The sequence below is a fragment of the Aureimonas sp. Leaf427 genome (assembly GCF_001425485.1).
In the GTDB taxonomy this organism is placed as follows: Bacteria; Pseudomonadota; Alphaproteobacteria; order Rhizobiales; family Rhizobiaceae; genus Plantimonas.
This window is the reverse complement of record NZ_LMQW01000017.1, coordinates 1-45,599: the sequence shown is the minus strand read 5'-3', so window position 1 is coordinate 45,599 and position 45,599 is coordinate 1. Positions and strand designations below refer to the sequence as shown.

Annotated in this window: 44 protein-coding genes and 1 pseudogene; 37 read left to right on the top strand and 8 right to left on the bottom strand. The window is 66.5% G+C overall.

What is annotated here, in order from left to right:
• The first annotated feature begins 270 nt into the window (after positions 1 to 270).
• Positions 271 to 543, top strand: a complete 273-nt coding sequence (locus ASG62_RS12665) for a hypothetical protein (protein WP_056696239.1) — start codon at positions 271 to 273, stop codon at positions 541 to 543.
• On the opposite strand, the gene ASG62_RS12660 is transcribed toward ASG62_RS12665, so the two are convergent.
• Genes ASG62_RS12660 through ASG62_RS12655 form a run of 3 tightly spaced genes read right to left on the bottom strand, consistent with a single transcriptional unit; the run spans position 544 to position 3,073 of the window.
• Positions 544 to 1,833, bottom strand: a complete 1,290-nt coding sequence (locus ASG62_RS12660; RefSeq protein ID WP_156382114.1) for an NAD(P)/FAD-dependent oxidoreductase — start codon at positions 1,831 to 1,833, stop codon at positions 544 to 546.
• A 50-nt stretch (positions 1,834 to 1,883) separates the two neighbouring features.
• The gene (locus ASG62_RS25580; protein WP_200944728.1) at positions 1,884 to 2,078 is read right to left on the bottom strand and encodes a rubredoxin; all 195 of its coding nucleotides are present in this window, start codon (positions 2,076 to 2,078) and stop codon (positions 1,884 to 1,886) included.
• Between the two features lie 29 nt (positions 2,079 to 2,107).
• Entirely contained in the window at positions 2,108 to 3,073 is a 966-nt protein-coding gene (locus ASG62_RS12655; RefSeq protein ID WP_056696241.1) for a diiron oxygenase, read from the bottom strand.
• Positions 3,074 to 3,508: 435 nt separating this feature from the next.
• Here ASG62_RS12655 and ASG62_RS12650 point away from each other — a divergent pair, with 435 nt between their 5' ends.
• From ASG62_RS12650 to ASG62_RS12575, 16 genes are all read left to right on the top strand, one after another.
• Positions 3,509 to 4,813, top strand: coding sequence for an aminotransferase class I/II-fold pyridoxal phosphate-dependent enzyme (locus ASG62_RS12650; protein ID WP_082537325.1), 1,305 nt, complete (start codon positions 3,509 to 3,511; stop codon positions 4,811 to 4,813).
• 336 nt (positions 4,814 to 5,149) lie between these two features.
• Positions 5,150 to 6,096 (top strand): IS630 family transposase gene (locus tag ASG62_RS25575; RefSeq protein ID WP_413814205.1). Its coding sequence is split into 2 segments (ribosomal slippage): positions 5,150 to 5,488 and positions 5,491 to 6,096, totalling 945 coding nucleotides; the frame shifts between segments, so codons are not numbered across the junction.
• Positions 6,097 to 6,360: 264 nt separating this feature from the next.
• Positions 6,361 to 6,486, top strand: a complete 126-nt coding sequence (locus tag ASG62_RS27845; RefSeq protein WP_274532619.1) for a hypothetical protein — start codon at positions 6,361 to 6,363, stop codon at positions 6,484 to 6,486.
• Between the two features lie 131 nt (positions 6,487 to 6,617).
• On the top strand, positions 6,618 to 7,808 hold the full coding sequence (locus tag ASG62_RS12635; RefSeq protein ID WP_056696251.1) for a hypothetical protein: 1,191 nt from the start codon (positions 6,618 to 6,620) through the stop codon (positions 7,806 to 7,808).
• Between the two features lie 306 nt (positions 7,809 to 8,114).
• Positions 8,115 to 10,313 carry a ParB/RepB/Spo0J family partition protein gene (locus ASG62_RS12630; RefSeq protein WP_056696253.1) on the top strand — a complete coding sequence of 733 codons (2,199 nt, stop codon included), beginning with the start codon at positions 8,115 to 8,117 and terminating at the stop codon, positions 10,311 to 10,313.
• 109 nt (positions 10,314 to 10,422) lie between these two features.
• Positions 10,423 to 10,899 carry a hypothetical protein gene (locus ASG62_RS12625; RefSeq protein ID WP_056696254.1) on the top strand — a complete coding sequence of 159 codons (477 nt, stop codon included), beginning with the start codon at positions 10,423 to 10,425 and terminating at the stop codon, positions 10,897 to 10,899.
• Between the two features lie 121 nt (positions 10,900 to 11,020).
• Positions 11,021 to 11,281 (top strand): hypothetical protein, encoded by a 261-nt coding sequence (locus ASG62_RS12620; protein WP_056696256.1) that lies wholly within the window; start codon positions 11,021 to 11,023, stop codon positions 11,279 to 11,281.
• A gap of 621 nt (positions 11,282 to 11,902) precedes the next feature.
• Positions 11,903 to 16,966, top strand: coding sequence for a hypothetical protein (locus tag ASG62_RS12615; protein ID WP_056696257.1), 5,064 nt, complete (start codon positions 11,903 to 11,905; stop codon positions 16,964 to 16,966).
• A complete protein-coding gene (locus ASG62_RS12610) occupies positions 16,963 to 18,414 on the top strand; it encodes an RES family NAD+ phosphorylase (protein ID WP_200944729.1) in 1,452 nt (483 codons plus the stop codon). The genes ASG62_RS12615 and ASG62_RS12610 overlap by 4 nt, the downstream gene beginning before the upstream one ends.
• A 161-nt stretch (positions 18,415 to 18,575) precedes the next feature.
• The gene (locus ASG62_RS12605; protein WP_156382113.1) at positions 18,576 to 21,797 is read left to right on the top strand and encodes a tetratricopeptide repeat protein; all 3,222 of its coding nucleotides are present in this window, start codon (positions 18,576 to 18,578) and stop codon (positions 21,795 to 21,797) included.
• Positions 21,794 to 22,078, top strand: coding sequence for a hypothetical protein (locus ASG62_RS12600; protein ID WP_056696261.1), 285 nt, complete (start codon positions 21,794 to 21,796; stop codon positions 22,076 to 22,078). The genes ASG62_RS12605 and ASG62_RS12600 overlap by 4 nt, the downstream gene beginning before the upstream one ends.
• Positions 22,079 to 22,142: 64 nt before the next feature.
• The gene (locus ASG62_RS12595) at positions 22,143 to 22,685 is read left to right on the top strand and encodes a hypothetical protein (protein ID WP_056696262.1); all 543 of its coding nucleotides are present in this window, start codon (positions 22,143 to 22,145) and stop codon (positions 22,683 to 22,685) included.
• A gap of 230 nt (positions 22,686 to 22,915) precedes the next feature.
• Positions 22,916 to 23,347, top strand: coding sequence for an antirestriction protein (locus tag ASG62_RS12590; RefSeq protein WP_056696264.1), 432 nt, complete (start codon positions 22,916 to 22,918; stop codon positions 23,345 to 23,347).
• A 160-nt stretch (positions 23,348 to 23,507) separates the two neighbouring features.
• A complete protein-coding gene (locus ASG62_RS12585) occupies positions 23,508 to 27,869 on the top strand; it encodes a strawberry notch family protein (protein ID WP_056696266.1) in 4,362 nt (1,453 codons plus the stop codon).
• Positions 27,869 to 28,900 (top strand): toprim domain-containing protein, encoded by a 1,032-nt coding sequence (locus tag ASG62_RS12580; RefSeq protein WP_056696268.1) that lies wholly within the window; start codon positions 27,869 to 27,871, stop codon positions 28,898 to 28,900. The genes ASG62_RS12585 and ASG62_RS12580 overlap by 1 nt, the downstream gene beginning before the upstream one ends.
• 330 nt (positions 28,901 to 29,230) lie before the next feature.
• The gene (locus ASG62_RS12575; RefSeq protein ID WP_056696270.1) at positions 29,231 to 30,157 is read left to right on the top strand and encodes a DUF2493 domain-containing protein; all 927 of its coding nucleotides are present in this window, start codon (positions 29,231 to 29,233) and stop codon (positions 30,155 to 30,157) included.
• 143 nt (positions 30,158 to 30,300) lie between these two features.
• On the opposite strand, the gene ASG62_RS12570 is transcribed toward ASG62_RS12575, so the two are convergent.
• Entirely contained in the window at positions 30,301 to 31,338 is a 1,038-nt protein-coding gene (locus ASG62_RS12570; RefSeq protein ID WP_056696273.1) for an HNH endonuclease, read from the bottom strand.
• Positions 31,339 to 31,723: 385 nt separating this feature from the next.
• Here ASG62_RS12570 and ASG62_RS12565 point away from each other — a divergent pair, with 385 nt between their 5' ends.
• Positions 31,724 to 32,416: a hypothetical protein gene (locus tag ASG62_RS12565; protein ID WP_156382112.1), complete on the top strand. Its 693-nt coding sequence runs from the start codon at positions 31,724 to 31,726 to the stop codon at positions 32,414 to 32,416.
• A gap of 60 nt (positions 32,417 to 32,476) precedes the next feature.
• Here the strand turns inward: ASG62_RS12565 and ASG62_RS12560 are convergent, their stop codons facing one another.
• The 3 genes from ASG62_RS12560 to ASG62_RS12550 form a co-directional block, all read right to left on the bottom strand.
• Entirely contained in the window at positions 32,477 to 32,686 is a 210-nt protein-coding gene (locus ASG62_RS12560; protein WP_056696277.1) for a hypothetical protein, read from the bottom strand.
• 69 nt (positions 32,687 to 32,755) lie between these two features.
• Positions 32,756 to 33,064, bottom strand: a complete 309-nt coding sequence (locus tag ASG62_RS27220; protein WP_056696278.1) for a thermonuclease family protein — start codon at positions 33,062 to 33,064, stop codon at positions 32,756 to 32,758.
• A gap of 118 nt (positions 33,065 to 33,182) precedes the next feature.
• Entirely contained in the window at positions 33,183 to 33,563 is a 381-nt protein-coding gene (locus tag ASG62_RS12550) for an avidin/streptavidin family protein (RefSeq protein WP_056696279.1), read from the bottom strand.
• A 280-nt stretch (positions 33,564 to 33,843) separates the two neighbouring features.
• On the opposite strand from ASG62_RS12550, the gene ASG62_RS27215 reads away from it, so the two are divergent.
• The 4 genes from ASG62_RS27215 to ASG62_RS12540 all read left to right on the top strand — a co-directional run bounded on the left by ASG62_RS27215 (position 33,844) and on the right by ASG62_RS12540 (position 35,513).
• Complete coding sequence (locus ASG62_RS27215; protein ID WP_164470481.1) at positions 33,844 to 34,008, top strand: hypothetical protein; 165 nt, start codon at positions 33,844 to 33,846, stop codon at positions 34,006 to 34,008.
• A 146-nt stretch (positions 34,009 to 34,154) separates the two neighbouring features.
• Entirely contained in the window at positions 34,155 to 34,283 is a 129-nt protein-coding gene (locus ASG62_RS27840) for a hypothetical protein (RefSeq protein ID WP_274532618.1), read from the top strand.
• 24 nt (positions 34,284 to 34,307) lie between these two features.
• Positions 34,308 to 34,595, top strand: a complete 288-nt coding sequence (locus ASG62_RS12545; RefSeq protein ID WP_056696280.1) for a hypothetical protein — start codon at positions 34,308 to 34,310, stop codon at positions 34,593 to 34,595.
• Positions 34,596 to 35,192: 597 nt separating this feature from the next.
• Positions 35,193 to 35,513, top strand: a complete 321-nt coding sequence (locus ASG62_RS12540) for a DUF736 domain-containing protein (protein WP_056696281.1) — start codon at positions 35,193 to 35,195, stop codon at positions 35,511 to 35,513.
• 60 nt (positions 35,514 to 35,573) lie between these two features.
• Here the strand turns inward: ASG62_RS12540 and ASG62_RS12535 are convergent, their stop codons facing one another.
• Positions 35,574 to 35,828: a helix-turn-helix domain-containing protein gene (locus ASG62_RS12535; RefSeq protein ID WP_056696282.1), complete on the bottom strand. Its 255-nt coding sequence runs from the start codon at positions 35,826 to 35,828 to the stop codon at positions 35,574 to 35,576.
• 178 nt (positions 35,829 to 36,006) lie between these two features.
• Here ASG62_RS12535 and ASG62_RS12530 point away from each other — a divergent pair, with 178 nt between their 5' ends.
• From ASG62_RS12530 to ASG62_RS12465, 15 genes and pseudogenes are all read left to right on the top strand, one after another.
• Positions 36,007 to 36,270, top strand: a complete 264-nt coding sequence (locus ASG62_RS12530; RefSeq protein ID WP_056696311.1) for a DUF2285 domain-containing protein — start codon at positions 36,007 to 36,009, stop codon at positions 36,268 to 36,270.
• A gap of 128 nt (positions 36,271 to 36,398) precedes the next feature.
• Positions 36,399 to 36,623 (top strand): transcriptional regulator domain-containing protein, encoded by a 225-nt coding sequence (locus ASG62_RS26980; protein WP_056696283.1) that lies wholly within the window; start codon positions 36,399 to 36,401, stop codon positions 36,621 to 36,623.
• A gap of 67 nt (positions 36,624 to 36,690) precedes the next feature.
• Positions 36,691 to 37,164: a DNA -binding domain-containing protein gene (locus ASG62_RS12520; protein WP_056696284.1), complete on the top strand. Its 474-nt coding sequence runs from the start codon at positions 36,691 to 36,693 to the stop codon at positions 37,162 to 37,164.
• A gap of 137 nt (positions 37,165 to 37,301) precedes the next feature.
• Positions 37,302 to 37,583, top strand: coding sequence for a helix-turn-helix transcriptional regulator (locus ASG62_RS12515; RefSeq protein WP_056696286.1), 282 nt, complete (start codon positions 37,302 to 37,304; stop codon positions 37,581 to 37,583).
• 9 nt (positions 37,584 to 37,592) lie between these two features.
• Positions 37,593 to 38,681: a replication initiator protein A gene (locus ASG62_RS12510; RefSeq protein ID WP_056696287.1), complete on the top strand. Its 1,089-nt coding sequence runs from the start codon at positions 37,593 to 37,595 to the stop codon at positions 38,679 to 38,681.
• Positions 38,678 to 39,331, top strand: a complete 654-nt coding sequence (gene parA / locus ASG62_RS12505; RefSeq protein WP_056696289.1) for a ParA family partition ATPase — start codon at positions 38,678 to 38,680, stop codon at positions 39,329 to 39,331. Before ASG62_RS12510 ends, parA begins: the two co-directional genes overlap by 4 nt.
• Positions 39,328 to 40,101, top strand: coding sequence for a DNA-methyltransferase (locus ASG62_RS12500; protein WP_056696291.1), 774 nt, complete (start codon positions 39,328 to 39,330; stop codon positions 40,099 to 40,101). The genes parA and ASG62_RS12500 overlap by 4 nt, the downstream gene beginning before the upstream one ends.
• Positions 40,098 to 40,352, top strand: a complete 255-nt coding sequence (locus ASG62_RS12495) for a hypothetical protein (protein ID WP_056696293.1) — start codon at positions 40,098 to 40,100, stop codon at positions 40,350 to 40,352. The genes ASG62_RS12500 and ASG62_RS12495 overlap by 4 nt, the downstream gene beginning before the upstream one ends.
• Complete coding sequence (locus ASG62_RS12490) at positions 40,349 to 40,867, top strand: DUF2840 domain-containing protein (protein ID WP_056696295.1); 519 nt, start codon at positions 40,349 to 40,351, stop codon at positions 40,865 to 40,867. Before ASG62_RS12495 ends, ASG62_RS12490 begins: the two co-directional genes overlap by 4 nt.
• Complete coding sequence (locus ASG62_RS12485; protein WP_056696297.1) at positions 40,864 to 41,421, top strand: S26 family signal peptidase; 558 nt, start codon at positions 40,864 to 40,866, stop codon at positions 41,419 to 41,421. The genes ASG62_RS12490 and ASG62_RS12485 overlap by 4 nt, the downstream gene beginning before the upstream one ends.
• Positions 41,422 to 41,486: 65 nt before the next feature.
• The gene (locus tag ASG62_RS12480; RefSeq protein WP_056696299.1) at positions 41,487 to 41,822 is read left to right on the top strand and encodes a DUF736 domain-containing protein; all 336 of its coding nucleotides are present in this window, start codon (positions 41,487 to 41,489) and stop codon (positions 41,820 to 41,822) included.
• Between the two features lie 120 nt (positions 41,823 to 41,942).
• Complete coding sequence (locus tag ASG62_RS12475) at positions 41,943 to 42,584, top strand: lytic transglycosylase domain-containing protein (protein ID WP_413814204.1); 642 nt, start codon at positions 41,943 to 41,945, stop codon at positions 42,582 to 42,584.
• Positions 42,585 to 42,845: 261 nt separating this feature from the next.
• On the top strand, positions 42,846 to 43,004 hold the full coding sequence (locus tag ASG62_RS27210) for a hypothetical protein (RefSeq protein WP_164470482.1): 159 nt from the start codon (positions 42,846 to 42,848) through the stop codon (positions 43,002 to 43,004).
• Between the two features lie 544 nt (positions 43,005 to 43,548).
• Positions 43,549 to 45,288, top strand: a complete 1,740-nt coding sequence (locus ASG62_RS12470) for a relaxase/mobilization nuclease domain-containing protein (protein WP_056696303.1) — start codon at positions 43,549 to 43,551, stop codon at positions 45,286 to 45,288.
• 20 nt (positions 45,289 to 45,308) lie between these two features.
• Positions 45,309 to 45,599: pseudogene (locus tag ASG62_RS12465) on the top strand (hypothetical protein); the annotation flags it as partial.

The window sequence follows — 45,599 nt, the reverse complement described above, 5'->3', positions numbered from 1 at the left end:
GACGCTCTTCCGATCTGACACCGAATGAAGCCTATGCGATGAGCCGGGCCGATGAGAAATTGGCGGCATAAAGACAACCGCGTTCCACTCTAAATCCGCCGCCGGATGGTCTGAAAAACAGGACCACCTCTGTTCATCGCACACGCTCGTGAGGCGCTCGACTGTCTGACTCGAGCGCGTGACGCTTCATTCACGTTGCTGCGCGAGGAGAGGCGATCGAAATGTCCGGACACAGATCCAGCAATTGATACTGATAACGTCGCTGACGAGATGTCCCTTGCGGACTTGGCAGAAATAACCCCAAGCGTTTTGATAGCCATCATCAAAGCGCTTCTCACAACCCTGCGAACATCTCCGATTGATTTAGCCCTGCTCCCGGTTGCGCGCGACGCGCAATGCGGGATCGTTCTTGAAAGGTCCAAGAGTAAAGACGCCGAATTGATCGATCTCTTTGGCAAGCTCGGCGGAAACCCTTTGATCTGTCTATTCTCCGGCGGAACGATTGGAGGTCAAGAACAGATCTACACTGCCGATCGGAGGTGACTAACCCCTGTATCTCTCTGTGCTGGTCGTCTCCGATGTGCTGATCAAGAAGCGCTGATCGAGTCGTTGATTTTCAGTTGGCGCCGAGAATAGTGAGCGAGCCTCCACGAAGGACCTGGGATCATTAACGCAGTCGATCGCAATCACATGGTCGTCTCGCACATAGGCGACAGAAAAGCGCCCATCCGCCATGTTGCCATGGATCACCTCTCTGTCGTGGTCGAGCGCGAAGCCGATCGTTTGGAGCCGAAGGTCGTTCTGGTGCGACCAGAACCATGGAACACTACGGGCAACAGGAGCCTCACCGCAGAGCGCCCTCGCGACGGTTCCCGCCATCTCGACGGCGTTCTGCACCGACTCGATCCGGATCAAGCGACCCGATGCGAAAGGATGGGGCTGAAGCGCGCAGTCGCCTATCGCGTGGACATTCGGAAGCATCGTCATTCCGAGTTCGTCAACGATCACGCCATTTCCGGTGGCCGCACCGACTATGCGAAGCGGCTCGACTACCGGATCGATGCCGATGCCGACGATCACGAGATCGGCTGACAACGACTCGCCATCCGCCAGCACAACGCGACATGCCCGCCCGCCAACTCCCTCGACACGATCAATCACACTCGAAAGTCGGACATCGATGCCGTTGGAGCGATGCTCGCGTTCTACGAACCGCGAAATAGATGGCCCGGCGACACGCGACAGAAGGCGCGGACTGGCTTCAATGACGGTGACCTGCTTCCCCAACCCGGTAAGGGTTGCCGCCGTTTCGAGGCCGATATAGCCACCTCCGACAATGATCACCCGTTCGCTGATCGCCATGTCCCGGTGCAGCCGGTCAACATCCGCTCTGGTCCGAACCGTATGAACCCCATCTAGGTCGTGACCACCGCAGCTTAAGCGTCGCGCTTCGCCGCCTGCGGCCCATACGAGATCACCGTATCCGAACTCGACACCGCTTTTGGTGGTGACCTGTCTCCTCGCCGCGTCGATCGCGACGACACGCTCGTGAGTGCGGAGTGTTACAGCACGGTCCGCCCAGAATTCCGGGGGACGGATCAGGAGTCGTTCGAACGGCTTGCGACCTGCGAGATACTCCTTGGACAGCGGTGGCCGTTCGTAGGGCGCATCTGCTTCGGCAGTCAGGATCGCGATGCTTCCCTTGAAACCGGATTGCCTCAACGCGACTGCGGTGTGGGCACCCCCGTGGCCGCCGCCTACGATTATAATATCGAACTGTATGGTCATATGGATTCCGTAGATCGATGCCGCCCGATGGATGGCGAGCGGCATCGCAATGCCACGAGATAGATTTTCCGCCTCCGGAGGCTCTGCCGCAATTTTCAGTAATCCTTGACCACGAAATCATGCTTCGTGGCCCCGCAATCCGGGCAGCACCAGTCTTCTGGGATGTCTTTCCATGCGGTGCCGGGAGGAATACCTTCTTCAGGTAAACCCAATTTTTCATCATATACATATTCGCATAGGATGCAGGCATAGATCGGGAGCATATAGTCTGCCTGGACATTGGCGATCATGATATCGTCTCCAGCATTTCAGCGAGGCTTCAGGCTGCGATTCCCAGAAGTCCGAAACTATCCCGCCCGCTCATCGTGTCGAAGACGCCGATGTTGCGCCCGAGATTCACGACGCCTGAATAATCGACCCGCCGGACAGCATTGGCATTCATCGGGCGGCAGTCGGCAACGATCGTCCGACCCTGCACAATGCCCAATTGCGCTAAGACGTCATCCCAGATGTCCAACTCCATGTCGGCGAACCACTCGATCGGTTTGGGCAGAACCTCGGCGAAGAATGCCTGCTGTTTGCGATCCAAGGCGGGATAGAAGGTTTCGGCGAGGCCGGTGAAGACCTTGCTGTGAGCCAGTTCATCGTGACGGTGCGCGGCAACGGTGGCGCGGTTCAGTGTCTGGATCGTATGGCAGTCGGATAGCTGATGCAGATAGTCGCTGACGAAGATTTCCGACACGACGGAGGTAGCCAACTGAACAAGCGTGCGCTGCCAGCCCTCGGAGCAGCCGGCTTTCGCCTCTTCCATGAAGCGAACGAGGTTAAAGGTCGGAATGCGAATGTCGCCCAATCCGCGATAATGCCGTGTGATGCGGCTGGCATTCTCGACCAGCAGGAGATGATAGGCCTCATCCACCAGCGTCTCGCAGACCAGCTTTCGCATCAGCCCGCCTTCCAAGCCAGGAATGCGTCCTTCGAGAGCGTCGTTGCAACTCGGTGTGACGATGGCAGTTTCGATGGCAACCGTCTTGTCGTTGTAGATCAGCCAGCCGCACGACAGGATGCGCTGCCGGTCACATTCGCTCAACGCTTGATAAAGTGGGTGCTGATGGAATGGGAGCAGGGTTTCGAGAAAATCGTCCCGTGCTGGCTCGAATGTGAGATCAAGCGCCTCTCGGCGAACCTTGGCTCGCGTGTTCCAGCTCTCGCTGATCCGAAGAAGCAACTTCCGCGACTGTGACGGCTCGTCGTGGTGGTCATATCCAATCAGACTTGCATCCATGGTTCATACCCTCCTGCCTTCTGCTCATTGGCCTCGCTAGACTTCACGATCGCCGAGGGAAGCCCGCGACTCGCTTAATGGCATAAGCATCATGGCAAAATGGCCCATGCCAAAACTGAAGGGCCATGTCTACATAAGCTGATCGGAAAGGTATCCCCGCTGTGACCTCGTAGGAAATGGAGACCGCTCAGCCAGTCGGTTTGACAGCGGGCGAGCGACATACCGCAAGCGGCGAAAGTACCTTTTGACCGGACGTTTAGGTACTTATATTTCATAGGAATCACCCGCGGTCAGGGTGGGACAGGCCGCGTTACAAATCGTTTTCTGCTCTAGGCTCGCATCACAGCGCAAAGAGGCGTAGAGACGACGTCAACAAAATTGACCTATGCCAATTGATTGAGCAAAGCGCTTGGAATGTGTTGTCGAGGAGCGAAGATGGACATACTGGAAGGGCGGACATCGGCTGAGATCGCCCGCAATCTGGAGATTGCGATTCGCCAAGGTCAGATTGAAGCGGGCGAGCAATTGCCGCCTGTTCGCGAGGTCGCGGATCGGCTGGGCGTGAATCGAAATACGGTAACCTCGGCATACTCAAGGCTTCGTGACGCAGGGCTGATCATAGGAGCTGGCCGGCAAGGCTCGCGCGTAGCGTTGATACCGAGTGAAAGCGTAAGCCATCCCTTGGACGTAAGAGACCTGGCGTCTGGCAACGTCGATCCACAATTCCTGCCACGGCTCGATGCCTATCTTGGCCACCTTGCGCACGCCCCTGGCGGGTACGAGATGGCTGACGACGAGGAGCGTCTCGTTTCCTTCGGACGCTCACGCTTCGTCGCCGATGGTTTGCCGGCGACCGAGATCGCGGTCATCTCCGGATCGATCGATGCGATCGAACGGGCATTGCGTGCTCGCCTATCTCCCGAAAGTGCGGTGGCCGTGGAGGATCCCGGTTACGTTTCCGTATTGCACCTGCTTCGGGCGATGGAATTTCCGATCATCGCGTTGCAGATGGACGAGGATGGCGTTCGACCCGACTCATTGTCAGACGCCGTGAAAAAAGGCGCCTGCGCAGTCGTGCTGACACCGCGCGCGCAAAATCCGAGTGGCAGACGGATGACAGCTGATCGAGCTGCCGAACTTGGTCAAATTCTCGATGTGAATCCAGGCGTTCTCCTATTGGAAGACGATCACGCTGGCGAAGTGTCCGGTGCGTTGCCGGTCAGTTCCGCACCCTCCGATCCGGAGAAGCGGCCTTGGATGACGATTCGATCGGTTTCTAAGTTCCTCGGGCCTGATCTTCGGCTCGCCTTGGCTGCCGGTGACAGCGTAACCATCGCCCGGGTCCGGGATCAGCAAGCGCTAGGCCCACGGTGGGTCAGCCATATACTCCAGCGTCTCGCCTATGAGATGTGGTCAGCACCCGAAACCACCGCTCTCATGAGGGCCGCAGCACGCAGCTACGAGGCACGTCGTCAATCCCTGATCGAGCAGCTTGCCTCCAACGGCATCGAAGCATTCGGCTCATCCGGCCTGCACGTCTGGGTTCCCGTCGAGCGAGAAGGCGATGTTGTTCAGGCCATGCTATCTCGTGGCTGGTCTATTCAGGCAGGCGAGGTGTTCCGCATTAAAAGCAAGCCGGCAGTGCGGATTGGTGTCGCCAATCTTGTCGAAAGCGAATGCCCAGCCGTAGCCTCCGCCCTCGCTGACAGTCTTAAACGCTCCCGGCGCCTATATACGTAAGCATGTCTGCGGCTAATCATCTGATTATAATCAAGAAGTATCTATTTTAACGATCGAAATATTCAGATTGCCGATAGTCAATTCTCGGCGTAAACCCGCCGAACTCCATGAACTGACACCATGCGCCGCTCGATCCACGGCGTGTTCCAGTTCGGTCGGCGCTGCGCGATTACGAAGAGGGTTCGCCGCCCCGCGCTGTCGATGAGGACGGCGAGGTAAAGCGGCTTTCTGACGACTCTGCCGACCAGACCGTCAGCGACATCTAGAGCGTTTTCCGGCCGGCTAGAGTCGCGAGCTGATCCATGATTCCATCTGCCGACCGAAAGGGAGGCGAAGATGGCGAGAGCGTTGTCGGTTGATCTTCGGCGCCGCGTGTTGCGAGCGATGCGCGAGGGCGCCTCGACCCATGCGGCGGCCGAACGGTTCGGGATCGCGATCGCTACGGCGGTGCGTTGGCGCTCGCAGGATCGGGCGGGTCGCAGCGATCCCTTGCCGATGGGCGGGGACCGACGCTCGGGCCGCATCGAGGCGGAGGCCGAGTTCCTTCAAAGCCTGGTCGATGGCAAGGACGACATCACGCTGCACGAGATGCAGCGGCGTCTGGCGGAAGAGCGCGGGGTGAAGGTCGGGATCGGATCGCTTTGGCGCTTCTTCGACCGGCATGGGACGACGTGGAAAAAAAGACCGCGCACGCCAGCGAGCAGGAGCGCCCGGACCTCCTGAAGCGGCGCCAAGCCTGGTTCGAGGATCAGCTTGATCTCGATCCCGCCAAGCTCGTCTTCATCGATGAGACCGGCCTGTCGACGAAGATGGCGCGGCGCTACGGCAGGGCGCCTCGCGGCGAGCGCTGCCGCTCGAGCGTGCCGCACGGGCACTGGAAAACGACGACCTTCACCGGCGCCCTGCGCCTGTCAGGCATGACGGCACCCATGGTGCTCGACGGACCGATGAACGGCATCGCGTTCCGGGCCTATGTCGAGCAGGTCCTGGTGCCCACGCTCTCGCCCGGCGACATCGTCGTGATGGACAACCTTCCCCCTCATAAGGCCGAAGGCGTGCGAGCGGCCATCGAAGCGGTGGGCGCATCCTTGCGCTTCCTCCCGCCCTACAGTCCCGACTTCAATCCGATAGAGATGGCCTTCTCGAAACTCAAAGCTCTCATGCGGGCCAAGGCCGAGCGCACCGTCGAGGCGCTTTGGCAAACCGTCGGCACGCTCATCACGCTCTTCCTGCCCGCTGAATGCGCCAACTACTTCAAAACCGCTGGCTACGACGCAGACTGATCGGAAAACGCTCTATCTCCGCAACGATATCCCGCCCCGCGGGAAGATGAAGGCGAAGCGGCCAGGCGATACGCCGATCGACCGCTATCATGACGCCCTCAATGCTTTCGGTGCGGCTATGCTGGCAGCGGAGGAGACTTTCGGCGACCTGACATCGGTCATCGGAGACGACGGTCAGCCGATCGTCGATGTGCAGGGCGTCGAACCCCGACACACTGAAAATTGGCGGAAGCTCATCGGTCGGCTGGACGAAGAGATGGTCGTGTGGGGCGGACGTTCCGGAAGGCCTATGGCACGAAGGTTCAGGCTCCCGCGCTGACGAACGACGACGACGACGACGACGACGACGACGACGACGACGACGACGACGAGGAACTGGTTGAGGATTGATCGGTCAAGTGACCGGTCTGGGTCAAGCATCAGGGCTGACCCGTCTCCAATAGAGCGAGAGAATGCCGCTTCGCTTCGTGACGGGTCGGGTTCGAGAGAGAGGCTCTCGGCGCCCGTCATGGAGATCTCCCATGACCCAGGTTCTCGATGCGCGCCGCGATACGAGCGGCGGCTACAAGGTTGATGTGTCGCGCGGCCAGCGGATTGGCCGCGTGTCGTCGGAATGGTTCTCGCGCCCGGCGGACGAGCGCTTCCTGTCCCTTTCGGAACTGGCCCGCTCGGTGCGCGACCGTGCCGACCGCAGCCGCACCCGCATCGTCGAAAGTGCCCTCATCCATGTCGAGGCGAGCCGCAACGATCCCGAGCGACTATCGCTGATCCTGCCCGGCGCGGACGCCCCCGTTGCACCCACGCACTGGAGCTTCGGTCAGCTCGCCGCTCAGGTCGGCGCACCTGCCGCCTATCTGCGCCAGCTTCCCGCGCCGCTCGCCGCGATCAACCTGCAATACGGCCTGGCGTCCAATCGCGCCGAGCAGATCAAGACCTTCGAGACCGAAGACGGCCGCACCGAGCTGCGCGCCGTCACCGGGCCGGACTATGGCCGCATCTACGACCATGAACTGGTGGAAGCCGTGCAGCGCATCGCTGGCAACGGCACGGGCGATACCCGCTGGAAAGTACCGGGGGTGCTCGACTGGTCGACCGGCATCTACAATCCGCGCGTCGATATCACCACGGACACGACGACGCTCTACGCCTCGGATCGCGATGTCTTCCTGTTCCTGGTCGACGATCTGAACCCGATCGAGGCGGGGCGGCTGCCGGACGGCTCGCCCGATCTGTTCTTCCGTGGCTTCTACGCCTGGAACTCGGAGGTCGGAGCCAAGACGCTCGGCATGGCGAGCTTCTATCTGCGCGCCGTGTGCCAGAATCGAAACCTCTGGGGTGTCGAGGACTTTGAGGAAATCTCGATCCGGCATTCCAAGTACGCCGCCAATCGTTTCGCGCACGAGGCCGCGCCCGCGCTCCTGAACTTCGCCAACTCGTCGCCCACGCCCTTCGTCAACGGCATCAAGGCGGCGCGCGAACGAATCGTCGTGCGCACCGACGAGGACCGCACCGACTTCCTGCGCCGACGCAACTTCTCCAAGGCCGACACGACCAAGATCATCGAAACGGTGCTGGCCGAGGAAGGCCGCCCGCCCGAAAGCATTTTCGACTTCGTACAGGGCATCACCGCCGTCGCGCGCGACAAACCACATCAGGACGCCCGCCTCGACATGGAGGCAAAGGCAAAGAGGCTGCTCGACCGCGCGGCTTAAAACCCGCAAAGCCGGAGATACTTCCTTCCGTATCTCCGGCTTTCATCAAATCCAGAAGCGCCGTCAGGCTTCCACGGCCGCCTTCGCCCGCTCCCGGCGCTTCCACCGCGACCGGCGCGGGATCGGCCGCCGTACATCCGTTGACCCGTAGACGCGGCTTTCCGTGTTTCCGGTTTTGCGCCTTCGTGCCTTTCCGCATCCGTGTGTCCCGGCGCTGCCCTTCTGAGAGGAAGAGGGCGGCGCTTCGCTTCGTGACGGGTTGGGTCCGAGAGAGAGGCTCACGGCGCCCGTCGCGGAGTACGGAACATGGCGACAGCCGTTCAGAAGATCACGCTCGCGTCCGCGCGCGACATTCCCTTCAACAAGCTGGTGCTCAGCCAGTCCAACGTCCGGCGGGTGAAGGCCGGCGTCTCGATCGAGGAGATGGCCGAGTCCATCGTCCGGCGTGGCCTGATCCAGAGCCTCCACGTCCGGGCCGTGCTGGATGCTGACGGCGGCGAAACGGGCATGTACGAGGTGCCGGCCGGCGGGCGGCGGTTCCGCGCGCTGGAACTGCTGGTCAAGCAGAAGCGCCTCAACAAGACCGCGCCGGTGCCGTGCGTCGTCTCCGATGCCGCGAGCGGCATCCTGATCGACGAGGTGTCGCTGGCCGAGAACATCGAGCGCGCGCCGCTGCACCCGCTGGACCAGTATCGCGCCTTCCAGACGATGCGCGACAAGGGCATGACCGAGGAAGCCATCGCCGCCGCCTTCTTCGTCGGCGTCAACGTGGTGAAGCAGCGGCTCCGGCTGGCCGCGGTGTCGCCGGTGCTGCTCGATCTCTACGCCGAGGACGGCATGACGCTGGAGCAGCTCATGGCCTTCACGGTCTCGCCGGACCATGCGCGGCAGGAACAGGTCTGGGAGGCCATCAAGAACTCCTACGGCCGAGAGCCTTGGCAGGTTCGGCGGATGCTGACCGAGGCCGCGGTGCGGGCATCCGACAAGCGGGCGCAGTTCGTTGGGATCGAGGCCTACGAGGCCGAAGGCGGCGTGGTGCTGCGCGACCTGTTCGAGTCCGACGACGGCGGCTGGCTGCAGGATGCGGCACTCCTCGAGCGGCTCGTGGCCGACCGGCTGAGGTTGATCGCCGACGAGATCGCTGGCGAGGGCTGGAAGTGGATCGAGGCGGCCATCAGCCTGCCCTATGGCGTCAATCACGGCCTGCGCGAGCTGATTGGTCCGCAGGTCGATCTCACCGACGAGGAACAGGCGACGGTCGACGCGCTCAACGCCGAACTGGAGCGGCTGGAAGCCGAGTATCAGGACGCACCCGAACTGCCAGACGACGTGGACGAACGGCTCGGCGAAATCGAGACGGCGCTGGCCGCCTTCGACGAGCGCCCCGTCCAGTACGATCCGGCGGAGATTGCGCGTGCCGGCGTCTTCGTCTCGATCGGCAGCGATGGCTCGCTGGTGGTTGATCGCGGCTATGTCCGTCCCGAGGACGAGGCACCGGCTGTGGCGGACGAGGACGGTGGCGCCGACGATCCGGCCAATGACAGCACCGAGTTGCGGGATGGCGAGGCGGCCTCCGCGCCGATCGTCCAGCGCGCCGTCGTCACGGTCGGCGGCGCGCCGTTGGTTCAGCCCGAGCCGGAGGAGGAGGACGGCATCAGGCCGCTGCCCGACCGGCTGCTCTCCGAGCTGACCGCCCACCGGACGCTGGCGCTTCGCGACGCCGTGGCAGGCAACCCGCGTGTCGCAATGACGGCGCTGCTCCACAAACTCACCTGCGACACCTTCCGGCGTGGCTCAGCGACGGGCGCGTTGGAGGCCAGCGTCCGCGAGGTCTACCTGCCGGTGCAGGCCGACGATCTGAAGGACAGCGCCTCGGCGCGGTCGGTGGACGAGCGGCACGAGGGTTGGAAGGCGGACCTGCCGGAGGACGACGACGCGCTCTGGGACTGGCTCGCCGCGCTGGACGAGGCCAGCCGCATGGCGCTCCTCGCGCACTGCGTCAGCTACGGCGTCAACGCGCTCTATCAGAAGCCGAACCCGTTCGGTGGCAGCGGGGTCTCGGAGCATGGCCTGCGGGTGCGCCTCGCCGAGGCCGATCGGCTGGCGCGGGCGACCGGGCTCGACATGGTGGAGGCCGGCTGGCGGCCGACGGTGCGCAACTATCTCGGCACCGTCACCAAGGCCCGCATCGTCGAGGCGGTGCGTGAGGGCGCGGGCGAGCGGGCAGCCCAGCTCATCGAGCATCTGAAGAAGGGCGACATGGCCAAGGAGGCCGAGCGCTTGCTCTCCGACAGCGGCTGGCTGCCCGAGCCGCTGCGCCTGGCCGCCCTCGGCGACGAGCGGGTCTCGGCGGATGCGGCGATCGAAACCGAGGGCACGGACGCGGAAGCCGAGGCCGACGTGCTGCCGGCCTTCCTCGCCGACGTGGGCGACGAGCTCGCGATTGGCGACGACCCGGCCGCCAACGACGGGGACGACTTCGTCCACGCCGTCGCTGCGGAGTGATCGCAGGTCGGGCGTTCCCGCGCCCCGGTCTCCTCCATCCGCCACCTCGATCCGCGCCCGGCCGTCTCATGGATCGCCGGGCGCTTCCCGTTTTCCAAGTAGCCCATCCATGTCCGCCCATCTGATCTTCGACGCCGCGCCGCTCGGCGCACTCGTGCGCTACTTCGACGGCACGTCCCGCCCGCCCGCCCGCTTCGCGAAGAAGCTCGCCGCCTGGCGGCAGTGCAACGGCATCGGCCGTCTCACGCGCAAGCAGCCCGCGCGGGAGCGCCCGACCTTCGTCTCGCCGCCGTCCTTCACGCTGCACGAGGGCGACTTCGGCGACGGCAGCGTCATCATCGTCACGGTGTCGCGCACCTTCCCGCTCCACAGCGATCTTCGCTTCGAGATCGCCGAGCATCCGCCGCTCGGCGCGATCCGCGTCCTTCAGGAAATCGGCAACGATGCCGAGCTTCTCCATCTCGCCGAAAGCCGCGAGGCGGCCGAACTCTGGCTGGCGAGGAACCGGTACAGCCGCGCCCGCATCGAGGAAGTTTCGGCCGACGAGGCCGCAGCCGACACGATCGAAGGGCGCCGCGCCGCCTGAGCGCCTGCCAACGCCATCGGCGCGAGCGACACCCGCCGCTCGCGCCGCCGTCCGCATTACTCTTTTCCTTCCGGTCCGGTCGCCTCGCAGCGCCGGGCCGCTTTCGTTTCAGGAGCCTGTCGTGGCCAATTCCCGCATCCGCTCTTCCTGCCTGCTCCACGTCGGCAGTCCCGCCAACGCCGCCGGCGCGCTCGACGCTTATGTCGCGCGGTCCGAAGACGACACGCGCGCCGTGCCGCTCCCACACGCCTTCCGCCTTTCGATCGAGCCCGATCACGGGCCTTCGACCTTGTGGATCCGCGACGAGGACGGCGGCGATTCGGACGGCGTCATCCGCTTCGCCCTCCATTGCGCCCGGCTCTTCGGCCTCGGCGGCCTCTGAGGCTTCGCTAACGCCCGCATCCCCGATCGCTCCGAGTCGGATGCAATCGGCGGCGGCGCGCATCTCCTCGATCTCGGCACCGGGCGTATCCTCGCCTCGGTCGATGCCGCCCGCTGGTTGAGCGAGCGCCTCGATGCCGGGGAGATCGATCATGCCTGAGATCGTCGAAACCACCGTCTATCGCATCGACGAGCTGAACGCGGTTGCCCGCGACAAGGCGAAGTTACCGTTTTCGACCAGCTTACGACATTCGATGATTCCCGACTAAACGGCGGCTTTTGCCAAGAGCTGCCTTTCAAGGGTGCGAGACCGGCCAGTCAGCTTCCCGCTCTAATTTCTGACGTTCGGCGGACTTAGCATTTATCCCAAAACCCGCCGTTCCTTTATGCCGTCGCGATCAACAGATTTGGGTGGGAACCGGACTCGTCGGACTGTGCTCGGCGACCGACTACCCGACGGGACGCGGAAGGCGTGCTACTGCAACGGTGTCAAACAGTACGACGTCTGCTTCTTCGAGCGGCGTAGCTGACGGAACCACCGCGATCGACACCACGTTGAATCCCGGGCCGCCGATCACCACATTGTTTCGCAAGAATAACATCTTGCCGTCAGGTCATCAGCTTGCCCGTCTATGTCGCCGGAGGGGGCGGAACCCACCTCGAACCACGCGTCACCAGCCACTACCTCGCCGCGCTGATCGCGGAGGGCGGCGCGCGCGGCGTGCTTGGGACGGTCACGGCGGTGAAGACCCAGCAGTCGGAGATCGACGCGCCGCTGGACGACCTCGTCGTCGATGGCCGCCTGCCTGACGGCACCCCGACGCGGTTAGACCTGCAGGTCACCACCACGCTGTCGTTCACCGACAGCGACGACAAGTGGGCTGACATCGTCCCCCGCGCCTGGGCCACCTTCAGGCGGACCGGGTTCAATCCCGACACCGATCGCATCGGCGTCGCAGTCAGCCAGACCACGACGAAGCTGGAACGCAGCGTGCAGCCGCTCCTCGCGCGCGCCCGGCACGCGGCGGATGCCGCGCAGTACCGGAAGCGGCTCGCCGTCGCCAACGGTTCGAACAAGGACCAGCGCGAGTTCCAGCGCATCCTCGATGAGCTGATCCGAAAGCGGGAGGCGACCGCCACCGACGCGGACATCTTCGCGTTCATGAAGTCGCTGACGATCATCGCCTTCGACCTCGACCAAGAGGACGCGTCGCGCGACCGGCTCGCCTCCGTCGACCAGCTGGCTCCCGCCGTCGGCGGGCCCGACGAGGCGCGGCGCACTTGGAGCAGTCTCACGGCGATGGCCAGCCGCGTCATCCCGAGCGGTGGCGGCGTGGACCGCGCGACCGTTGCGCGCGAACTGCAGGTCGAGGGCGTGACCGTCGGTTCGGACCGGGCGCACGCGCGGCTCATCGACGCGCTGACCCAGGAATCGCATCACGCCCTGACGAGCATCAGGGACACGATAGGCGGACGGCGGATCAACCGCGACGTGGTCAACGGGCAGGTCCTCGACGCGCTGAGTGAGGTCAGGCTGGTGCGCGTCGTGGGCCAACACGGCGCGGGCAAGTCGGCGGTGCTGAAGCGGATCGCCCTCGACCAGCCGGCGGGCGCGCCAATCCTCGTGCTCCGCGATCTGCGGGTCACGGGAGGCGGCTGGCCGGCCCACGCCGCGAAGTTCGGCGCCGTCGTTCCCCTGACAACGACGCTGCGTGAACTCGGGCGTGGCGGTTCGCGCACGCTCTTCATCGACGGTGCGGACAAGATGGATGCCGCGACCCAGGTCACGGTCAACGACGTCCTGCGGACGATCGCCGACACCCCCGACCTAGACGACTGGCGGGTGGTCATGACGATGCGCGAGGAGAACGCGCAGCGTGTGGACGGCTGGCTGGATCCCGACGCGAACGCGAAGCTCAGCTCGCGGACCATCCGCGTCGAGGGCTTCGACGACGGTGAGGCGGTCGAGGCGGCCGAGGCGATATCGCTGCTGCGGCCGCTGCTCGCCGACGCGCGCAACTACGACACCGTCCTCCGGCGGCCGTTCTTCCTCGACGCGCTATCCCGCCTGCCGGTCGCCGGCGGTGCCGAGGTCCGGTCAGAGGTCGACCTCGTCGAGCTGTGGTGGGCCCACGGCGGCGCGGACGTCGCCGACTTCGCGCCGGCGCAGGGGCGCCGGAACGTGCTGCTGAAGTTGGGCGAGCAGCTTCTCATGGGGCCAGGTGCTCCGTTGGCGATCCGCGACATCGATCCCGTCGCGCTGGACGAGCTGCTCCGGTCGGGTGTGCTGCGGCACGTCGACGAGGGCAGCACCGTGGCGTTCAGCCACGACATCTACGAGGAGTGGGTGCTCGAGCGCGTCCTGTTCGACCGGCGCGGGGACATCGCGACCGCGGTTCGCGACGGGCACCAGGACCTGCAGCTCGCCCGGCCCCTCCAGCTCCTTGCGGCCCACCTGCTCGAGCGGTCGCAGGACGGCGACGCGTGGGCCGCCTTGCTGGGCGCGCTCGGGGCTGACGACCTGCGCGCTACCTGGAGCCGCGTCGTCCTTTCGGCCCCCGTCCGGTCAGTCCGCAGCGCCGAGATGCTCGACCGTATCGAGGACGCGCTTATGCGCGAAGATGGACGGCTGCTCATGCGCCTGATCCTGTCGGTCCGCACGACCGAGACCGTGCGCGACCTGCGCTTTCTTGACGAGACGCAGTTCCCCGACCTGACGGGCGATCAGCGCGAGCAATACGCCTCCGAGGCGGCCGGACCGCAGGTCGTGAGCTGGATACGCCTGATCACCTGGCTCGTCCCGCGACTGGGCACCCTTCCGCTGGTCGTCGACGCGGAGTTGGTGCCGCTGTTCGATTCATGGGTGCTAGCTTTGCCGGCGCAACTCGCGAGATACGCGCTCGTTCCGGATATCGCGGCCTGGGCCAAGGGGCGCCTCGGGGACGGCGATTCCGCCGGCAAGCCTGAACGCGGAGCCTGGACCGGACGCCGTGGCGATCGGGCACCCGTCCGAGCGCTGCTACTGAAATCCGCGGCGGGTGATCCGGACACCGTTCGGAGCTACCTCGCCTCGATCTCTGACTACGCCCTTGACCGCGTGAGGAAGCAGATCGTTGACGGGAGCGCCGGTCTCGCCGCATCGCTACCCGCCGAGACCGCGGACTTCGTCCGCCGGGCCTACCTGCTCGCCCATGACCGTCGGCGCAGCGATGGTTACTCCTCGGTCCGTGACCGCTCCGACGTGCTCGGCATCGGCGACGACCGCGACTTCTATCCGGCGTCGCCGTTGCGTCCGCCGTTCCTGCAGCTCCTGCGGACGGATGCCGATGTCGGCCTGGCGCTGATCCGCGACCTCTGCAACCACGCGATGGAGGGCTGGCGACGGTCTTGGCGCCAGCGGGGCGAGACCCCGATACCGATCACCATCGACCTCGGTGAGGGCGACGCCGAGTTCTGGGGCGATGACGGCACGTATCGCTGGTTCCGCGGCGGATCGCACGTCCACATCCTCGACACGGCGTTCCTGGCGCTGGACGCTTGGGCGCACGAGCGCCTTGAGGCCGGCGACCCGCTCGACGAACTCTGCCGGCGCATCGCGCGGGGCAACGAGTGCAACGCGGTCCTTGGGATCTGCGCCGGTCTGGTGCTTGCAAACTTGGGTAGCGCCGCGACGAGCACGGTCGCGCTCGCGATCGGCACGCATCCGGCGCTGTGGACATGGGACATCGGTCGGCAGGTCCTCGACATGGGGTCGCGGGCCAACGAGATGGGCTACTGGGGCGGGTCGGCCTTTCTCGCCGGCGCGCTCCGGACGCTCAACCGGCTTCCCCACCGCCAACGCACCGTGCGCGACCTTGCGCCGTTGCTGGCGGGCCTGGCGCCCGAAGAGGTGAAGGCCGCCTACGCGTCCGCGATCGCCACCTTCCTCGACCGTGTCCCTTACTCAACGGCCGAGGAACGGGACGACCCGGAACGCGCGGAAACGCGCCGCTCATCGTTCGAGGCGCTGCGCCAGCAGGCCGATCCGGCCAACCTCGTCCGCGAGGTGGTCGATGGCCGGGAATACATCTCGATTAAGCCGCCTTACGTCGAGGGCGAAGAGCACAAGGAGATGCTGGCCGGTCACGCGGCGCTCAATCGGGTCCTGCGGCTCTACCTCTGGGCTAGCGCCGCGGTCGAGAGCGGCGTGCCGGGTGGAGAGTTCACGCTGGACGACGCGTTCGACGAGATGGTGGCGCTGGACGAGGAGGACCTCTTCGACGAGATCGCCCCCATCACCGACATGACCCGCCACAATGCGCAGTCGGCGGTGTCGGCCACCGCGGCCGTGATCGCGCGGCACGCCGAGAACGAGTTGTGGGCGAAGTCGGAGGAGACCGTCGTCGGGATAACCCGGCGCGCGGCGACGATGGCCGAGGTGAAGGACGAGCTGTCGATCCGCAGCGCCCACGTTACGGCCCACCCGCCGGCGATGGCGGCGCACGCCTATGCCTCGCTCATGCGCCGCCAGCCCTCCAATCCGGAGTGGCGAGAGGGGCTGCTGCAGCTCGCGGTCGACCCGATCGAGAAGGTCGTCGAGGCGGTGTACGACGCCGCGCCGGTCTTCGCGAACACGGTGCCCGAGATGGTCTGGGCGTTGTTCTGCCTCGCCACGCGCCGTGCCGCCCGCTCGCACGACAGCGGCCACGGCCTCTACTGGTCGCGGGCCGAAGCCCATCAGCAGTCGGAGATGGCCGACGAGTTCGAGCGCGCGCTGGCGGCAGGTGAGACACCCAGTCCCGATCCGGCGCCGGCCTCGGCGGGCTCGCGGCCCAATCTCGACTACTACCGCTCCGACCTGCACTCCAACGCGTTCCGGCTCCCGATCCCCCCGATGCTCGCGCCGGGCACGCGCGATGCACTGATCGCCCACGCGACGTCCGCCCTGCACTGGGCGCTCGCCTTGCTCGGCGAGAGGGACGGGCGTGGGGACACGCCCTTTGAATGGCTGTTCGAGTTCGGCCAGTGGCTGGGGCGCCTGTGCGCTCTGCTGCCTGCGTCGGAAATCCGGACGCTCGTTATCGCGCGCGTCGATGCCGCGGCCCGCCGCGCTGGCGAAGAGGTCATGGACATGGTCGTGCGCAGCTTCCTGATCGACCGCATGCTGCGGACTGAGGCGCTCGACGCCGGGACGCTCGAGAGCTGGGATCTCCTTACCGGCTGGATCGTCGATCGGCCCGTGTGGGCGGGAGAACCGGTCGATGCGGGCCAGCACGAGCGGGGCCTAGCCGTGTCGTCCTTCTTCTGCGCGGCGTCCGGCGGCATGGTCTGCGGCGTCGATTCCGCGTGGCCAAATCTCAACGCGGTGATGCCGATGCTAGACCGCGCGGCAGCCGCCTTCGGCGCGGAGAAGACCGCGTTCAACGCAATGCTCGCCCTCATGCGCGCGAGGCCCGACCGCCTGCTGCCCGATCCCGGCCTCGGCTGGATTGGCCGGGTCGTGCGTGCCCGGAGGTCGAGCCTCGATTTCTGGGAATACGCGTCGAACGGCGAGAAGGTGGTCCTTCTCCTGCGGGAGCTGATCGCCGCGCGGGCGCTCGAGCAGCACCACCGCGAGATCGTGGTCGAGGTCTCGGACGCACTCATCGAATTGGGCGTGAAGGGCGCCGCGTTCCTGCAACAGGACTTGGTGAGGCATGCTAGGTGACCGCCGACGTCGACGACGATGGCGAGCGGATGGTCTGCGCCGAATGCATCGGCGAAGCCTTCCTGAGTGCCGGCGTGACGCGCCGCTGCGGTGAGGCGATTTGTTCGTTTTGTGGCGAGATGGCATCGGCCATGACCGTCGAGGAGCTCGCCGACGCGGTGGAAGCAGCCTTTTCCGTCCACTACTACCGGACCACGGACCAGCCGGACGCGTTCGAGTCCGCGATGCTCGCCGACCAAGAATCGGATTTCGAGTTCGAGCGACGCGGGGAGGATGTCCTGTGGGCGATCGCAGGCGCCGCCGAGGTGTCGGAAGAGATCGCGGAGGAGGTCCTCGAGATACTTTCGGAGCGGCACAGCGACTTCGACTCCGCCGCGGCCGGCGAGGAGTGCGAGTTCGATCCGGAGAGCCGTTACGAACAGCGCGGCCCGGACGACGTCGAGTATCAGCTCGAATGGCGCAGCTTCGAGCAGTCGCTTCGGACTGAGACGCGCTTCTTCAACAAGGAGGCGGAGTCGCTCCTTGGGCGGATCTTCGATGGCGTTGGCAGCCTGACCACGGGAGATGGCCGTCCGGTCGTCAGGCTGGCAGGCCCCGGCGAGGAACTGAGCGGTTTTCACAGGGCGCGGGTGTTCCATGGCGATGCGCGGCTGGCGCTGGCGCTCGAGCAGCCGGTGCGCGAGCTTGGGCCTCCGCCCAACGAGATCGCAGTCGACGGGAGGATGAACGCGCGCGGCGTTTCGCTGTTCTACGGCGCGACCGACCCGGCGGCGGCGTTGGCGGAGGTTCGCCCCCCTGTCGGCAGCCGCGCGCTGGTCGGCAGGTTCGACGCCGTCCGGCCCCTGCGGCTGCTCGATATCAACGCGCTGCGGTCCGTCTACATCGATGGGAGCGTGTTCGACTCCGGCTACATGGGCCGCCTCGAGCTCGCGAAGTTCCTGAAGAGCCTGAGCGGGCGCATGACCATGCCGGTGATGCCGGACGACGAGAGGTCCGAGTACCTGATCACGCAGGCGATCGCCGACTACCTTGCGTCGAACGTGGAGTTGGATCTCGACGGACTGCTGTATCCGTCGGTGCAGCGCGCAGGAAGTTACCACAACGTGGTGCTGTTCCGGAGAGCGTCAAAGGTCGAGCCGGTGGCGTTGCCCGACGGGACGGTCGTTTCGGCGAGCCTGGGCGAGATGGACGAGGACGGGTGGTCGCCGGGCTACTCGGTTTCGGAGGTCGTTCCACCGCCGAATCCTCCGGCTCCACCCCGGCCGGAGCCGCTGTTCTGGGAAGGCCCGTTCATCGATCCCTTCGCCACGCCAGATGACGACCGGGACCCAGCGCTGCGCCTGGAGGTGGACAGCCTAACCGTACACGAGGTCGCGGCGGTCCAAATCGTGACCAAGGCGACCCAGGTGACCCGTTACCGCAGTCAACGCCGCACGTTGGACATTTGACTTCGTGGCCTCGTGCTCGACGATGGCGGGGTCCCTCATGCACTTCGCTGGATCGTCATGGTCGCTCGAGCACCTGAGCATGAAGCGGAGCCAGCAGGGGTGAGCGCCACAGGGAGAGTTCGGGCTGGCTTAGGTGCGGCGCCCGTTCTACCTTCGTTCGCATGAGCGACGACCGAATCGAGGAGGGCGGCACCGAGAAACGGAAGCGACCGCCAACGCCTTCCTTGTTCATGCGCGAGATGCGGCCCGAACTCTACTCGGACACCGTTGACCGTCCGCTCTACGTCCTCGACCGCGCCATGCTCGAGTTCCAACTCGAGACCATGACGGCGCGCAACGAGCACCAGCGCTTCGAGATATTCTGCCGCAAGCTCTGCCAGCGCGTGATCTGCCCGCACATCCGCCCCCAGAGCGGGCCCGAGGGCGGCGGCGATGGCAAGACCGACGCCGACACCTTCCCCGTTGCAGAGGCGATCGCCGATCTCGGTTATGTCGGCAGTCCCGGACCCGACCGCGACGACTGGGGCTTCGCTTTCAGCGCGATGAAGGACTGGAAGCGCAAGGTTGTGAAGGACGTCGCGGGCATCGCCGGGACCGGCCGCAAGCTCGAGCGCGTCTACTTCGTCACGAGCCAGCCCGCACGTGCGGCCGACCGCGCCCGCATTGAGGCCGAGCTAGAGGCTGCCCACGGCATGCCGGTGAAGATCCTCGACCGCGCGTGGATCGTCGAAGAGGTGATCGACAGGGAGCGCAAGGACATCGCGCACGACTATCTGGGCGTTGGCCAGGTCGTGTCCGATCCGATGCGCATGGGACCGGAGGACTACTCGAGGCGCCGCCGCCTGGAGGACGTCGAGCGTGCGTTGGCCGATCCGTCCTCGTTCGAGTGCATGGAGCGCCAGCTTGTCACCGAGGCGATGGTCGCGGCGCAGCTGTCGCGCAACCTCGAGCTGCCGCGCCACGAGACGGATGGTCGACACGCCCGCGCGATCCGGCTCGCCGTCAAGCACGGGTCCGCGCGGCAGCAGCTAGAGGCGCGGCACGATGCGCTCTGGACCGCCTTCTGGTGGTTCGACGACGCTGCGGCGGTGTCGGATGGCTACGCCGGCATCGAGGCGGAAGCCCTCGGCGCCGACCACGCCCGCAACATCGAGTTCCTTGTCCAGCTCCACCAGTTGCTGGTAAACGCGGTGCTCTACCGCATGCTATCACCGGATGCTGCCGACCTTTCGGCGCGGTCTGACCGGCTGGAGGCCGCGTTGGAGGCGATGACGCGCGACGAGGGGCGCCCGAACCACCGCCTTGAGGCTCGCACCTCGCTCGCGGTCGTCCGCCTCGGTCGCTACTTCGCCGAGGGCAGGACGGGTGAACTGCCTGCCATCTGGGCAGAGCTGGGATCTATCCTCGACGAGGCCGCCGGCCTTGCGGAGTTCGATGCCGATCGCCTGGTGAGGCTGATCGACGTCGTATCCATCCCCGCAGGCCGCGATCCGACATACCGCGCCGTGGCAGAGCGGCTCGCCGATTTCGTGGCCAAGCGCACGTCCGACGCGGAAGGTGCGCTCATCCTCCTCCGGCAGGCTCTCCGGCTAGACTTCAAGGAGCGCTGCGAACGTATCCGGCTGCTGGGTCGCGCGGCGGTCCGTCTCGCCAAGCGCGAGCATGCCCAGCAGATGATCGAGGCCCATCAGCACCTTGCGATCGCCTACCGCGGGGCTGACCTGTTCTGGGCGTCGCGATCGTCACTCCTGATGGCGGCGGCCGGCCTTGCCGCCGAAGGTGAGGAGTCGAGCGAGTTGCCTGTCGGCTTCGTGCCGACGGTGAAGATCTGGGCCTGGGTGGCCCTCCAGCTGAGACTCGTGCCGGAGCTGATCCTCTCGTTCCGCCTGCTGCGCATGGCGCTCGCCACGCTGCCGCTCGATGAGGCGTCCAAGGCCAGGGTCACGGAAGGCCTGCAAGAGCTGGACGCCGGCTTCGGCAGCAACATCCTCAACATGACCGATGCCGAGGTCGCCTCGCTCTCGCGCGCGCCGGACGCGCTGGAGGAGGCCGGGATGCCCATCGCCCGGATGGTGCTGCTCCACGCCCTCGGCCATGAGGAGGTCCTCCGCGAGGACGAGGGCTACCGGGAGCTCGAGGCGGAAGGTGGGCTGCCGAAGTTCCTCGTGCTCCTCAAGGCTCAGCCGGTCTCGCGCGACCTCGTCGGCGGACTGGTCCTCAACTCGCCGGCAGGCCAAGTCCTCGAGACGTGCATCTGCGGACTGACAGTAGAGGTCGCGACCCCCGGTACTGATGCCGGGATCGTCACGGGACAGGCGCTGGTTGCTACGGTCGAGGCCATGCTGGCGACTATGATGGAGGACGGCGTCGGCCCGCACACCGAGCGGTTCCGTATCGACGTCGTCGAGACGGACGAGGACGGACCGAAGGTGCAGACCGATCCCAGGGGGATGCGCTCGATGGTTTCCTGGCCCAGGTCGCTGCCGGTCTGGGACTTTCCACGCCAACCAGACATCGGTGCGTTTCTCATACAGATCGTGGGCGAGATGCTGGCGGCCACCTTCGCGCTGCCGAACCTCAAGGACGCGCTGTGGCGCCTGTTCGACCGCGGCAACGCGCACGACAGGGTGTCCAGCGTCCTCGGCTCGCTCAGCGGGCTGCAGCGCATCGCCGGTCGCCCCGTTGTCCGCCTCGATGGCGGCGGCCGCGACTATCCCATGCGGGAGCGGCCGGCGGTGGAGGAGGTCGAGCCGGCAGGTCCAGCCGACGACGATGACGGCAGGCCCGCGCGCGGAATGACCGAGGACGGGCGCCCGACCGTTTCGCGGCACCGGGAGGTCAAGGTGCAGTCGGTCATCGATATGCACAGCTGGGACGCGGCCAGCTGGAAGGGCATCCTCTACACGACGCTCGGCGACGACGTTCCGCCGGTGTTCGCGCTCGCGTTTCTCGACCGTGCGGCCGCCCGCCGGATCTTCGAACGCTGGCGGGAGCGGTTCGGCACGAAGGACGTGAACCATGAGATCAGCATCTCGATCATCCGCAACCTGCCGGGCCATCCGTCGACGCACTACGCCATCCAGATAACCAGCCGACGACCGGACGACGGGGAGTGGGAGCGTGGCACGCTGTACCAAACGGTCTTCCGCATCCACGTCGTGGAGCCGGACGACGACGTGAACCTGGAAGGTTTCCTGACGAGGCTCCGCGCGGCCGGCTGCTTCATCCTTGCGCCCGCCGTGATCTCCGGCCAGGAGCCGGACCTGCTGACCGACCTCGTCATACTCAAGAGGTTCATCAACGTGGTCGACGCGGCCGATGTGGCGGAGCACGACATCGAGCACGTGGGGCTCCAGACGATCGCGAGGCGCGACGCCGGATGAACGACCATGTCGCTGCATACGACGCGCAGTCCGAGCGGCTGACCGCGGAATACGAGGCTCTCGACCCGTCGGGATACCGCGCCACCTACTCGACGCTGCTTCCGTCCGGTCCAGGCCTTCTGGCGCTCGACGTGGGCGCGAGCTTCGGGCGCGAAGCTACTTGGCTGGCGGTTATTGGGTTCGAGGTCGTCGCCGCCGAGCCCTCGTCATGGATGCGCGCCGCGGGCATGGTCGACGCGGAGATGCGCAACAAGGTCTTCTTCCAGAAGTTGGGGATCTGATGAGGACCGCCGTGCGTGGATTGAGCGATGCCGACGTGCGGGCGCAGCGGCGAGGCCTAGTAGCATGAACGCGGCCGCTTGGATCACGCTCGGCCTGGGCATCGCCACGATCTTGGCGAGCGGCGTCACGTCTGCCTTCGTCACTAGCCGGCTGAATCGGAGCAAGGACCGCTTCGAGTTCCTGCGGGGAAAAGCGGAGACGCTTTATCTCGCGGTCGACCAGTACGCGAAGGTCCTCGGCCAGCATGCGCTCACCTACTATCCAGTGCTTCGCGGGAAGATCGACTGGAACCAGATGCTGGACCTTCAGATAGCCAGCGGCTCGAACCCGGGGAAGCACGAGGGCGCAGAGGTGATGGAGATGCTGGTTGCCCTCTACTTCCCCTCGGTCAGGCCCGCGTTGGACGAGTTGTTCGCCGCGCGCGACGCCTTCAACGAAGTCACTCACGCGATGAAGCGCGACTACAGGCGGTACGGCGAAGTTCCTGCTCAGGAGCATGGCACCAAGTTCCAGCGGGCGGTCGAACTCATGAACGAGCGCGGCGAGGCATTGCAGCGCGCCGTCGTCGAGACGGCACGCTCGACGGTCGGTACCAAGATCGCCTGATCGTCATCGTCGCAAACCACGCCACACGAACAGACGCTGAACGTCGGCTTCCGGCAAAAGCTGACGCTGAACCTGTGGCCTCGGAATGACGGGTTTGTCCCAAGGTCCGACGATCAGTTGGCCGCCTCGTCAGGCGGCGAGAGCGAGAGGCGGCCGGGACGGGAGCGAGCCGGTGCGGGTCGAGAGAGCACCGCGCGGCTCGCCTCCATCCCGCTCTCCCGGAGAACCCGATGACCGCTTCCGCTTCTGTCGCTGTGAACGTCCCGCTCATCGCCGACCTCGTCTCCGACGAGCGCCGCATGGACTTCCTGCCGGCGCTGTTCGGCTTGCCGCTGCTCATCGTCGGCGAGCACACCGTCTATCATTTCCTGGATCGGCTCAGCCCCGACTACGGCGGCGGGTTCTGGGACTTCCTCGAACGGGACGGCACGCCGCTCTACCTGCGCCCGGCGTCGGACGGTCGGTTCCGCATCCACTGCACGACCAACGACTACGAGGGCGAGGTGTCGGCAGACGCCGCTGGGATCATCGCGACGCTGTTCGCCTTCTCGCACCTGTCGTTCCGAGACCGCTCCGACCGCATGGCGAACGCCTATGCGCGCCTCTACGCGTTTGCGGCCGACCACGCGGAAGCGCGCGCGATCTTGGGCGCGATCGACTGACGCCCGCCGTTCCCGACCAGCGCGCCGCCGTGACGGTGGCGCGCTTTTCCTATGCCGGGCGGGCGAGAGTCCGAGCGGGGCCGGAAGGGGGTGAGCCCCGGCGGATCGAGAGAGAGCGTCAGCGGGGTTCGTCCTGTCTCAGCTCTCCCGAGGTTCCCCCATGAACGTCATGTTGCCCGTCACCGCACCGATCGCGCCGGCTTCGCCTGGCCCCGATCCGGCAGCGGACATCCTCGCAGCCGCCCGCCAGATCCTGCCCCGCCTCGAACGCGGTGAAACCGTCGATGCTGCCGCCCTTCGAGTGGCGATGGAGAGTGCCTTCGGCGCATCCGACGCGACCGGCGCCTGGGACTGGAAGGCTGCCTACGGGGCGTGCGAAGTGGCGACCGTCCTGTTCCTGCGCAAATACGGAACGGCGCTGTTCCGTAAAGCCGTGTCTCCGGCTTCGCGCCTTTGCGTCCTGGCGAAGGTGCTGGCGCTCCTGCCGACGCACACCCGCCGATCGGAGGAAGCGCAGGCGTTCCAGCAGTTCTCGACGCCGTTGCCGCTCGGGCTGGCGGCACTGACCGCAGCCGCGATCGTGCCCGCCGACCGTGTGCTGGAACCGTCCGCCGGCACCGGCCTTCTCGCCATCCTTGCAGAGACGGCCGGAGCGTCGCTGATCCTCAACGAACTGGCGGACACGCGCGCCAGCCTGCTCGCCTCGCTGTTTCCGGCCCTCACGGTCACCCGCTTCGACGCGGCGCAGGTCGACGATCATCTCGATCCAGCGGCGGTGCCGTCCGTGGTGCTGATGAACCCGCCTTTCTCGGCGATGCCGAATGTCTCCGGCCGCGTTCAGGATGCAGGCTTCCGCCACATCGCCTCGGCGCTCGCGCGTCTCGCCGAGGGCGGACGCCTCGTCGCGATCACCGGCGCGAACGTCGGTCCCGACATGCCGGACTGGCGCGACGCCTTCGCCGGGCTTCAGGCCAGCGGTCGCGTGGTGTTCACCGCGACGATCGCCGGTTCGGTCTACGCGAAGCACGGCACGACCTTCCCGACGCGGCTCACCGTCGTCGACAAGGTGCCCGCCGACGATCCGACGAACTTTCCGGTCTCGCCAGGCAGGGCACCCGACGCCGCCACGCTGCTCGGCTGGATCGAGGCGAACGTGCCGCCGCGTCGGCCTGTCTTGCTGCCAGCGGTGCCGGTCGCGGCGACGGCCGCGCCGCGCGGTGTGACCACCTGGCTGCGGAACCCCTCAACCGCGCCGGTCGCCACCACTCGCCGGCCGCAGCACGCGACGCTGGACGTCGAGGGCGTACCGCTCGCCTACGAGACGATCGACTGGACGCCGCCCGAGAGCGCGAACCTCACCGACGCGATCTACGAGACCTACGGATTGCAGTCGATCCGCATCCCCGGCGCGCAGCCGCACCCGACGACGCTCGTGCAGTCCGCTGCCATGGCGTCGGTGGCGCCGCCCCGGCCCGGCTATCGTCCGACCCTGCCGAAGGACATCCTCGCCCGTCTGTCGGAGGCGCAGCTGGAAACCGTGATCTATGCCGGCGAGGCGCATGCCGCCCATCTCGCCGGGTCCTGGATCGTGGACGAGACGCTCGATCTCGTTTCCGCCGCGCGCGACGACGCCGGGAACGCCGTGCGCTTCCGCCAGGGCTTCATGATCGGCGACGGCACCGGCGTCGGCAAGGGACGCGAGTCCGCCGCCATCATTCTCGACAACTGGCTGCAGGGACGGCGCAAGGCGGTCTGGATTTCCAAGTCCGACAAGCTGATCGAGGACGCCCAGCGGGATGTCGCCGCGCTCGGGCTGGAGCGGTTGCTGGTCACCCCGCTGTCGCGATTCGCGCAAGGGCGGCCGATCACGCTGCCCGAAGGCTTTCTTTTTACCACCTATGCCACGCTGCGCTCCGACGACCGCGGGGAGAAGCTTTCGCGCGTCAGGCAGATCGTGGAATGGCTGGGCTCCGACTTCGACGGAGTGATCGTCTTCGACGAGAGCCATGCCATGCAGAACGCCGCGGGCGGCAAGGGCGAGCGCGGCGATGTCGCCCCCTCGCAGCAGGGGCGCGCGGGCCTGCGCCTCCAGCACGCTCTGCCGAACGCGCGCATCGTCTATGTCTCGGCGACCGGCGCGACCAGCGTCCACAATCTCGCCTATGCGCAGCGCCTCGGCCTCTGGGGCGGCGAGGACTTTCCCTTCGCGACCCGCGCGGAATTCGTCACCGCGATCGAGGACGGGGGTGTCGCGGCGATGGAGGTGCTGGCGCGGGACCTGCGCGCGCTCGGTCTCTACACCGCTCGCTCGCTGTCGTTCGACGGCGTCGAATACGAGTTGGTCGAACATGCGCTGACGGATGAGCAACGCCGCATCTACGACGCCTATGCCGACGCCTTCGCCGTCATCCACAACCATCTGGACGCCGCGATGCAGGCGGCCAACATCACCGGCGCGCCCAGTGGCGGTGGCGTCACGCTGAACCGGCAGGCGAAGTCCGCCGCCCGCTCGGCCTTCGAAAGCACCAAGCAGCGCTTCTTCGGCCATCTCCTCACCGGCATGAAGACAGTGACGCTGATCCGCTCGATCGAGGCGGACCTGACCGCCGGACACACCGCCGTCGTGCAGATCGTCTCGACCGGCGAAGCGCTGACCGAACGCCGGCTCGCCGAGATCCCGACGGAGGAATGGAACGACGTTTGCGTCGACATCACGCCGCGTGAGTACGTCCTCACCTACCTCCAGCATTCCTTCCCGGTGCAGCTCTACGAGCTCTACACCGACGCCGAGGGCAACATGTTCTCGCGGCCCGTCTTCCGCGACGGCCAGCCGGTCGAAAGCCGCGAAGCCGTCCGGCGGCGCGACGACCTGATCGAACGGCTGGCCTCGCTCGATCCCGTACCCGGCGCTCTCGACCAGATCGTCCAGCACTTCGGCACGGAGGTCGTGGCCGAAGTCACCGGCCGCTCGCGCCGCATCGTGCGCAAATCCAGCACAGGCGGGCACGACCGGCTGGCGGTCGAGAACCGCGCCGCCTCCGCCAATCTCGCCGAGACGGCCGCCTTCATGGACGACGCCAAGCGCGTGCTGGTGTTCTCGGACGCTGGCGGCACCGGCCGCTCCTACCATGCCGAACTGTCGGCGCGGAACCGGCGGCTGCGTGTCCACTATCTGCTGGAGCCCGGCTGGAAGGCGGATGCCGCGATCCAGGGCCTTGGCCGGACCCATCGCACCAATCAGGCGCAGCCGCCGCTCTTTCGCCCGATCGCGACCGACGTGAAGGCGGAGAAGCGCTTCCTCTCTACCATCGCTCGGCGGCTCGACACGCTCGGCGCGATCACCCGCGGGTCGCGGCAGACCGGCGGTCAGGGGCTGTTCCGTACCGAGGACAATCTGGAAAGCCCCTACGCCCGCGCCGCTCTGCGCCAACTCTACCTGCTGCTCATGCGCGGTCGTATCGAGGGCTGCTCGCTCGAGCGTTTCGAAGCGGCGACCGGGCTGGAACTGATGGATCGCTCCGGCGGCATCAAGGACGAACTGCCCCCGATCACCACGTTCCTCAACCGCCTGCTGGCACTCACCATCGGACTTCAGGGCATCCTCTTTACCGCCTTCGAACAACTCCTCGCCGCCAAGGTTGAGGGCGCGGTCGCGGCCGGCATCTACGATGTCGGGTTGGAGACGCTGACGGCGGAAAGCTTCACCGTCAGGGATCGGCAGACGATCTACAGCCATCCGCGCACCGGTGCCGAAACGCGCCTGTTGACGATCACCGAGCGCCGCCGGAACCGGCCGGTGACGGTCGAAGAGGCGCTGTCTCGGCTTGGCGAGCGTCATGCCCGGCTGCTCGTCAACGAGCGATCGGGCCGGGCCGCCATGCAAATGGCCGCGCCCTCGCTGATGCTCGACGATGGCGAGATCGAGCGCCGGGTCCGCCTCGTCCGGCCGATGGAAGCACTTGGCATGCCGCTCGGCGCGCTCGCCGAGAGTCACTGGATGGAGGCTGACCGCACCGCCTTCGCCGCCGCCTGGGAAGCCGAACTGGCCGAAGTGCCGGAGTTCGCGGACTCGATCTTCCACATGGTCGCGGGGCTGCTGCTGCCGATTTGGAAGCGGCTTCCGGACGAGTCGACGCGCGTCTATCGGCTCCAGACCGACGAAGGGGAGCGCATCATCGGTCGCCGCGTCTCGCCCGCTTGGGCGATCAACGCTCTGGCCATTGGAACGCCGAAGCTGACGCCGGACCAGGCCTATGCCGCGCTGGTCGAGGGCCGGACGATCCTCGACCTTGCCGAGAAGCTTCAGCTCCGCCGCGTCCGGGTGATGGGCGGCGAGCGGATCGAATTGACGGGCTTCACCCAGGCCATGCGCGAGCGGCTGCGCGCCTATGGGCTCTTCACCGAGATCATCTCGTGGAAACTGCGCTTCTTCGTTCCGGTCGGCACGGATGGGCCGGCGGTGCTCGCCCGGCTGCTCGACACATACCCGGTCGAGCACGTCGCCGAGCGGGAGGCGGCGTGATGGCCCGCCTTGACGCTTCCGAACTGGCGCAGCGTCTCGGCCGGCAGGCCGAGGCGGTGTGCCGCCACTATCTCGGAAACGGCCGCCGGCAGGGCCACTACTGGCAGGTCGGCGATGTCCGCAACACGCCGGGCCGCTCGATGTTCGTGCGACTGCGCGACACGCCGAAGGGACCGGCGGGCAAGTGGATGGACGCCGAGAGCGGCGAGCATGGCGATCTCCTCGACGTGATCCGCGAGGCGCTTGGCCTGATCGACTTCGCCGACGTAGCCGAGGAAGCCCGATCCTTTCTCAGCCTGCCGCATCCCGAACCGGAACCGGCAAGGCAGCACACGGCACCAGCACCATCGGGTTCGGTCGAGGCGGCGCGGCGGCTGTTCGCCATGGGCAGGCCGATCAGCGGCACGATCGGCGAAACGTGTCTGCGCCGACGCGGCATTACGGCTCTGCACGGAACCGACGCCTTGCGCTTCCATCCGCGCTGCTACTACCGCCCCGACGACGGCCCGACCGAGACATGGCCGGCGCTGCTCGCCCGCATCACCGATCTTGCCGGCCGCCAGACCGGCACGCACCGGACCTGGCTCGCCCCCGACGGCTCCGGCAAGGCGCCGATCGACACGCAGCGCAAGGTGATGGGCGACCTTCTCGGACACGGTGTCCGGTTCGGGATCGGCTCGGAGGTTCAGGCCGCCGGCGAGGGCATCGAGACGATGCTGTCCGTTCGCTCAGGTCTGCCCGACCTGCCGGCAGTGGCGGCGCTCTCCGCCGCCCATCTCGGCTCCCTGCTGCTGCCCGACACGCTGCGCCGGCTCTACGTCGCCCGCGACAATGGCGAGGCCGGCGAGGCGATGGCGGCGACATTGGCGGCCCGAGCGGAGGCGGCCGGGATCGAGGCGGTGGTGCTGGTTCCGACGCTCGGCGACTTCAACGATGATCTCGTCGCGTTCGGCATTGAGGGGCTGCGGACGGCGCTCCGCACGCAGATCCTGCCACAGGACGTCGCACGCTTCATGGTGTTGGCAGCCTGAACGCAGGGAGGGGAGATCGGCAGATCGGGCACGTGGTCATCGTGGCGGGACGGCTGTTCTCCCCTGCGGTCGTAGAGAGCAGCGACACCGGCCTTCCGCAGAGGGCGAACGGCCGTCAAACGGCCCGCCCCGGCAATGGCTGCGGCCGACGATTTTCCGCCGCGCGCGAGCGCGCTTTGCATCGCGAAGCAAAATCGCCGGCCTCGCCATCCTCCGCTCACGCTTCGGCCCGGTCGCTTCGCGCCGGGTGCAGGGCCGGGCCGCCCGACGGCTGTCGTCGCCATGGAAGGCCGCGGGCGTCGCGGTCACGACCGGCGAAGGAACAGCCCCATGGCCCGCCACGACATCGAACCCGAACACGAAGCCTCCTCCACGCACCACGTCCTCCAGGAACTCCAGCTCTACGGCTACCGCCCCTTCCAGGACGAGCCGGACCCCCGCCCGCTCCCCGAGGGCACCGACGTCGCCGGCATGATCGCGGAGATCTTCGACGCCATCGCCGGAACGTTGCAGGACACCCGTCTCGAACCCGATCTCGACGATCTCCTCTGGTCCACCGTCAACGTCTTCCATCGCGCCACGATCCGCATCGAGCGCGAACTGGACGACAACGAGCAGGCGCAGCGCCGCGGGCAGCGCGAGCAGGATGGCAGCGAGGTGAAGTCGGTCGAGCTGGAGCGCCACGTCGCGGAAGGGCAGACGCTCCTCGAACGCCGCGACGCCTTCGAGCTGATGCGCGACCAGGCATCGGAAGCCTTCGAGCGCCTGACCCGCTCACCCTGGCGCCCGCGTACCGGCTCGATGGTCAACCACCGCAACCTGACCGCCGCGATGATCGACAGCCGCGACTTCCTCGCCGCCAAGCGCCGCGCGGAAACCGAGGTCATGCTGCCGGTCGGACCGAAGATCGCCTTCACCGGCGGGCTCGACTGTTCCGACCATCAGCGCATCTGGGCCAGACTCGATCGCATCCACGCCAAGCACCCCGACATGGTGCTGCTGCACGGCGGGAGCCCCAAAGGCGCCGAACTGATCGCCTCGCGCTGGGCCGATCACCGCAAGGTGCCGCAGGTCGCCTTCAAGCCCGACTGGACGAAGCACGCCAAGGCCGCCCCCTTCAAGCGCAACGACGCGATGCTGTCGGTCCTGCCGATCGGCGTCCTCGTCTGGCCCGGCACCGGCATCCAGGACAACCTCGCCGACAAGGCTCGCAAGCTCGGCATCCCGGTCTGGCGGTTCGACACGGGCGGCGCGTGAGCGCCGCTCCACTCTCCTTTCGAGCCATCAGTTATGCGAAAACATCATCGAATTCAGCTTGTAGTAGAAGGCCGCTGGGAACAGACCACAGCGTTGACGAGAGATTTTCTACTCCATTGGCGTCGAACGCCAGTTTCGAGGCTTTACTCGTCCGGCGCTTGGGGGGGCAAGTTCTGCGCGCCTGCAACCTCCCCCGGAAGGGGTCCGCGTTCCATCTTGTCAAAGTGCATCTTCAATACTCTTGGCTCCGACTTCCGATCCTCTTGATCGAGGAACAATTCCGAATATCGAATGGGTCCTCGCGCCAGCCACGGCTGCATCATGTATAGGTGAGGATAGGGAGTGACGGGAATCGGCCTATCAGCCAAGGCGATATCCATTGCTGGGCAAGGCGGAAATATCTGATAGGTCCAGTTCCCGAACGCGAGGAAAAGCATCAAGTAAGGTGCATGAACCCCCTCCCTTCTCCTCATCAACGAGATGATCGGTTTGGGAAAAGGACTTGGTCCCGGAATGAACGTCTGGTAGCACCAATGCGCCTTGCCGCCGTACACCTTCCGCGATCCGACGTCACTTTCGCGCAACCAGACCCGTAGTTCCTCAAATCGTGACAGTTCCGTCTCTGGCAGGAGCGTAAAGGCAATTTTGGCGAGAGCCTTATATGCTCCTAGCGGCCGAAAGGGCTGCGTATCATACGTCGTGATAAACTGCGAGTTCGCGGCGTCGACAGTGAATACGCCCTCATCCATATATTGCTTGATGACAACCCCGTTTGGGCCGCGCTCGAAGCTGGATTTCTTCCCTTGTGGCTTCAGGGAGGCATAGCCCTTTCTCTTGGGAACTTGGCCAAGGGCTCGGTCGCCCATCGTCATCTTCGCCAGATCGTCCTCGAACTTGGAAAAGCGTTCGTTGCATTCGTTGCATTCGTACCGGCTGAAGAGGACCTTGTTGCCGACGAACGCGGGCACCACGTGTGCATCTTTAGAAAACTTGACCTCCGGCTTGGAGCGTTTGCAGAAGCGGCAAGTCGGTGGCTTGTCGCCGATCGTCTCGATGCTCTTCTTCGGATCGAGATCCCTGAAAATAAGCGTATCATAGTTTTCAGCATAGAACCGCATCATCTCAAGAGCTTGCGTCTCAACAAGGAAGCCTTGCTCAGCATCGTCACCTGTTTTGGTCATAGTCCTCTTCCCATCCGCCCGAGACGCCCGCGCGAGCGTTCATCGGCATCGAAGTTGCGGGCGGCTTGCTCAGATGTAGGCATGCAGATGGTTCCTAATCTGAAAAGAATCAGCCTCCAAGGCTTATGAAGCCTTTTACAGACTATGCCAGGACGCACGCCGATATTGATCTCCCGATTCTTGGCGGGCCGCCCCCGGCGGACGGCTCTATTCGCTGCGCGAACGGAGCCGGCAAGCCGTCTCCGCGCATACGCGTGACGATCCTCCCGCAGGACAACCCTCGACTTGTCGCGCAGCATCGCCGCTGTTGGGTTCGACGCGCCCTTGGGCTATGGCCGCGAAACGATTTCTCGCACAATTGAGGCTGAACGAGGAGATTCCCGACATGCGCGTTCCGATTGTCATCATCGGTCTCGGATCGATCGTCCTGTCGGGTTGCAGCGACTCGAAAAAGGCGAACGAGGTCAATTTCCAGACCGCGATCAACGCCCATCTCGCGAAGAGCCCATCCTGCATCGATCTGCCGACGAGTTCGGTGCAGCCGGCGGGCGCGAACCGTGGCTACATGGCGCTGCCGCTCTACTACGAAGTGCCGCAGCGGCCGGGTGCCGCGCAGGATCTGTTCCGGCGCCAGACCCGTCAGGTGAACGCGCTCGTGGCGGTCGGGCTGATGGAGGTGAAGGACTCGACGATCCCGCAACGCGGCATGTTCGCCGAGGACAGCCGGACGATCAAGGTCAAGGCCTATGACCTGACGGACAAGGGGCGGCAGGCGCTCGCCAAGCCCGGAGAGGGATCGCAGAGCACCTTCCTCTCGTCCCGCAACCGCCTTTGCTACGGGACACCGGACGTCGTCGAGATCACACAGTTCACCGAACCGGCCGATGCGATGGGCGTGTCACTCTCCCGTGTCGCCTACACCTACCGCCTCAAGGACAAGGCCGCATGGGCGACGAACCCGACCATGCTCGAAGCCTTTCCCGTGCTCAAGCGAACGACCGGTGACAAGGTCGAGGACAAGGCCGATCTCGTCCTCACCAACAAGGGCTGGGTCCATGCCCGAGACGCCAAGCTGTAGGCGCGTGGCAGAGCAGAATCGTGAAACCGGAAACCCGGCCTTCCGGCTCCACGGCTGGCTTCAGTCCGGCTCGCCGGTGACGGCGATGTATGCCGACCGGGCATAGTGGGCGAGCATGGTATCGCTCGGCGTCAGGCGATCGAGCAACGCCTTCATGTCCGCCTGGTCGGACAGCGACTGGAACGGGCCCGGCTGGCGTTCGATCGCGAGCACGGCGATGGCGAGCGCCTTCTTCACCAGATGCAAATCCCGATCCCTGATCTCCGCCATCGTCGCCTCCTTCCAGTTCGTCTCGATCGACCCTGGCCTTCATTCGCTACGAGTTCGTGACCTTCAGGCCTATCCGCACCAGTCGGGCTTGGGATGCCCGAGGGGCCATGGCTTCACGATGCCGCGCGCGACGAGATCCTGCCCGACATCGCGTCCGTCGAGCGTGACGCGCGCCACCGTCCGTCCGTAGCTCGCCCCCACGCGCTCTATCGAGACCGTCCGTCCCTTGAGATGGGCCACCGCTGCGCGGGTCGCGGCACGGCCGCGCTCGATCTCGGCGCGGCACTTCGCTCGATCCACTCGTGTCTCCGGCGCGTCGATCCCGGCGATCCGGACCCGCTCCCCGCCATCGAGACGAAACGTGTCGCCGTCGATCACCCACGCGACCTAGCCGGTTGTGGTTTCGGCCATCGCCGGGACCGCCGCCCAAGCCACCAGGCATGCCAGAACGAAGGCCGAGCGGCCCACCCGTGATGGGCGGCCGCTCGAACGCCCATCATTGACGGGTAAAGACATCGGCACCCGCATTGATCGATGCCCATTCGTCGCCGACATCGACCTGATTGGTCATCTGCCAGAGGGTCTTGATGGTGTCCGTCGGAGCATTGGGTGCGAGTTGCCCGACCCAAGACGTGATCGCCTGAAACTGATCCCAATGAACGATGAACGCGATGAGATCGCCATCGACATAGCCCGTCAGCGTTCCGGTCGCCGTGGTGCCGCCCGAACTGACGGCGCTTTCGTAGCTGCCGGACAAGGCCTGGCCCGTCTGCACCAGTAACATTTTCGAACCGAGTTCATTGGTCCAGTTGCCGGCGAAGTCGACCGCCGTTCCGGTGCCTGGCTTGGAGCGGATCAGTGCCTGTTCGTTCTGCATGTTGCATCTCCTGGTTGGATCGCTTGCGAAAACAACGTACCAGAAGCTGTCTCCCGCGACATCGCGAAGTACCTCCGTTTCGCCGGAAGATCATCCTCCTCGTCTGGCGCTGATCCTTGGTCACAACCGGGGACCTGACGCCATCAACCCGCAAGGGGTCGGCTATGCGAGCATGCCGCCGCGTGCGGCTTCGCCTTCGCGGTGATTGCGGCCCCCGGCCGGACACTTCGGGCGCCTGTCAGCGGGGGATGACCCTCCGCTCCCCACAGGAGCCGCATCGATGTCGTTCAGCCAAGCCTCCGCTTTCGCCGCCAGCCTCGCCACCACCCTCATGGCCGTGATCGTCATCTTCCGCGCCGGCGACGGCAGCCTCTCGGTCGTTCTGGAAGCGGAGTTCGAAGGCGGTGCGGAGATTGTGGCCGAGATCGATCCGTTCGCCGTGTGAGCGGGCGGTGCCGGAAGGGAGCGCCGGCCTTGTCCGGCGCCTCGCCGACGGCTTTTCGCCGCCGCTTCGGCGCGCTATCCTCGCCATCGCGCCGCAGTGGTGGTGGAGGCGCGTTCCGAACCCATGTTTCGAAGGAAGCCACCACCGTGGTCGTTCTCGCACCTGTCGTCCTCATCGGCGGCATCGTCCTGTTCTGCTGGCTGATCTTTTCCGTCGCGATCTACGCACTGCCCATCATGACCGGCATCGCGGTTGCGCTCTGGACGATCGAATAAGGCTCCGGTGCCGTCGTCGGCATCTTGGCAGGCCTTCGGGCCGGCGGCGTCATCCTCGCGCTCGCCCGGACGCTCTTCGCCCATGCGCATTCCGTCGGGCTGCGGTTCACAATCGCGATCGTCTTTGCCGCACCCGCCTTCGTGGCCGGTTATTCGGCGACGCTCGGCCTCAGCCAATTCCTTATCGTATCGTCCGGCTGGCAGACGACGATCGCCGTCACCGGCGCGATCATGGTCGGGGGCGCCGCCTGGGGACGGATCGTGGCGACCCCGCCCAGCGGCACCGGACAGAGCAGCGCGACCGGACACTGATCTCCTGTCGAAGGGGTAGCTAACGGAGCGGTGGCCAACCGGTCTCGTCTCGGGTGCGGATGGAGCGCGGACGCCGGTGGTAACGGAAGCTCTACGCCTGGCAGAGGACGCTGCCGTCCTTCCGCCGTGCATGGGAGCCCGCATCTTAAGGTCCGGTCCTTCCGCCCCGATAGCGGCAAGGCGTTCTCTGGAAATGCCCGTGCGAGAATGCAAGGGACGGCATCCCGGCCGGGACCTGGCGATGGGCGATGATCGCCTCCCGAGACGCTGTTGACGAAGCGGGAGAGGTCCGAGGGATCGCCAGGGTTCTCCATAATCGCCGAGGTTGCCGCGCACGACCACACGGCCTCTTCAATGGACCCGATCTGGCCGAAGGACGGCTGCGCCTCGATCGCCCTGGCGCAACGGCGTCGTCACGACTTTCTTCCCCTGCCGGCTGCGCCGTCATTCCTCGCGAGCCAAGAAAGCCGCTCCCCGCCATCCTCCGCTGCGCTGCGGCCTGCCAACAGGTGCGCCGTCGATCGCCCCCGGCCGGACGATGGGCCATCGAGGCCGCGGCGGTCGCGGGCTCGAAACCCAAGGATACGGAGAACCATCATGGCGACCATCGGCAACTTCACCGCGATCGACACCGGCTACATCGGCGAGATCGTCACCCTCAGCGTCCAGGCCCGCAACGTCCGCATCCTGCGCGACGACCGCGCCACCGGCGAGAACGCCCCGAGCCACCGCGTCTATGTCGGCCGGGCCGAGATCGGAGCGGGCTGGTCCAAGCGCTCCAACGAGGGCCGCGACTATCTCAGCCTGAAGCTCGACGATCCTTCCTTCAACGCCGCCATCTACGCCAACCTCTTCGACGACGAGAACGGCGAGACCTTCTCGCTGATCTGGTCCCGCCCCAACGGTCGGAGGGACTGACCGCACGGCCGACACCCCGCCCGGCGCCGCTGGGCGGGGACGCTTCGCCACCAACGCCCTCTACGGCGTCCGGGGTCGCGCCTCGGCATCCTCCGCCAAAGCCACGTCGTCGGGCTGGATCAGGTCGACATGGTCGACGCCCAGCGCCTGCGCGAGCTCGTAGAGACTGATGACGGTCGGGTTGCGCTTGCCGCGCTCCAGACTGCTCAGATATTGCTGGCTGAAGCCGGAACGCGCCTCAACCTCCTCCTGCGTGAGCCCCATCGCCCTGCGCAGGCGCGCAAAATTCCGTCCGACCAGCGTGCGCATGTCCATGCACGCACGCTCGCCCGAATACACACTTTGAGTTTACGAACTATAATATGTAAATTGGGCGTGGGTGATGCGCCCGCGACAACGGGTGATGCCGAAACGGGGGCTCCCATCACGCAAGGCGATTGGTAGTATGGTTAAGGAAGGTGGCTCCCGGCAACCGCCCTTCATGGAGAGCGCCATGACCGTTGAGGACTTTTCCGACGACCCGCCCCAGGGCGAGCATTTGACCGGCTACGACCGCGAACACGTCAGGCTCTATTGCCGCCTTCTCGACTCGGTGGCGGACGGCGCCGACTGGCGTGAAGCCGTCGCCGTGCTGTTCGGAATCGACCCCGACACGCAGTCCGAACGCGCCCTTCAGGTCTACCACGCGCATCTCGCCCGAGCGCGCTGGATGACGCACACCGGCTACAAGCACCTCTTGGCGGGGCGGATCCATTAGCGGCGATCCGCGGGGTGTTGCCCTGCGCGCATCGCGTGATGCGCAATTGGGGACTATGCGGCCCCCGGTCGGCCCGGAATCCTTTCTCTCCGACGCGCATACCGCGTACCGAGGGAGGAGAAACGCCGGTGAAGCCAGACCGATCGAAGTGGCAGGACGCCACCGCCTACGACTACATGAGCAGTCTCGCGGTCGAGGATCTGGCCTGGGAATGCCTGCGTCGCAACGCCGGCTATCAGAAGGATTTCGGACGGCATGTCCGCTCGGAATCGTCCCAGGAGGACAGCGAGGCCGCCATCGCGCGGCGCTGGGGGTTGCGATTTCGCGGCCCGTCCGAGCCGCAGCGGGCGTGACCAGCCGATCCACTGGACGCCCGATGCCGATCCTGCCGTCGTCGTCCTCGCGCCGCCGTCCGAACTGTTGGCCACCGCCATCGCCATCCCGCTCGATCTGACCAATGTTCAGGACGCCGCCGATGGCCGCTACGCCCGGCATCGCGACCGCGCCGGCGAAATCCCCTTGCTTCTCCTTCCCGGTGCCGAGGCGGCAGCGGCCTTCGCAGCACAGCTTCCGTTCGCGACCGACAGCCCCGACCGCGTCGAAGCCTATCTCCGCCTCTGGCGATGCGGACAAGGGCTCGATGCCAGCGATAAGCGCCTGACGCCGCTGCAGCGTCGGCGCATTCCCCGCGCGCTTCGCGCCGCCGACGCGCGCGCCCACGGCGCCACCTACCGCGAGATCGCCAGGGCGTTTCACGGCATCGAGCGATTGATGCGGGAGGACGACTGGCGCGAGTCGTCGCTTCGCACCGAGGCGATCGACCTTCTCCGGTTCGGGCTGCGGCTGATCGCCGGGGACTATCTCGACCTCTTCCGTCATCGGCGCCGATCCTGACGCCGGTCGAACCCGACGTGGGGTGAGATTCTTACCGACGCTACTTTCCCATCCACCCCGCCGGCTCCGCTTCGCCATCCTCGCCTCCGTTCGCAGCCCCATGCCGGGGCCGCCCCCGCCGCCACGGAGGTCCGACCATGTCGCAAACGCCCGCCCGCATCCCGCAGAACTACCTGCGCACCCCCGACGCTGCCCGCTATCTCGGCCTGTCCGGCCGCACGCTCGAGAAGCACCGAACCTACGGCACCGGACCGGCCTACCGGAAGCTCGGCGCGATCGTCGTCTACGCGGTGGAAGATCTCGAAGCCTGGGCCTCGCGCGGTGCCGTCACCTCGACCTCCGATCCGCGCGGATCGGTGCTGCCGGCCAAGCGGCAGCCCGAGTTGCCGCCGCTCGTCCCGTCGCGTGGCCACCGCTGAGCCCCGTCGATGTCCCGCCGCCACCTTCTGCCCGCCAGCGAACGGGCGACCCTTCACCCGTTCGTCATCGCCACCGGCGACGCGAGCCCGCGCGACCAGCGCGATCTCATGGAACGTCCGTTCTTCTCGCTCGCCAAGGCCAAGCGCACGACGCCGATCCTCTACCGATCGGGTGACGTGCAGGTCGAGGTCTTCGCCAGTGCGCAGCACGGCATGGCGACGATCTGGGACGCCGACATCCTCATCTGGGCCGCCTCGCAGATCATCGAGGCTGAAACGGCAGGCCTCAAGACTTCGCGCTTCCTGCGCTTCACGCCCTACCAGCTTCTCACCGCCATCCGGCGCCAGACCGGCTCGCGCGACTATCGGTTGCTCAAGGGCGCGCTGGTGCGCCTTCAGTCCACCTCCGTGCTCACCACGATCCGCAACGGCGAGCGCTGGCGCCGGCACCAGTTCTCCTGGGTCAACGAATGGGAGGAATGCGCGACGCGCGACGGCCGCGTCGAGGGCATGGAAGCCGTGCTGCCCGACTGGTTCTATCGCGGCGTCATCGACCGCTCGCTCGTGCTGTCGATCGATCCGGCCTACTTCCGGCTCACCGGCGGCATCGAACGCTGGCTCTACCGCGTCGCGCGCAAGCACGCTGGCCGTCAACCGGCCGGGTGGCAGTTCGAGGTCCGGCATCTTCATCAGAAGTCCGGCAGCCTCGTCCGGGTTTCCGACTTCGCGCTTCAACTCCGCCGTATCGTCGAGCGCCAGTCGATCCCCGGCTATCGGCTCCGCATCGAACGCGATGCGCGCCGCGAATTGCTGCGCATCCAGCCTCTCGACTTATCCACATGGGCCAAGGGCATGGCTGTGGATACGGTCGGGACTTCGCACGCAATTCGTATCGGGACTTCGCACGCAACCCATTCGGGACTTCGCACGCACGGATCGCAGCTAAGTCTCTGGAACGATAACGCAATTCAGACCCGTAATAGAGAGTCTAATAGAGAATCTAATATTCTTGTGGCGCCCGGGGATGTGGAAAAACTCCTCCGAGACGCCGCCCGCAGGCTTTCGCTCACATCTCCACGGCGGGGAGACAAGCGATGATCGTCGCGCTCCTCAACCAGAAGGGCGGTGTCGGCAAGACGACGCTGGCGCTCCATCTCGCCGGCGAATGGGCGGCCCGCGGCCAGCGCGTTACGCTGATCGACGCGGACCCGCAGGGCTCGTCGCTGGACTGGTCGCAGCAGCGCGGCCGTGAAGGGCTGCCAAGGCTGTTCGGCACGGTGGGCCTCGCCCGCGACACGCTGCACCGCGAAGCGCCGGAACTGGCGCTGGGCGTCGATCACATCGTGATCGACGGGCCTCCGCGCGTCGCCGGCCTCATGCGCTCGGCATTGCTCGCCGCCGACCTGGTACTGATCCCGGTGCAGCCGTCGCCGCTCGACGGTTGGGCCTCGGCCGAGATGCTCGCGCTCGTCGCCGAAGCGCGCATCTACCGCCCGGCGCTTGCCGCCCGCTTCGTCCTCAACCGCTGCGGCGCACGTACCGTTCTGGCGCGCGAGACGGCCGAGACGCTGGCCGATCACGATCCGCCGGTGCTTGGCTCGACGGTCGGCCAGCGCATCGCCTTTGCCGTCGCGGCGCAGTCCGGACGGCTCGCCCGCGAGGTCGACGACGACAGTCCGGCCGCACGCGAGATCGCCGCGCTGACCGACGAGATCGACCGGCTCGGCGTCGAAAGACCTGCGTCATGACGGCCACCGCCGCACCGATCTACCTCGGCGACGTCGTCACCGGTGACTGCCGCGCCGTGATGCCGACGCACGGACCGTTCGACATGATCCTCGCCGATCCGCCCTATGGCGACACGTCGCTCGCGTGGGACCGGCGCGTCGAGGGCTGGCTGCCGCTCGCCCGCCACGCGCTGAAGCCGAGCGGCTCGCTCTGGGTGTTCGGGTCGCTGCGTCTCTTCATGGCGACCGCCGATCACTTCGCCGATGCCGGCCTGCGATACGCGCAGGAGATCGTCTGGGAGAAACAGAACGGCTCCGGTTTCCACGCCGACCGCTTCAAGCGCGTGCACGAGCTGGTCGCCCAGTTCTACGCCGCCGAGGCGCCGTGGAGCGGCATCTACAACGACGTGCAGACGACATCGGACGCGCTGGCGCGCACCGTGCGGCGCAGGCGCCGACCGCCGCATACCGGTCACATCGACGCCGGCCACTATGTCAGCGAGGACGGCGGTCCGCGACTGATGCGCTCGGTGATCCATGTCCGCAACGCACATGGCCGCGCCATCCACCCGACCGAAAAGCCGTCCTCGCTTCTGGAGATCCTGATCCGCACGAGCTGCCCGCCGGGCGGGCTCCTCGGTGACTGGTTCGCAGGTTCGGGCGCAGCCGGCGAGGCATGCCGCCTGAGTGGCCGCCGCTATCTCGGCTGCGAGATCGACGCGGCGATAGCCGAAAAGGCGCGCGCGCGCATCGGCGCGGTCCTGCCGCTCGGCGGGGGCTTCGCGTCATGAGCGAGCGTCCGACACGACCCGGCTTCGCCGCACGCCCGGCTGATCCCGAGCGCTGGATCAGGACGAGCGATGCGACGGCACAGCGCGGCGGCGACGCTCCCGCGTTCACCGCTCGGCTGACGATCGACGTCACGCCCGACCAACGCGGCCGCATCAAGATCGCCGCCTTCCGGCGCGGCGTCACCGTCGCCGACATGCTGCGCGACCTGCTCGCGCGTGAATTTCCCCCCTCGCAAGGAGACCCGTCGTGAAACCTCCCGCCATTCCGCTGATCGGCGGCCTGTCGCCATCCTCGTCGCCCCCCGACGATCTCACCCACGTCGAACTGACCCATGTCGAAAAGAAGATCGAGAACTGGATCCGCTTCGGCCGGCATGCCCGCGAAACGATCCTCGACCGCCGTCGCCGTGTGCTGTCCTTCCGTCCCGGCAGCGTCTTCGCCTTCGTGCGCTGGGCGTCGAACGACTACGGCACGATCATCTCGCGCATCGACATCGTGCGCGCCGTCGAGCCGGGGTCCACCTTCCAGACGCTGCCCTTCGTCCGTCCCGGCGGCGAGATCCTCCTGAAGATCGAGGGCTGGCCGAAAGTCGAACGCGTGCTCCAGCACGTCGACGCGATCGAGGCCGTCGGGATCGATCCGGCCGACGTGTCGCCCGATCACTGGCGGCACGTTCACAGCCGCCTCGGCGTCGCTCACGAGCCGCGTGCCTACAGGCCCGAACAGCATCGCGCCTACCTTCTGCGCCGCGAGGCGCAGTCGTGACGCGCTTCGGCTATGTCATGTCGGCGTACTTCGCCACGATGGGGATCGTCATCACCTCCTTTGTCGCGATGCCGCTGCGCCTCCTCTGGAACGCCTCGGCGAGCGTTCCGATTGGGTTCTACGACATTGATCCTCCGCGCGAGCTGGCGGTCGGCGATCTCGTCGCCGTCCTGCCGGACGAAGCGCTCGCAAGCATGATGGTCGCGCGCGGCTACATCGCGCCCGGCGTGCCGCTCCTGAAGCGCATTGCCGCGGTAGCGGGACAGGAAATCTGTCGCCGAAACCGCGCGATCACCATCGACGGGGCGCCGGTCGGCGACGCGCTGGAGCGGGACCGCAAGGGCCGCGATCTGCCCACCTGGCGCGGCTGCCGGCGCGTGGCACCGGGCGAATTGTTCCTGATGAACACGAACGTCCCGGACTCGCTCGACGGGCGCTACTTCGGCCCGCTGCCGCGCGCTGGTGTCGTCGGCAAGGCGCGACCGCTCTGGACCGACGAGGCCGGCGACGGGCGCTTCGTCTGGCACGCGGACACCTCGCCGACGCCCCCCTGACCGCCGCCCGTGTGCGTGCAGACAGCGCACCGCATGCCCTCCATCCCCATCACCGGAGTTTCACCATGCCACTCATCGGCCAGTTCACGCGCACGTCCGCCGGCTTCGCCGGCCGCATCCGCACGCTCTCCTTCGACACCGAGTTCGTCATCCTTCCAGTTGAACCGGGCGATGCGGAGAACGCGCCCGACTACCGCATCCATCTCGGCGACGAGGATGGACCGGAGGTCGGTGCGGGCTGGAAGCGCAAGGGCGAGCGCGCCGGCGACTATGTCGCGGTCCTGCTGGACGATCCCGTCTTTCTCGCTCCCATCCGCGCCAACCTGTTCCGCTCGGGCGACGACGGCGGCTCATGGGGGCTCCATTGGAACCGTGCGCCGAAGCGCGCCGAGCGGAGCTGAGCGATGCAGCGCCATGCCCCGTTTCGCACCGCCGACCGGCAACGCGCCGGTCACCGCGCCTGCCTCCTCCTTTCCGGCCTCTTCCTCTTGGGGGCACCCGACACGACGCAGGCGGCGCAGATGCAAGCCGACAGCCCGTCGGCGGCTCGCGCTTCGATCGACGCCCATGTCGCGGAAGCAGCGCACCGCTTCGGCATTCCGGCGGCCTGGATCCGCGCCGTCATGCGCGCCGAGAGCGGCGGCGATCGTGCGGCCGTCTCGCCAAAGGGCGCGATGGGCCTCATGCAGATCATGCCGGCGACCTGGGATGATCTCAGCGCCCGCCATGCGCTCGGCAGCGATCCGTTCGATCCCCGCGCCAACATTCTGGCAGGCGCGGCGTATCTGCGCGAGTTGCACGATCGCTACGGCGCGCCAGGGTTTCTGGCGGCCTACAATGCCGGTCCGGGCCGCTACGAGGCGTCGCTGCGCGGCCGCCCGCTGCCGGCCGAAACCATCGCCTATCTCGCAATGCTGACACCGGCGATCGACGGCCAGACGGCACCACTGACCGGCAGACCGGCGGTCGCCGATCCGCAAGCGTGGCGCAGTGCGGCGCTCTTCGTTTCGCGCGCTGCCGGCCGCGGAGATGATCGGACGGGTGCCACCGGCGAGACCCGCATTGATGCCGCGACCGTCCCGGCCGATGCCGAGGTCGCGACGGCCCTGCCACCACGCGAGAGCCTGTTCGTCACCCGTCAGCGGACGGGGGAAGCGCCATGAAGAATGGGCTGCATCGACCGTCGGGGAAAGGGCTGGCTGCTCAACTCCGCCCATTGTCCGGTGCGCCACGGCGCGCGTCAAGGACGACAGGGTCCCACCATTTTCTTCGGCGAACGGACGCTGCGGCTTCACCGACGAAGCGGTGCGGCGCCGAAGAAAATCGTTTCCCCTATCGCCGCTTCGCGGTCGCTGACGCGATCCCTGACCCGCACCGCGCCGCACCGGCCATCGCTCCTGTCTTGCAAAGCACAGGAGGCAACAATGGCGCTCTACAACCACATCGAGGAACTGAAGGCGGAACTCGCGGGCTGCATCGACCGGCGCGAGCGGGCGCAGATCGCGGCCGAACTCACGGCGGCACAGGCCGAACTCGCCAAGCGCGAGGCGGCGTTCGACGTCTGGCTGGCGGCGGCTGGCTGAGCCGTCCCAGCAGGGCCGGAGCGGCGCGGGCAAGCGTCGCTCCGGCATCGTGCGGCTGGCCGTCCACGCGCAGTCACGACGACATTCGCGGCACCGCCGTCGCGCAGCCGAGCGACCGTTCTCCTGCATGCCAGCCGCCGCACACGGCCCCGTACCGGAGTGGTTTCCGGTGCGAAACCACGAACGCCGGGACGTCCAGGAAACGCAGCACCCTGACTCGTTCGGGGAGGGAGTTCTGCGCCCTTTCGAGCATGCGCGACCGTCCGCTCGGTGGATCGGTGGCATGGGAGCCGTCACGACTAGGCATCCGGGGCTGGCGTGGCCCGTCGAAGGCAGGCGTAGCGGCGGCGGAACGGAGGGGCCGGCAGGGGCAACGGGGAAGAGGAGGGCAGGATAAAGGGCCGCGATGTGCGGCTTGGGGCGGTCGTGGGTTTTCAAGGGATTACGCAGCGATTTCGCGGGGTGCGGCCCATGCCTGCACATCGCGATCATCGTATTTGCTGAGACTTTTCCGCGACATGGCGCGATGTGCGGGGCTTTTGCCATGAGCGGCGAGGACGATTTCCGCATCCGGCCTGGCCGCATCCGTTCGACCCGCGCGCAGGCCGAGAGGCCCTTCGTGGCGCAGGCGCTCGCCGCCGCCCGCAAGGCCGGCGGAACGGTCTCGCGATCCGGCCGCATCGCCTCCGGCAACCGATCCCGCCTCGGCCGCGGCCAGCGCGCCAGCGTCCAGGCCAACCGCCTCATCACCGCCCGCTCGCGCGGCGCCGTGATCAAGAGCCGTTTCGTCCGCCATGCCCACCAGCGCGGCAAGCTCGGCGCGCACCTGAACTACCTCCGCCGCGAGGGCGTCACCCGTGACGGGGAGAAGGCGCGGCTGTTCGGGCCTGAGACCGAGAACGTCGACGCCCGCGCCTTCGCCGAGCGCTGCCAGGACGACCGGCACCATTTCCGCTTCATCGTCTCGCCCGACGACGCGCTGGAGATGGCCGACCTTCGCGCCTTCACCCGCGACCTCGCGCGCCAGATGGAACAGGACCTCGGCACGCGGCTCGACTGGGTCGCCGTCGACCACTGGAACACCGAGCACCCGCACGTCCACCTGATCGTGCGGGGCGTGCGCGACGACGGCGAGAACCTCGTCATCGCCCGCGACTACATCAAGGAGGGCATGCGCGACCGGGCGCGCGACCTCATCACTCAGGAACTGGGACTGCGTACCGATCTCGACATCCGCCGGACGATCGAGCGCCAGATCGGCGCCGAGCGCTGGACGCAACTCGACCGACAGCTCGCGAGCGATGCCCGCGCGACCGGCGTCATCGACATGGCACCCCATCGCGACCGAACGCCGGACGAATACCAGGTCGAGAGGATCGGCCGCCTGCGCAAGCTGGAAACGCTCGGCCTCGCCGACCAGATCGGCCCCGGCCAATGGGTCATCGGCGAGAAGGCCGAGGCGACGCTGCGCGAGATGGGCGAGCGCGGCGACATCATCAAGCGGATGCATAAGGCGCTGACCGATCTGGGCATCGAGCGCGGTTCGGCCGGTTACGTTCTGGCCGCCGAGAGCCTCGACGTTCCCGTCGTCGGACGACTGGTGGCACGCGGCCTCGACGATGAACTGAACGGCACGGCCTTCGCCGTCGTGGATGGCGTCGACGGCAGGACCCATCACATCAAACTTCCCGACCTCGACGCCGCCGGCGACAGCGCCGCTGGCTCGATCGTCGAGCTGCGCCGCTACGATGATGCGAAGGGGCAGCGCCGCGTCGCGCTTGCCGTCCGCTCCGACCTCGATCTCGATCAACAGGTCGCCGCAACCGGCGCGACCTGGCTCGACCGGCAGGCCATCGCCCGTGAGCCGGTCGACCTCGCGAACGGAGGCTTCGGCGCGGAGGTCCGCCAAGCGATGGACCGACGCGCCGAGCGGCTGGTCGAACAAGGATTCGCCGAGCGTCAGAGCCGCGGCGTCACCTTCCAGCCCGGCCTGATCGACACGCTCCGCCGACGCGAAGTCGAGGCGCTGGAGGAGAAGCTTGCCAGCGAGACCGGTCAGCCGTTCAACCGCGCCGGCAGTGGCGAATACGTCGCGGGCACCTACAGCCAGCGCTTCGCGCTCGCCTCCGGCCGCTTCGCCATGATCGACGACGGGCTCGGCTTCCAGCTCGTCCCTTGGACACCCTCCCTCGAACGGCAGCTCGGCCGCCACGTCTCGGGTGTCGCCCGCGGCGACGGGGGCATCGACTGGAGTTTCGGCCGCAAGCGCGGCCTCGGCCTCTGACACGAAAGGAACCCCCATCCATGTCCGGCACCAAGATCCTATGGGGCCAGATCCTCACCGTCTTCCTGATCGTCATCCTGACGACCTGGGGCGCGACGCAGTACGTCGCCTGGCGGCTCGCCTACCAGCCCGAACTCGGGCCGCCCTGGTTCACCGTGGCGGGCTTTCCCGTCTACATTCCGCCGGCCTTCTTCTGGTGGTGGTACTGGTTCGACGCTCTGATGTCCGTTGTCAACATTCTGGCCGCACGAGATCAACCATTCCGAGGAACGGCGGGCAGGAGATGGACGCGCATGGGTGGAGGCGGGACC

Bases quoted from the DNA above. Each gene is read 5' to 3' on its own strand.
- ASG62_RS12530 (WP_056696311.1), top strand. From the start codon at position 36,007: ATGACCGTTGAGGACTTTTCCGACGACCCGCCCCAGGGCGAGCATTTG.
- ASG62_RS12635 (WP_056696251.1), top strand. From the start codon at position 6,618: ATGACCCAGGTTCTCGATGCGCGCCGCGATACGAGCGGCGGCTACAAG.
- ASG62_RS12590 (WP_056696264.1), top strand. From the start codon at position 22,916: ATGACCGCTTCCGCTTCTGTCGCTGTGAACGTCCCGCTCATCGCCGAC.
- ASG62_RS12550 (WP_056696279.1), bottom strand. From the start codon at position 33,563: ATGCAGAACGAACAGGCACTGATCCGCTCCAAGCCAGGCACCGGAACG.
- ASG62_RS12660 (WP_156382114.1), bottom strand. From the start codon at position 1,833: ATGCCGCTCGCCATCCATCGGGCGGCATCGATCTACGGAATCCATATG.
- ASG62_RS12510 (WP_056696287.1), top strand. From the start codon at position 37,593: ATGTCCCGCCGCCACCTTCTGCCCGCCAGCGAACGGGCGACCCTTCAC.
- ASG62_RS12570 (WP_056696273.1), bottom strand. From the start codon at position 31,338: ATGACCAAAACAGGTGACGATGCTGAGCAAGGCTTCCTTGTTGAGACG.
- ASG62_RS12515 (WP_056696286.1), top strand. From the start codon at position 37,302: ATGTCGCAAACGCCCGCCCGCATCCCGCAGAACTACCTGCGCACCCCC.
- ASG62_RS12475 (WP_413814204.1), top strand. From the start codon at position 41,943: ATGCAAGCCGACAGCCCGTCGGCGGCTCGCGCTTCGATCGACGCCCAT.
- ASG62_RS12470 (WP_056696303.1), top strand. From the start codon at position 43,549: ATGAGCGGCGAGGACGATTTCCGCATCCGGCCTGGCCGCATCCGTTCG.
- ASG62_RS25580 (WP_200944728.1), bottom strand. From the start codon at position 2,078: ATGATCGCCAATGTCCAGGCAGACTATATGCTCCCGATCTATGCCTGC.
- ASG62_RS12625 (WP_056696254.1), top strand. From the start codon at position 10,423: ATGTCCGCCCATCTGATCTTCGACGCCGCGCCGCTCGGCGCACTCGTG.
- ASG62_RS12630 (WP_056696253.1), top strand. From the start codon at position 8,115: ATGGCGACAGCCGTTCAGAAGATCACGCTCGCGTCCGCGCGCGACATT.
- ASG62_RS12495 (WP_056696293.1), top strand. From the start codon at position 40,098: ATGAGCGAGCGTCCGACACGACCCGGCTTCGCCGCACGCCCGGCTGAT.
- ASG62_RS12655 (WP_056696241.1), bottom strand. From the start codon at position 3,073: ATGGATGCAAGTCTGATTGGATATGACCACCACGACGAGCCGTCACAG.
- ASG62_RS27215 (WP_164470481.1), top strand. From the start codon at position 33,844: ATGTCGTTCAGCCAAGCCTCCGCTTTCGCCGCCAGCCTCGCCACCACC.
- ASG62_RS12580 (WP_056696268.1), top strand. From the start codon at position 27,869: ATGGCCCGCCTTGACGCTTCCGAACTGGCGCAGCGTCTCGGCCGGCAG.
- ASG62_RS12650 (WP_082537325.1), top strand. From the start codon at position 3,509: ATGGACATACTGGAAGGGCGGACATCGGCTGAGATCGCCCGCAATCTG.
- ASG62_RS12500 (WP_056696291.1), top strand. From the start codon at position 39,328: ATGACGGCCACCGCCGCACCGATCTACCTCGGCGACGTCGTCACCGGT.
- ASG62_RS12600 (WP_056696261.1), top strand. From the start codon at position 21,794: ATGAACGACCATGTCGCTGCATACGACGCGCAGTCCGAGCGGCTGACC.
- ASG62_RS12665 (WP_056696239.1), top strand. From the start codon at position 271: ATGTCCCTTGCGGACTTGGCAGAAATAACCCCAAGCGTTTTGATAGCC.
- ASG62_RS12585 (WP_056696266.1), top strand. From the start codon at position 23,508: ATGAACGTCATGTTGCCCGTCACCGCACCGATCGCGCCGGCTTCGCCT.
- ASG62_RS12480 (WP_056696299.1), top strand. From the start codon at position 41,487: ATGCCACTCATCGGCCAGTTCACGCGCACGTCCGCCGGCTTCGCCGGC.
- ASG62_RS12565 (WP_156382112.1), top strand. From the start codon at position 31,724: ATGCGCGTTCCGATTGTCATCATCGGTCTCGGATCGATCGTCCTGTCG.
- ASG62_RS12605 (WP_156382113.1), top strand. From the start codon at position 18,576: ATGAGCGACGACCGAATCGAGGAGGGCGGCACCGAGAAACGGAAGCGA.
- parA (WP_056696289.1), top strand. From the start codon at position 38,678: ATGATCGTCGCGCTCCTCAACCAGAAGGGCGGTGTCGGCAAGACGACG.
- ASG62_RS12560 (WP_056696277.1), bottom strand. From the start codon at position 32,686: ATGGCGGAGATCAGGGATCGGGATTTGCATCTGGTGAAGAAGGCGCTC.
- ASG62_RS12540 (WP_056696281.1), top strand. From the start codon at position 35,193: ATGGCGACCATCGGCAACTTCACCGCGATCGACACCGGCTACATCGGC.
- ASG62_RS27210 (WP_164470482.1), top strand. From the start codon at position 42,846: ATGGCGCTCTACAACCACATCGAGGAACTGAAGGCGGAACTCGCGGGC.
- ASG62_RS12595 (WP_056696262.1), top strand. From the start codon at position 22,143: ATGAACGCGGCCGCTTGGATCACGCTCGGCCTGGGCATCGCCACGATC.
- ASG62_RS12575 (WP_056696270.1), top strand. From the start codon at position 29,231: ATGGCCCGCCACGACATCGAACCCGAACACGAAGCCTCCTCCACGCAC.
- ASG62_RS12535 (WP_056696282.1), bottom strand. From the start codon at position 35,828: ATGGACATGCGCACGCTGGTCGGACGGAATTTTGCGCGCCTGCGCAGG.